Below are 57,671 nucleotides of genomic sequence, written 5' to 3'. Positions count from 1 at the left end.
TAAACAGCTTTGCTTAATCCTCAACAAAAAACTATAATAATTCCTGCAACTCGGCAAAGCTGCTGATAGTAGCTACCATACCATCAGGGACAACGCCAAAACCGTAATTAGCGAAAATAAACGGAACACCGGCAGTTTTAGCAGCACTATAATCGCCCATGGTATCGCCAACATACACCGGGGATTTTAGCCCATGATCATTCACAACATCTTTTATATTATCGGCTTTTGGATTGCCTTTAGTACCGAAGCATTGGTGGCCCAGGAAATGCGCATGCAATCCATTCAGATCCAAAAACAGTTCGATATAGCCGTTTTGGCAATTGCTTACTATATAAAGCTTGTATTTGGAGCCAAGATATTTTAAGGTTTCTTCCAATTGTGGATATAATTCTCCGCCTTTGCTATGCAATATCTCCAATTCGCTCACCGCGCATAAGGCTTGCACCTCTTTGCGTTGTTCGGCGTTTAATTCAGGGAATAGCTTATCAAAAATGGCATCGTAGGTCATGCCGGTTATTGAGCGAACGCGTTCTTGGGTCATTGGCTCCGTCAGGTAATCTACCTGGTCGATAGCGGTTTGCCAGGCGAGGGCTACATTGGCCGTGCTATCCCAAAGTGTACCATCCAGATCGAATATTATACTATCGTATTTGTTTTTAAGCGAGTTATCCATATCGGCGGCAAAAGTAAAGGTTTATTGGCCGATGTGTATCGCGTTATAAATTTATTTGCTACTTTCATGGCTCAAACCATGATCACAGTTAAAACAATTTCGCTAAGTATAGATGAAAAGGCCGAACTGGAAAAGGCATTACGCAAGTTTGCGGCAAAACGCGATAGCAATTTCGATTTCCTTTCTTCAGAGGTACCTTTGGTAAATAATAAATTCCTTTTAGGCTATGAAGGCAATAGCTACGTACATTTCACACGCCCACGTACCTTTATAGATCGATATCTGCCAAAGCTGATCATTAATATACCCCGTAACCCAACTGATTTATTTTATAAAATCAGATTCAGTAATACGTGTACGGGGGTACTGATATTTTTGGCGATTTTAGTTGTAATCGGCATTATTTCCGTATCCGCAGGTGAGGGCACAATTGAAGCCTTACTCTATCCACCTGGCTTTATTTGTCTGTTTGCTTTGGGTACTTTACTGGAGTATAAACTTTCCAATTTGAAAATACAAAAAGCTATCTCAAAATACAGGTTGCTGAAACATGAGCCTAACGAAAGCCGAACCAACTTTTAAACATTGTCAACCTATCCTCACAAAAACGCTAAACCGCCCCGGTAGCCTTTATTTTGGTTAAATTTGTTTAAATAACAGATAAAGGAACATATTGAATAATCGCCCTCCCAAAAATACTCTCAACACAAATTTAACTTTTAAAGAACGCTTTGAAGCGTTAAGTAACCTACCCGCTTTTTTTAAGCTGATATGGCAAACCAGCAGGTGGATGACCATCCTAAATGCTGTATTACGTTTAGTACGATCTGCATTGCCATTGGCCTTGCTTTACATAGGCAAACTCATTATTGATAACGTGGTATTGTTAAGCCACAACCACCTGCCCGATAAAACACACCTTTGGCAACTGGTAGGGATGGAATTTGGACTGGCCATTTTAGCCGACGCATTAAGCCGCTGCATTACGCTGGTTGATAGCCTGCTCGGCGACCTGTTCAGCAACCATACATCGGTAAAAATTATGGAGCATGCGGCCATACTTGATCTCGACCAGTTTGAGGATGCCGTATTTTATGATAAGCTTGAACGAGCGAGGCAACAAACCATAGGCCGATCCATTCTATTGTCGCAGGTAATGAGCCAGGTGCAGGACCTTATTACCATGATCTTCCTCGCTGCCGGTTTAATGGCTTTTAGTCCGTGGTTAATTGGCTTATTGTTAATTGCCGTGATCCCGGCTTTTTTAGGCGAATCGCATTTTAACAACCAAAGCTACGCCCTAACCCGTGGCCAAACACCCGAACGCCGTGAGCTTGACTATCTGCGTTACTTAGGGGCCAGCGATGAAACCGCTAAAGAAGTAAAGGTTTTCGACCTATCTGGCTTTATCATTAACCGCTTTAAAACCCTATCCAATAAGTTTTATGCCGATAATAAGCGCCTGGCTATTCAGCGTTCATTATGGGGCACTTTTTTTACTATGCTGGGCAGCGCCGGGTATTACGCTGCTTATGTTGTAATTATTATCCAAACTGTTAACGGTAGCGTTACTATTGGTGCGCTGGCTTTTTTGGCCGGATCGTTCAGGCAGTTGCGTACATTGCTTGAGGGCATCCTATCACGGTTTACTATGGTATCGCAAGGGGCTATTTACTTGCGCGATTTTTTTGAGTTTTTTGAGATCAAACCTAAAATAGCGCAAGCTGCCAGGCCTATCCCCTTTCCCGAAACTATTAAAAAAGGGTTCACTTTCGAAAATGTGGGCTTCAAATACAGTAATTCCGAGCGGTGGGCAAACAGGCACCTCAACTTTACCTTATATCCCGGCGAAAAACTGGCTTTGGTTGGCGAAAATGGAGCAGGCAAAAGCACACTGGTAAAACTGTTATCGCGCTTGTATGATCCAACCGAAGGCCGCATCCTGCTTGATGATATTGACCTGCGCGATTATGACCTTGCCGGGCTTCGCCTTAATGTAGGCATCATTTTTCAGGATTACCTGCGCTACCAGATGAGCTTTGCACAGAACATTGCTACAGGAAAAATAAGCGAACAGGATAACCGGCCACTTATCGAATACTCGGCCAAACAAAGTATGGCCAGCGAACTTGCCGCTCGGCTCCCGGCTGCATACGACCAGCAATTGGGCAAACGCTTTGCCGAAGGTGTTGAACTATCCGGAGGCGAATGGCAAAAAGTAGCCCTCGCCCGTGCCTATATGCGCGATGCGCAGCTACTGATACTTGATGAGCCAACATCCGCGTTGGATGCACGTGCCGAGTACACGGTTTTTGAGCGTTTTGCCGAACTTACCAAAGGGAAAACCGCCGTATTGATATCGCACCGTTTTAGCACAGTAAGGATGGCAAACCGGATTTTGGTATTAGATAAAGGTGAACTGATTGAGATTGGCAGCCATGATGAATTGATACAAAAACAAGGCCGCTATGCCGAACTTTTTGACCTCCAGGCCATGGGTTATCGTTAATATTTTTAACAAACCGGCATAAATTCTTTTTAAAGAATTTGCAACATAATGGAATATTTATTTGTACATTTAAATATTCGCCATCTTCTAATTCAAAAATGCGTAAAACTACGCATAAAATACGGTGAAATCCCTGATTCTATTTACTACAGCATTGGTTATTTTTGAACTATAGGTTGTTACTGTTACGCAGTAGCGATTTTAAAACATTCATCCCCTTGCTTATGAAATTATTTTACCATTTTCTTGTACTGGTTGCAGCATCGCTCATTATGGTTGCCTGCGCCACCATGTTTGCCTCCTCTCCGCAAAAAACAACAGGTAAACAAGCTCAACGCACCGGTAACAATTTACAAGACGACTCATTAGTTGACCCAACGGCAAATAGCCAACTCATATTTTCAGATCTGCATCATGATGATTTTTTAAGCGGATATGAAACACCCAATCCTGAACCGGAGAGAAACAAAGGTTTTGATAACCTGCGCGCAGCCGCTAATTACCTGGGGTTAGGTCGTAAAGGAAAATAAGTTTTAGTTTAATAGTTAAAATCAGTTAGTTAGGAACAGTTGTAAACAGCCGGTACAGTAATGCACCGGTTGTTTCTTTTTTAATATTTAGGGAAGGTTCCAAACATTAACATAAAGGTTATAGCAGGCAAGGCAAGCAGCAAATAAACCCTGTATAATTGCCTGTCATCAGCGTTACCCATTACAAATACGTTATATAGATCTTTTTTTAAAGTTTCAATCCTGGCTTTCATGGTGATAGTATTTAAATTGTTATATATCAGCCGCCTATATTAAATAACTAAACTTTTAATATCAGCGCTTTCATATATCTATGACCATCCCGGCAAGCCAAGGTTTAACACAAAAGCCTTTAATTAAAAAAATTAAAGGCTTTTGTGTTCACTGCAGAATATATTCTTATTTGGCTTTATCTTCGCTCATTTCGGGGTGATAGTGCAAACCCGGTGTAAGCCAGTGCATTAGCATTACCCTTGAGTAACGGTAATTAAATGGCGATAACAATACGGCCGAACTTAAAATTATAGTAACATATAACCATGGGTTGCTGCTGCCGGTTAAAACGCTGATGGCAACCGCAAGCGTAACCATTTCGGCAACGTTTAGCGCATAGCTTGCAAACATGGCCACATAAAAATAACCGGGTTCGCGCTCATATACCAGGCCGCAGTGCGAGCAGGTTTTATGCATTTCCTGTCCTTTAAATTGATACATACCTGTCATAAAAAGGTCGCCACGCCTGCAGCGGGGGCATTTGGCGTGTACAAAGGCCGACCATGGGGTTAATTTATATTCGGTAGTTTTCATGATTGTTATGATTTATTGTTTAAGGTTTTCTTTCTGAACTCTTCGGGTGTGATACCTTCTATTTTTTTAAAAAATTTGGTAAAGTATGAGTTATCGCTAAAGTTGAGGTTAAAGGCTATTTCACTGATACTCAATTTAGGGTTGGTAAGCAACCGCTTAGCTTCCAACAAGGTGCGGTTACGGATCACCTCGCCTGCCGCCAGCCCAAGCACATCTTTACAAACCGCGTTTAAATGGTTTGGGGTGATGTACAGCAACTCAGCATAATCTTTAGGGAGCTTTACATCGATATAATGCTGCTCAATCAGTTTTTGAAAATTACGGATCAGCGTTTGATTATATCCCTGCTTTACCCTGCTTTCATCTTTACCCTGAATGCGGCTAATGGTAATAAATATCTGCAGCATCAGTAATTTCACCATGTCGCTGCCTAATGCTGCAGGCTTTTCAACCTCGGCAATAATGTTCTCAAATAAATTGACAATGGCAGTTAGCTGCTCGGCAGGCAGGTCGATAACCTCATCCTGTGGGTTGGTGCTGCTTAAAAAATTAAAATTATCAAAGTAGCCCGATCTCAATAAAAACGACTGGATAAACGAGCTTGAAAAATTAATGATGTAGCCATCAACAAATCCCTCAAAATCCCAGGAATGAACCTGCCCCGGAACCATAAAGTAGATCTGCCCGGGTTTTACATCAAACTTTTCAAAATCGATGGTATGCGATCCTCCGCCGGCGGTAAACAATACCAGGTGGTAAAACGAGTGGCGGTGAGGGAAAAAGAGATTTTTGTGGGCATCCAGGTATGGCGCAAACCTGCTGATCAGGATATCGTCTTGTTTGATATCATCGGCAAGCGTGCAAATGTCAATTATTGGAATGCTTTGTAACATGTACCAAAAGTACAAACAATACAACCTACGCGAATGGTACTTTTTTTATTTCGAGTGGTACTAATCAACGATTGTTAAACTTTGCTACCGCTCACAGGCGTCCATTTCTGGATAATATCTTCAACTCTTTCAAAAGTAAAGGGTTTGCTCACAAAATCTTTCATGCCGGCCTGGGCGCATTCGCGTTCGTTTTCGCTTAGTACATTAGCCGTCATGGCAATTATCGGTGGCGCGCCTGCCCCATGCTTACGGATAATTTGGCGGGTAGCCTGCAGGCCATCCATCTCGGGCATTTGGATATCCATAAATACCAGGTCGTAATTGCATTGCTCAACCATATTAACCGCAGCCAAACCATTTTCGGCAATATCGATGTTATAGCCAACTTTTTTAAAAATCTTACTGGCTATCAACTGGTTCATCTTGTTATCCTCGGCCAGCAAAATACGTAACGGGCGATATTTAAACTCGGTTTTGTCTATCTCCTCAACCTCATGCTCAACTGCCGAATAGGTAACCTGTAATGGCAGGCTAAAACTAAATACGGAGCCTTCGGCCTCCTTACTTTCGACCCAGATCTGGCCGTGCATCAGTTCTACCAGTTTTTTACAGATAGACAACCCGAGGCCGGTACCACCGTACTTACGCAATGCGGTAGTATTTACCTGTGTAAATGGCTTAAAGAGTTGGGTCAGGGCTTCCTCGCCTATTCCAATACCATCATCTTTTACACTAAAAATGATTTGCTGGGTGTTACCTGCAATTTCGGATGCTTTTATCTTGAGCGTAACGGCGCCTTCGTCGGTAAACTTAATGGCGTTTCCTATCAGGTTTACCAAAATTTGCTGTAGCCTGCCGTTATCAACAATAACATAATTGGCTACGTTTTCGTCAACCTCATAATTGAGGGTTAAGGGCTTGCGCGACGCTGCAATATTAGGCGAAGTAATTTCAATAACCGTTTTAATACAGCTACGTAAATGGGTAGCCACCGGCTGCAACACCAGTTTATCGGCCTCAATTTTTGAGATATCCAGTATATCGCTAATAATATTGATCAACAGGTTACTGCTTGATTGCAGGGTTTGCAATAACTCCTGCTGATCGGGCTGCAGGTTGGTGCGTGATAGTAACTGCGCGGTACCAATAATTCCATTAAGAGGCGTACGGATCTCGTGGCTCATATTAGCCAGGAAGTTTGATTTAGCGAAAGTGGCTGCTTCAGCCTGATCGCGCGAGGCCGATAGTTCAATTTGTGAAGCCTCCAGTTCGTTACTTTTGCGGATCAACGCGTTTTTATCCGATTCATGGCTTCGTTTTATAAAGCCAATCAGCACGCCAACAATCAATACGTTTACAGTAACCGAGGTGATCAGGTCTTTTTCGCGGGCCTCTTGAGTATAAGGTTGAACCAGGCCCGGATAATGTTTTTCTACATAATAACATCCCCACAGAATGGCAATAAGAGCTCCTATAAAAATAAAGTGAAAGCGCTTTTTTACTAAAAGGGTGATGAGCAGAATAAGGAAAATGCCCGATTGTGTAGTTGAACCATTAATGCCCCCATTAAAAAACCAGCCGGGAATAACGGAGAGCAAACCAAAACAGATATAAACAAAAGCTACGTTCTCCCTAAATTTAACAAAGCGGCTGCGGTAAAAAGCCCAACCCGAAAATGTTGCCACAAACAGTTGCACAAGCACCAGTTTGTAGGCCATCCCCAAAACTAAATTAACCGACATGGAAAAAACCGTGCTTACGCAGATAAACAGAGAAAGCGCGTTGAACAGCTTATTCTCCAGCGACAAATCTGGCTTACCGTAGCCAATAATTTGTTTCAGTTTTTCCATTTAAAATAAAAAATTAATTAGAGAGAACCTTTTATACCGGTAAAAGGCAGTTTCGGTTTAGTAAATAAAGTGTTTTTTTCACAATATTTCACAACTAAATTGTGTAAAAATGAGAAAAACAACCCCGATTTGTCTAATAATTAAATCCAATTTCAGATGTAATTATTAAGCAACAAAAAACAGCATACCTGGTTAAAAGATATGCTGTTAAATATGTGTGATTAGAATTATTAATAAGCGCTGGCGGTATTCAGGGCTTCGATGGTTTCGGCAGACAGTTGCAAGTTGGCCGCTTTGGCAAACTCCTTTAGCTGATCAAGGGTGGTGGCACTAACAATGGGCGCGGTTACACTTGGTCTTGCAATTAACCATGCCAATGCAATAGCAGTTTGACTTGCGTTATACTGGGCGGCGGCCTCATCAAGTGCAGCCAGGATTTTAAATCCCCGATCATTCAGGTATTTCTTCACCATGCCTGCACGGTTACTACCCTGCAAATCGCCCTCCGATCGGTATTTGCCACTCAAAAAGCCGCTGGCTAATGAAAAATAGCTGATCACGCCGATGTTTTTCTCTTTAAGAAATGGCTCGTAAGTAGTTTCATATTTTTCCCTGTCGAACAGGTTATACTCAGGTTGAAGGGTTTGGTAGGAGATCAACCCTTGTTCAACACTCACTTTTAATGATTCGTGCAAGCGCTCTACCGACATATTTGATGTACCGATGGCGCGAACTTTACCATCCTGTACCAGCTTGTCATAAGCGCGAAGCGTTTCTTCAACCGGGGTAGAGGGATCATCAAAATGGGTTTGGTAAAGGTCGATATAATCGGTCTGTAGTCTTTTTAACGAATCCTCAGCAGCCTGTATGATATAATCTTTTTTCAGCCCCTTTTTGTTCGAGTCCATTTCCGAGCCTACTTTGGTGGCAATGATAACCTCGCTGCGTTTACCGCTTTGTTTAAGCCATTTGCCAATTTCGGTTTCAGATTCGCCGCCTTTGTTACCTTCAACCCAACGCGAGTAAACATCGGCAGTATCAATGGTATTAAAACCGGCATCCAAAAACGCGTCGAGTAAAACGGCGGTATCGTTGCCTTTAACAGTCCACCCGAAAACGTTGCCACCAAAAACCAGCGGCGCGGTCAGTAGTTCGGATTTTCCTAATTCACGCTTTTCCATAGTATATTTTTTATGTAAAAAGAGGAATTACGGGGCAATTGTTTGTCAGCCTAATGAAATAACCCCGTGCTTATTTATAACAAAACTGAATTAAAAACGACAATGCATCGCTTAAAACTAAGTACATTTGCCGCTTGTTAATTAAATATAATGGCTAAAGTTTCTATCAACCTGGCAACAGGCTCATTGCAAAAAGAAGAGATCATTGTAGGGATCGATTTGGGTACAACCAACTCATTGGTGGCATTTATCAACCCGGATAAAAATCCGCAGGTAATAAATGATGCCGGTAAAGGTGTATTGGTACCCTCGGTAGTGCATTTTGGCCCTACAGGCGATGTACTGGTAGGCAACGAAGCCAAAGATTTTTTAATAACCGATCCGCAGAATACCATTTTTTCTGTTAAACGGTTGTTAGGCCGCAGCTATCATGATATTGAAAAACATAAAGACTTTTTTAGCTATAAAGTAATTGACGATGACACCGAAAGTCTTGTAAAAATTAAGGTTGGCGATAAATTCTATACCCCTATCGAGCTTTCGGCCCTGATATTAAAAGAACTCAAAGCCCGTGCCGAGCACGCGCTTAAAACCCCTGTTAACCGGGCCGTGGTAACTGTGCCAGCCTATTTTAACGATTCGCAGCGCCAGGCGACCCGCGATGCAGGCAAACTTGCCGGGCTGGATGTTTTGCGTATTGTTAACGAACCTACCGCGGCCAGTTTAGCATATGGTATCGGCTTAAATCCCGACGAAACCAAAACTATAGCCGTGTATGATCTGGGCGGCGGTACTTTTGACGTATCCATTCTGCAAATTCAGAATGGCATATTCGAGGTGCTATCAACCAATGGTGATACATTTTTAGGCGGCGATGATTTTGACCGCATCATAGTTGATTACTGGATAGAGAAAAACCAGTTGAACAAAGCCGAAGTATTAGCAAATACTGAGCTTGCACAACAATTGCGCTTAAAAGCAGAGGAAACGAAAAAAGCTTTCGCACACCAAAGCCTGGTTAATGAAAAAGTTGGAGACATCTGGTGTACACTTGACCGTACCACTTTCGAAGAACTGATCCTTCCTAAAGTACAACAAACCATTACCAGCTGCCAAAACGCGCTGAGCGATGCTAAACTAACTATCGATCAGATTGATGAGGTGGTTATGGTAGGCGGATCAACCCGTACAGCTTTGGTTAAACGGATGGTTGGCGAGTTTTTCGGTCGCCCGGTGCATGATGATGTTAACCCGGATGAAGTGGTTGCTTTAGGTGCAGCCATCCAGGCTGATATTTTGGCCGGTAACCGCAAGGATATTTTATTGTTGGATGTTACCCCACTATCCTTAGGTATTGAAACCATGGGTGGTTTGATGGATGTGATCATCCCACGTAACTCAAAAGTACCAACCAAAGGCGGCAGGCAATATACCACATCGATAGATGGGCAGGTGAACATGAAAATAGCCGTTTACCAAGGCGAACGCGACCTGATCAAAGAAAACCGTAAACTGGCCGAATTTGATTTGAAAGGCATCCCGGCCATGCCTGCAGGTTTCCCTAAAGTAGATATTAACTTTTTATTGAATGCTGATGGCATCCTTACCATACAAGCTATCGAGCTACGTTCGGGCGTTAAACAACAGGTCGAGGTAAAACCAACCTACGGCATTACCGATGAGCAAGTAGAGCAAATGCTGATGGACAGCATAACCCACGCTAAAGACGACGTAAGTCAGCGTATGCTAATTGAGGCACGTACCGAAGGCGAACAGATGGTTTACACCGTTGAACGCTTTATGCAAAAACATGCCGCCTATATATCCATTACTGAAATTAGCGATACCACCCAACTGATCAATAAGCTAAAAGAAGCCTTAACCAGCGGTGATAAAGACTTGATACTGAAAAGCATCGACGAGGTAAATGAGTTTACCCGTCCATTTGCAGAACGCCTGATGGACCAAGCTATAAGTACGGCCATGAAGGGCAAGAGTATTGAATAGGCACAGATATTGCTCGTAACCTGCCAAAAATCATAGCCATTTGAAAAAGACAATATCTACCTTAGTCCTACTGCTGCTTATAGCCGTTACTACCAACGCTTGCGCCACAACTCGCAAACACTTTAAAGACACTACCGCGAAAGCTTCGCTGGATACTTTAAAGTACGATTCGCTAATGAAGAAACTGGCCAATGGCGATAAAAGCGGCAGGTGGCCGGTTAAAACCAAAGAATACCCCCTACCCGGTGCCATATTGCCTTTTAACCGCATAGTTGCCTTTTACGGTAATCTTTATTCAAAAAACATGGGTGTGCTGGGCCAGTACCCGCGCAAAACTATGTTGAACAAATTAAAGGAAGAGGTTAAAAATTGGGAGAAGGCCGATACCGCTACAAGTGTAGTTCCTGCCCTGCATTATATCTGCGTAACTGCCCAGGCAGATGCCGGCCGCAACGGTTTACATAACCTTCGCATGCCTTTTAGCCAGATCGACACTGTGATCAGCTGGGCCAAAAGCATTAACGCTATTGTATTTTTAGATATACAGGTTGGCTTCAGCACCGTACAAACCGAACTGCCTTTACTGGAAAAATACCTAAAAATGCCCAACGTACATTTCGGCATCGACCCTGAATTTTCTATGAAAGAAGGAAGCGTTCCCGGCAAACGCATTGGCACTTTTGATGCCGATGACATAAATTACGTTACCAACTACCTGGCCAAACTGGTAAAAAAGAATGATCTGCCTCCTAAGATTTTCGTGGTGCACCGCTTTACCAAACGCATGGTAACCAATTACAAGGACATCAAACTACGCCCCGAAGTGCAGGTAGTTATGGATATGGATGGCTGGGGCGGCCCCGAACTTAAAAAAGGGACTTATAAATATTTTATTTCGGAAGAGCCGGTGCAGTTTACAGGGTTTAAACTTTTCTATAAGAACGACATCAAGAACGAACCGCATAGGATGCTAACTCCTAAAGAGGTTTTGAATTTGAAGCCTGCACCTGTTTATATACAGTACCAGTAAAACAACAACTTTATATTTAAACCGGTTTACATATATTTGGTGCATCTAAACCTTATATATGAAACCGGTTTTTAAATTTCTATTCTTTCTTCTCTTTATTGTTATCTCAAATATAGCTACAGCGCAAAACATGGCCGATTTGAACAGAGCGATGGCCAAACAAGATATGTTCTTTAAAACACAGATGCAGAATCTTACCGATGCGGTGAGGTGGACACATTTGGGAAAGGCAGGAACATATAATCCAAAATACACTTTCACCGTAACCATGGCCGACGGCACGACCAAAGAAGTTAGTTCAAAAATTTATGCCGATACCGCTGTTCACAAAAACTACCTGCTATTTGTTGATAAAACCTTAGCGAAGAAAGACTCAAACAGGAACCAAAAAATCTACCCGCAACAAACCAAAACCATATCACGCGTGCTATCGCCATATGAGGATGCCAAAGTGCCAGCAAATAATTTCAAAGGCATTGCTAAAGACAGCTGTTGGATGTTTAAAGTTGTAAAAGGTCAAATAAGCGCTTATTCGTTATTGAGTGAAGAAGACGGGGTAGATTTTGATCAATCAACCCTGGTAGGTATCCAACTAAATAATGGCGAGATCATTAAATTTAACGAAGCTAACCTAAAAGCAATGGTAGGCAATGATGCCGACGCGTTGGAGAAAATTCAGAAAAAGGATTATATAAAGGCGATCAAAAAGTACAATAAGAATGTAGTGAAGACAGCAAACGCTGAGAAAAGTCTATCTAACACGACATCTAAAAATCCATAACTCCTCCATCCAAAGATTTATCATTTTATTTACTCCAGAAGCCCGTCACTTTAATTTCGGTAATATTAGGTACCGATAGTTCCGAGTTATTCCAATTAAAACGGGTTTCGTATATTTAACACATCTAAACTTTATATATGAAATCCCTTTTTAAATATGTCCTGATTTTTATTGCTCTTTTACCTGCCCGATCCGTTTTTGCCCAGCGCGGTTATACGCCCGATGTTTCACGTGCAATTAACAATTCAAACATGCAATGGCAATCGCAAATGAGCGGATTGAGGATGCTTAGTTTACAAGGCGGGGATATTACCTATAACTTTAAATATATATTTACGGTGACCATGGCTGATGGTACAACGAGAGAAGTGAACTCGAAAATTTACACCGATACCACTGTACATAAGAGTTACCTGTTGTTTGTAGATAAATCATTACCCAAAACTGATTCGAACAGAAATCAAAAGATCTTTCCAGAGCAAACCAAGGAAATATCCCGCAACCTTGCACTAATTTCGGGGAATATAAAAAAGGCTGATTTCCCAACTCCCCCAAGGTATTACAAGGGAATATCTAAAGACAGTTGCTGGATGTTCAAAGTAATTTCGGGCCCGATAAGTGCTTATTCTTTTTTAAGCGAAGAAGAAGGGAATACCTTTAATCCTTCTACAGTTGTCAGTATCCAACTGAACAATGGGGAGATTGTTAAATTTAGCGAAGAGAATTTGAAAGCCATAGTTGGCAACGATATCGACGCGCTGGAAAATATCCAACGTAAAAATTATTTAAAGGCGATTAAAAAGTATAACAGAAATGCTGAAAAGGCTGCAAAAAACAGTCCTGATAAGACTGCGAAGAATCCATAAATAAAAAATCCCCTTTCGGGGATTTTTTATTTAAAGTATTATTTACTTAAAGCTTCCTGCTCCTTCAGCGCAGCGATATTATTGCTGTCGCTGTAACTTGCGGTCTGGTTGGCAAAATCCTCGAGAATTGCTGTTATGGTGTCCAGGTTATCTGATACACGTTGGTGCATATCCGGGAGATCTTTCTCCAGGCGTTTATCGCCCAGTTCAATATTATCAACTTCTATTTTGGCCAGTTTGGTAATGATAGCCTGCTGGCTGTTTTTCAAGTCTTCCAATTCATGGACAATTTTTTCCATCAGTCCAAACTTCTTTAACTTATCCATAATGAGTGGTTTTAATTATTAATATATAATCTAACCCCTCGCATAAAAAATTGTTTTGATTTGGAATTTTCAAAACCAACTAATACCTTAGTTAAACTAAATAATTAGTTATGAAAAATATCATTTTAACCTTTGCCTTATTACTCTTCACCAAGGCCTTGTTTGCCCAAAAAGCTGCTAACGATTCCGTTCTGTTAGATTATTATCAAAATCAACATTTTGCCGAAGCTGCCGATTATCTCAAAGCAACTTATCCCGAACCCATAACCGATTTAAAAGTATTAAACAAACTGGCCTACACCTCAAGAATGGCTTCCCGCCTCCCCGATGCCAACACCTATTATCAGCGGGTTTACGAGGCTGATACTACCAACCTCAGCAGTATTTACAATATGAGCGAAATCAGCAAACGCCGGGGTAAAAACAAAGTGGCTATAAGCTATATAAAAAAGATACTGCTTAAAGACACCACAAATTTCGACGTCTACAAACAACTGTCGGATCTATCGTATAACATTGGCGATCTGCAAGGTAATATCATCTACCTGCAAAAGGCCAATAATATTAACCCAACTAATCCGGATGTGGCTTTTGATCTTTCTACTTATTTCATCAAGCTAAAACAATACGGTAATGCCGAACAGGTTATAGATAAGGCGCTGGCAGCAGACACGGCCAACATGCTGTTATTACAGGGCAAAGCTCAATCTGATTACGCGCTGAGAAAATATCCCGAAACTGTTATAATTGCCAAAAAGCTGATAGATGCAGGGCAGCAGACCAACGCAATCATTTCGATGCTGGGAACCGCTTACTACATGACTAACGACTATACCAATTGCATAAAGACTTTTAAACTATTAAATGATAACCAATTAGGAACTGAATCGTCATTTTACTACACCGCAATGAGTTATAAGGCTTTGCATAACAACGTTCAGGCTATTATTTGCCTGGATAAGGCGATAGAAGTGGGTATATCAAGTGGGATAAGCTCTTTTTATAGCGAAAAAGGCGATTCGTACGATCGCCTCCATCAATTAGATAAGGCGGTTGCTGCCTATCAAAAAAGTTTAATGTATAAACCGGATCCTATTACTTATTACGCTCTCGCTACGCTTTACGATACCGGATTAAAGAACAAAAAATCAGCTTTAAAATACTATAAAAAATACCTTGCCAGCAAAAAACCCCAGGACACACAAAAAACCTACATTGCTTATTCCCAACAACGTATTAAGTCATTAGCGACAGGTATATAGTCTCAAGTCGAAAGTCTTAAGTCCAAAGTCAAAAGTCAAAAGTCAAAAAACAATATTTACTTTGGGCTTAAGACCTTCGACTTTGAACTTAAATTAACGTTGCATCAAACGGGCAACGTATTTACCAATGATATCAAACTCGAGGTTTACCTGGTCGCCAACACGAACGTTGTGCAGGTTGGTATGCTCATAAGTATAAGGGATGATGGCTACCGAAAAGCTATTGGCGTGCGAGTTAACCACGGTAAGACTAATGCCGTTTACGCAGATAGAGCCTTTCTCAACAGTGACATTGCCTAAAGATGCATCGTACTCAAAAGTGTATTCCCAGCTGCCTTCAAGCGCGTTAAAGGCCGTACAAACAGCAACCTGATCAACATGACCTTGAACTATGTGACCATCTAAACGGGCGTTCATTTGCATGCAACGCTCCAGGTTTACCGGGTCGCCAACTTTAAGCTGGCCGAGGCTGGTTTTATTAAGGGTTTCTTCAATAGCTGTAACCACGTGCAGGCCATCGGCCAAAGCTACAACGGTGAGGCAAACGCCATTATGGGCAACCGACTGATCGATCTTTAATTCGTGCGAGATAGATGATTCGACGGTGATGTGCAGGTTGCCTTTTTCCTGTTGCAGTTCGGTGATCCTGCCTAATGTTTCAATTATTCCGGTAAACATATGTGCCTTTTCCAATTTTATATTAATGTAAAGCTATTGATATTTTGGGAAAGGGTTTGTCAGGATAAAATGGATTTATTTGAAGTTAGAAAAAAGGTCTTTCCGTTTATTGCGGAGGTCCTTACCGCCCTCCAATACCGATTTCAGGTTGGCGAGGTAGAACGTCCAGCCCAGCTGACATTGAACATATAGGTTCTTTCCAGGATCGTTTTCTTCCGGGATATTTTCCTGAGTTAACTCCACTATAACTATCCCTAATTTACAGGTGATGGATACACTAACGATTGTTCCGCCGGTAAAGGTAAACTTTACAAAGTCGCTGCCGTTGGCTTCCAGTATCTGGCCATTTTCGGTAGTTGTATCATCATAACCATGCCAGTACCAGGTGTAAGTATCTTCCTTTTTGATAAATTCCTGCACTTCGCGCTGACGGCCTCCGATGGCAAAGAAATCAGCCTTGCGTAAAAACCAGGTTTCCAGGCCTTCGGGCGTGGCCCAGGCTTCGTACATACTGCGTACATCGGTGTCAACATCGGCAGTTATTTTAAACTTGCTCCATCTGTCGTCTGTTATCATAGTAAATAGGGTCGAGGTGTTTAGTACCAAAAATAACGATTATAATCGGGGCTTTCGTTAACTTGCCTTTAAATCTTAAAATGGCTAAACAAAGCGCGGGCATTCTATTATACCGCAAAACAGGCGAAGACCTGCAAGTATTTTTAGTGCACCCGGGTGGGCCGTTCTTTAAAAACAAAGACGATGGTGCATGGTCAATCCCCAAGGGAGAATATGAAGCAGATGAAGATCCTTTAGATGCGGCCAAACGTGAGTTTGAAGAAGAAACGGGCAAAGCGATCGACGGTGATTTTATAGCCTTAAGCCCCATTAAACAAAAAGGCGGAAAAATAGTGCTGGCCTGGGCTGTAGCGGGAGATATCGACCCAAAAAACATCACGAGCAATACTTTTGAAATAGAGTGGCCACCCCGCTCCGGAAAAAAGCAAGCTTTTGCAGAAGTAGATCGTGCAGATTGGTTTGATATTGCTACTGCAAAAATCAAAATCAACGCGGCTCAAATAGCTTTGCTTGACGAACTTAACGGGTTACTGAACCTTTAATTTTGCTTGCGATTTTTAACCCAATTGCTTGATTCGATACTGCTAATGGCAGGGCTGGCAACAGTCTTCGTCCTGCTTAAAAGCCTATCCATCACCATAGCGGCAATAAAAGCCTCCTCTTCGTTATCCTGCTGTAACGCCTCTGGCGTAAAATACTTTTGTACAAAATGAGTATCAAAATTACCCGAAGCGAAAGCCTCATGCTGCATCACAAATTTACCGAAGCCGAGGGTTGTTGTAATTCCGGTGATCTTGTATTCATCAATGGCGCGCACCATCCTGTCAATAGCTTCCTGCCTGGTTTCGCCGTAGGTGATCAACTTAGCAATCATAGGGTCGTAATAGATCGGGATCTCCATGCCTTGTTCAAAGCCATCATCAACCCGCACGCCGGGGCCTTTGGGTGTGAAATAGGTTTGTAGCGTACCTATATCGGGCAGGAAATTATTGGCGGGATCCTCGGCATATACCCGCAACTCTACCGCGTGACCACGAATGGTAAGATCTTCCTGTTTAAAGCTGAGTACCTCTCCTCTTGCTATCCTGATCTGTTCTTTTACCAGATCGATACCGGTTATCAATTCAGTTACCGGGTGCTCAACCTGTAAGCGGGTGTTCATCTCCAGGAAATAAAAATTGAGCTCATCATCCATAATAAACTCAACCGTACCCGCACCGGTATAATTAACAGACCGGGCCACATCTACAGCGCACTTACCCATTTGCTCGCGGATAGCCGGGGTAATTATAGAAGATGGTGCCTCTTCTACTACCTTTTGATGGCGGCGTTGTACAGAACAATCACGCTCAAAAAGATGAACGATATTGCCATGGGTATCTCCTAAAACCTGGATCTCGATATGCTTTGGGGAGGATACATACCGCTCAATAAAAACGGAACCATCGCCAAATGCCGACGTAGCTTCGGATACGGCCAGTTGCATTTGCTCTTCAAAATCGGCGGCGTTGTTTACAATACGCATCCCTTTACCTCCGCCGCCTGCGGCGGCTTTGATCAATATGGGAAAGCCTACTTCTATGGCGCGCTTTTTTGCTTCAGGGACATCCGTAATTGCCTCTTCGGTACCGGGTACCATGGGGATATCATATTTAAGCGCCGCGGCTTTTGCTGATAGCTTATTACCCATAACCTCCATTGCTTCGGGCGATGGACCAATAAGGATCAAGCCAGCCTCCCGCACTAAACGCGCGAAGGCGGCATTTTCACTTAAAAAGCCATAACCGGGATGGATACCCTCGGCACCTGTTTGCCTGCATGCATCAATGATCTTTTTGCCAACAAGGTACGATTGATTGGAAGGAGCCGCGCCGATAAACACGGCTTCATCAGCATAACGTACGTGCAGGGCATTACGGTCCGCCTCCGAATAAACGGCTACGGTTTTAATACCCATTTCGCGCGCGGAGCGCATAATACGTAAAGCGATCTCTCCTCGGTTGGCAACCAGTATTTTCTGCATAAAACAAATGTAATTGATTTGCTTTACTAAACACAGGCTACTTAAAACAGTTGCTTTTTATTTTGACGGAACCCAACGGTAAGTTTTACGGGAGCATTTATAGCAGGTGTATTTTTTAAAAGGCATGCCAAACAGAAAAAATTTCACAAAACTGCTCCGTTGGATACGGCTTAATTCGCCTTTACAGTTACGACAGGTTAATGCATTATTTTTGGGTACGGACGGAATCGTCCTGATTTCGGCGGTCATAGGGGTACTCAATTGTTTTAAGGGGTCAAACACTCAGCAACATCTTCGCTACAGCTCCGATTTATTGCATTGTATAAAAATAGTTACAAAACATGAATTTTCAATGAATATTAGTTAAATACTTTTTTAACCTAAACTAAAATAACCACTCAATTATTTATTTATCAACAAAGTAAAAAATCAATCATATTAAATAAAAATGCCCTTCGAAACTATATCGAAGGGCATTTTTATATTGTCTGTAAAATTTACACAATTATTGACCAGGAGGAGGCGGAGTAGGCTGACCGGCAGGAGGCGGACCAGGCTGGCCACCCGGACCTTGACCCGGAGCACCAGGACCACGCCCTTCTGGCACTACAACCTCAGGGTGAGCAGTACCACGGTGGCAGGTATTACAGTTAACACCAGATTGCATGATCATGCCCAATGAATCTTTTTTAGCGTGAAAATACTTCTCGTTGATTTTGGCAGTCATTTTAAACATGTCGCGGGCCATTTCTTTTTCAGGTTTGGCATCGCTTGCCCAGTCCATCTTTTTGGTTTCTTCGTTACGGGCATGGCAAAAGTTGCAATGCACACCTAACGAGTGTTCCCACTCTTCCATTACCTTGTGCAGGTTATCGCCCGAAATGTTTTTCGGCAATACTTTAAGGTTTTTAAAACCTTCATCCTGCGGTTTGCTCGAGGTCATGGCACCAAACACCACGATGGATAACAATCCGAGGGTAACTAACAGCTTTTTGTTCACAGGCATAATTGTCATGTTTAAGTCATCTAAGTTAGAATATAGCTTTCAATGTTGCAACATTTTTAGTTAAATGATTGAACAATTCACGGTAACTTCATAATTACACTGCGAAATCGCTTTTAGATCAGGAGGCACCTACGGAGCCAAAAAATGAAGTTGGTATTCTGTCTATAAACACGATACTCCTACGGAGTGTTTGAAAATTTCATTTCCAATTCCGTAAGAGTATTATGTTTATTAGCAATAATGTTCCTTATCTACTGTTTAAAAGCATATTAAAGCCGTCATTGCGAGGTATGAAGCAATCGCACGGAGGCGTGGCCGCCCTGTATAGCATGCGGTTGCCTTGTACCTACCCATGACAAGTAAAAAAAAGCTTTGTAATCCTGAGCGATAGCGAAGGATCTTCTTCACCAAGCATAGCCGCTATACAGAGCGAAGAAGATGCTTCGTACCTCAGCATGACAAACGTGTAAATGTCATATCTCCTTAACATGCCTCCGCATTTAATTACTCGCAATGAAGTATGGAGATACAACTGCTTTTTGGTCTGGTTACTTCTGCATCACCATAACACCGTTCATCAACAATGTACTACCACCATCGGCAACAATGTTATATACTTTTTGTGTCCCCTCGGCATGCTCGGTTTTACGCAGAACTGTAAACGCTTCGTATTTGCCGGTTTGCTCGTTAAGGCAAAGTACTTCCTGCCCGATGGTAACCTCTCCTATTTTCACATTACCTTGTTTGGTTAACATGGGGTGGTTGGGCGTGGCTTTCAAAACTTTACTGTTCAGGTTCACAAATTGCCCCTCAATGGTAGTTTTTGTTTGGGCCGATACCAGCACCAATTGAGTGATAGCATAGTTTTTGGCATCGTGCGTGGTTAATTCTTTTACTTTAACTACCATGTTCTTTTTGGTAGCCGGATCAACGGAGATTACTTCATCACCGCTTTTCACGGTTTTCAGCATCTTTTTATCACCGTTGGCCATGGTAACCATTTCATCGCCAGGGAAGCAGATATCATTGCCATAAGTGGCAGCTTCTTCTTTCAGGTCTTTACCACCATTAAGCACTTTGTATTGCTGAAAGCTTAATTCTTTTGATAAAACGTATGACAGCTTCAGGATAAAGTTCTGCTCTACTTTGTTGATATTATCAATATCCTGGAAGTATTGCTCCCAAACTTTAGCATCAGCGGTAAAATCGGGAACGAGGGCTTTGTATAGTTTGCCTTTCTCGTTGGTATAAAATACCATCAGGCCAATTTCCTGCATGCCTTCTTTGGCAACAAGTTTATACAGGTCGATACGTTTTTTTAAACCGTCAGATCCGGTGATGAAATACGGCTTGCGGCTTTCGTACCTATCCAGCACATAAGCGTTCTCGAACTTGACGTAGGTATCATTATCAAGGCTGGCGATAGTAAATGTTTGCGCCTTTTTATACTCATCCATAGTAAGCGGACGAGGATTTACCGTTTGCGCCTTGGCAAAGTACAGTGTTGAACTTAGTAGTAGTGTGAGTGTTAATTTGGTCATTGTTGATTAGATTCAAGATATCAGGATTCAAGAGTCAAGAAAAGAAGCAAAGTATTAGAATCAGGAGCACGTTTCATTCTTCTTCTTGTCTCCTGATTCTTGATTTCTTGCTTCTAAAAACTCAAGATAACTGTTTAAACGCCTCGGCAAAGGCTTCCATTTCGTCCATGCGGCCGATGCTTACGCGGCACCAGTCTTTGCCGTTAAATTGCCAGTTGCGTACGCCTACGCCGCGCTTCATCATTTCGCTTACAAACTTTTTACCGTCCATTTTCAAGGGGAACATTACAAAGTTTGCCGATGATGGAATGTATTCGTATCCTTCTTTTTTTAGTACCGAATACAGGTATTCTTTAGAGGCGTTTGTTTTTTGCAGGGCATCTTTCAAAAACTCTTCTTCGCGGTAGCCGGCGATTGCAGCGGCAATGGTGGTAGCTGAGAGCGAGAAGCCTGTGGTATATAACGATAACGTTTTAATAGTATCGGGCTGAGCTATTACATAACCGCAACGCAAACCGGCAAGACCATATATCTTAGAGAACGTGCGTGCCACAATAACATTTTGACCGGCTTTAACCGCGCTGATCATGGTAGCGGCTTGAGCATCGGGCAGATAATCGATATAGGCCTCATCAACAAATACGGTTACTTTTTTGGATACGCGCTCACAAAAAGCTTTGAGTTTGGCGGTATCTAAAACGGTTGCAGTTGGGTTGTTAGGGTTGCAGATATAAACCAGGCCTGTATTGCTGTCGATCTTTGCTTCCATGGCATCCAGATCAAGCTTGTAATCGGCCGTTAACGGCACTTTTATCCATTTACCATCCAAATGTTCGGCGTGCGAAGGCAGATCATCGTACGATGGATCGCCGGTGATGATGCTTTTGCCTCCCTTGCTGTAATGGATAGCCGCGGCAAGCAACAATGGCGACGAACCCGATTCCATCAGGATGTTGTTATAGTTGATGCCTTCGTACTGGGCTATTTTATTATAGAGGGTTCCCATCGTCATGAATGGATACTGATAGCTTTTATCGATAGCATCCTGGATAGCTTTTTTTGCCGCGGCTGATGGGCCGAAAGGGTTTTCGTTAGCCAGTAGCCTTGCTTTCATTTCAAAACCAGCTGTGGTTATCGCTTCCTTATCGGTAATGGCGCGGCTTGAGGGTTTAAATACACGTGCGGGCATGGCTGCCAGCTTGCCAATGGTTCCTGAAAAAAAGGCCAGTCCCCCGGCCATAAATGCGCTGGACTTGAGCCAGTTTCTGCGGTTAATTGTGCTCGACATGGTGGTGGTATTTAATGCTTTTTATACGTTAATATTATTTTTGAATAGGATATTGTGTACGCTGATCAGTAACCCTTGCGTGGATAGCAGCAACCGTACTCCGCGCCGATTCGAAGGCACCAGCCATCCAGGCGTTTAAATACGTTAGATGCTCGCCGGCAAAATATACCTGCTTATCGGGCTTTGTTAGTACCGGGTATTGCGTGTTACGGGTTTGGGAAGTGTAAACCGCCCATCCGCCTAAATTATATTTAGTTTTATGCCAGCTTACCGAAAACGAGTTTTCAAACTCCTTGTCATACTGCGGGTGGATCAACCGCCCCTTTTCAAGCGCGAATTTCTCCCTTTCGGCATAGCCTAAAGCACCAATTTTCTGCGCTTTTTCGTTGAAGTTATAATATCCAATCAAGATACCTTTTTTTCCTAAATAATCATAACTCGGGTAAAAAATCTGCGTTAAATCGTTGTTGGTGTGCGTGATACCTCCGTAAATATGCTCATCCTCTTCCCAAAACCGGCGCTTAAACTGTAGGCCTATTTTACCGGTTTGGTTATAGCTGATATAATCTATTGCCCGGCTAACATCGCCACTGAAATTATTGTTGATGTTACTTAACACGGGCAGCGGGATAGTGCAAACACACAAGTCGCCGTTCAGCACGTGCTCCCCCGTGGCATCTTTATAGGTTATCTTTACACCATCAGTTACATTATTAATAGCTGTAACCTCCGCTCCCATTTTAATAGATGGCGCTACCTTTTTCTCCAATGCTTTAGCTATCATGTCCATACCGCCTACAGCCTGGAACATCGTCATCTGTAGCTCGTAGGTATATTCGGCTACATTGTAAAAATCGGGGTCCATCAAACCGGAGTGTAGCAGATCAGCCAGTTTATGCGGATCGGCAATTTTACCGGGCCTATCCCCTGCCCCCGGCGATTCGGTGTAGCCACGGCGTGCTGATGCTTTGTATAGTTTATCTACATCCAAACCGCCCTCGGCCTGCAGGTATTCGATGATCTTTTCGCCGTCCTCTTTAGTAAAGCTGCTATCGAGGCTTCCATGATCAATGCTTTTGGCCAGCATTTCGGTCATGTAACCGCGGATATCGTTATGCACCTCACGTACTTTTATTTTTTTGTTTGATAGAGGGCCTTTTCCCTCGGCAAAGTAGTAAGCACCTTCGTTTACGTTATTGTAAACCTGGATAGGCACGCCTAACTCTTTGCAATAATGCAAGGTAAGTTCATGGTTATGCGGAATCCGTGATGGGCCTGCATTGAAGTATTGCCCTGCATCAAAACGTGCGGTGGCTGTAGGCTTATCAATTTCAGTATTGGTGCTTCCGCCACGGATACTGAAACAGCGGCCACCTGTACGCTGACGGGCTTCGAGAACGGTACATTGATAACCCAGCTTACTCAGTTCATAAGCGCAGGTCATGCCGGCAAGTCCGGCACCTAAAATAATAATGTGTTTTCCTTTGCCGCTGCCTTCCAAATTAAAAGCATGCGCCGGCGCGGATTTTAGTAAACCAAGAGCAAGCATAGCGGGATACGCTCCGCCAGCCAGCATGGTACTTTTAGATAAAAAGTCCCGGCGGGTAATAGTTTTCAATAAGCGCGTTTTTTATGTTTTACAATCAACTTTGGCTTAAATATAGCTTTTTGTTTGCTGGAATGTTAAGCGTAAATCAACTTTTGTTGTGATTTTGATAAAATTAGCGGGGATTTTTAAGCACGCGATGTGTTTAAGTTAAAATATTGTTATTGATGATTAGCATATGGTTTATTTAAGCACGCAAAGTCGCGAAGACGCTAAGTTTTTTCTTTGCAGATTGGCGCATTTGCATGATTTTTTGTCTGAACCGGGATTTGGGTGGATTTTTAGGAGAACAGGATTACTAAATGATACTTCTAAACCGGAATTTCGTTGAATTCTGGAATGACCAGAATGAAAAGCAAATTCAATAAATTCCAATAATTCGCCCAAATTCGAGTTTGACAAAATCCATTAATCCTAAAAATCCACCCAAATCCCGGTTCAGACAACCTAACCTCTAATCTCCAACCTCTAACCACCGACTGTTAATTTTTGTTAAAATCTGAAAATAAATTTGCACAACTACGAATAGTTCGTAGATTTACGAAACAATCGTAAATAGAATGGAAAAATTATCTCAACAGGAAGAAGAAGCGATGCAGGCGGTATGGCAATCGGGTCCGGGTTTTATCAAGGATTTTTTGGACGCGATAGTTGAGCCCAAGCCACCTTACACCACCTTGGCATCAACCATTAAAAACCTGGAGCGTAAAGGATTTTTGAAAAGTGAGAAAATGGGCAACTCGTTCCGCTACCTGCCACAGATACAGGAAGAAGAATACAAAAAACGCTTTATGAGCGGCTTTGTGAGCGACTATTTTGAAAACTCGTACAAAAACCTGGTAACCTTTTTCGCCAACGAAAAAAAGATCAGCGCCAGCGATTTGAAAGAGATCATTAAACTGATTGAAAAACAATAAAACCTACAACCATGCCAGCAACTTTTGTTTTGTTACTTAAAATAAATGCAGCATTGCTGTTGTTTTGCGCCGGTTACTATCTTGTTTTGCGCAAGCTTACCTTTTACACTTTAAACCGTGCTTACCTGGTTACAGCAATTCTGTTCGCCAGTATTTACCCATGGATTGATTTTTCGGCTTTTGTGCAACGGCACGAAGAACTGGCCCGGCCCATCGAACAAATAGCCATTAATTGGCAGGCACCTGCGAAACTTATTCAACAGCCGGAGCAGGCCATTGATTATTGGTATTGGCTTAGTGTTGTATTTTGGATTGGTGCGGGCGTACTGCTCATCAGGCTGGCTATGCAGCTGGTTTCTTTATTACGATTGTATAAAACTTCCAAACCAAGGTACATTAACGGCTACAGTGTGCGCATTATGGATAAGGATGCAGCACCGTTCTCATTCTGGCAAAGCATCTATATCAACCCACAAAAACACCAACCTGCCGAACTGGAAGCCATTTTACAGCACGAACAGATCCATGTAAACCAATGGCATACCGCAGATATTTTGCTGGCCGAACTAAGCAGTATTTTTTACTGGTTCAACCCCGGCATCTGGCTCATTAAAAAGGCGGTGCGCGAAAACATTGAATTTATAACCGATCAAAAGATCCTTAAAAACGGTATCGACAGTAAAACTTACCAGTACAGTTTGGTAAACGTGAGCTTTAACAACGCTCAACCCGGAATAGTAAACCATTTTAATATTTCAACTATAAAAAAACGGATAATCATGATGAACGCGAAAAGATCGTCGAAACTTAACCTCACCCGCTACGCATTTGTTGTACCGGCTGTGATGGCACTTTTACTGGTATTCAGCATTTCGAAAGCTGATTTTGCCAAACCTGTCAGAATTACCCTTGCGGCCGCGGTGCAGCCCCTGGCCAGGATCATTATCAACCCAAATGAGGTTGCTGACCCTGTAGCTAAAGCGGCAAAAACTCCCAAAGTGGCAAAAAAAGTAAAAACTCTTAAACCTTTAACACCTCTTACGCCGGTGGTTGCACCACAAGCCGCGCTTAGTCCGCTTGCTGCTATCGCTATTACTCCCAAACCTGCAAAAAACGATACCAATAAAAGGTTAAAGCTAATTGTAAGGGATTTTAAAAGAGATTCGCTTGTGTTTGTAGTCAACGGCAAAGTATCAACCGGTAAAAACCTCGATCCTACCAATATCGAAAACATGTATATGCTTACCGGTAGCCAAGCGCGCAAATTTGCTAAAGTTGATGATGATAAGCCTGTAAAAGTGGCCTATGTAATTACTAAAGATGCCACCAACAAAGAAGAGCTTGAAAAAGCAGTTGCGAAAGATATATTGATCAGGAAAGTAGTTAACGCTAATGTAAATGTAGATCCGATGGTGATTCGTGAAGACGACGACAACGACGTGGCCGTTATCGCTCCGGACAACAATTTTCATGTAAAACCAGCAAAAGTTTTTGTTGTAAAAACGGCCACCAGCACATCAAGCAGTACCGGCGGTAGCAGTAACACAATAACAGTTAGAGCTACAAAAGGCAAACCAGCTACATCTGCCCAGGCATGGACCCTTATTAGCGATGATAGTGCCGTATCAACAAACGGAGATGTTATAGTGACTGGTCGCGGAAAGAAATCAGATACAAAGGTGATCAAAGTTAACGGCCTTAGTATCTCTACCGATAACGGCAACGAGCCATTGTTTGTAGTTGATGGTAAAACCACCACAGTTGAGGCCCTGAAAAAACTTGACACCAATAAAATAGAAAGCGTTTCGATATTAAAAGGCGACGATGCTATAAAAAAATACGGAGATAAAGCCAAAGACGGCGTTGTAGTTATAGGCACACGCAAAAAGTAATTGGGTGATTACGTATGGGTTTTTCAGAGATCGGTTTTAGTTAAAAGAGTTCTTTATACTGTCTTGCTAATCAACCCGTAAAACATACTCAACCAGCTAACTGGCTTCGGCCAGTTTTTCCGTTTCCAGCAGGTTGATCAATGCTTTCTCGGCAACATTTAATTCGGCGGCCTTTACATCTTCGCGTTCATCAAGGCCGCTGATATATTTAAAAATGGTGCCCTCCTCATAACTTTTTATAACCGATGGGTGCACGTAGTACTTTTTGCAAACAGTACGCGTGTTCCCAAGGTTTATAGCTACTTCGTCAAGCACACTTACTATTTTCTTTTTGCACTCGGTGATGCTGTTAAACTCCCCTGCCTCTTTAAAAGCGTACAGGGCACTTACACTACCTGCCCAGGTGCGAAAGTCTTTAGCGGTAAAATCCTCGCCGGTAATTTCATGCAGATAGGTATTGATATCGCCCGAGCCTACGCTGCACCTTGAGCCATCGGCATTGTAATATTGAAAAAGTTCTTTTCCGGGGATATCCCTGCATTGTTTCACCAGTCTGGCCAGTTTACGGCTTTGCAGCGCCACTTTATGGAATACGCCTTTCTTCCCTTTAAACTCGAACTTAAGATTCGAGCCCTCTACCTTAACATGCCTGTTTTGCAGCGTTGTTAAACCGAATGAGCCATACAATTTTTTGTACGATTCGTTCCCTACCCTGATGCTGGTTAACTCCATCAACCTAACCACTAATGCTACTACCTTTTCGTGATCGAGATTATGCCTCAACAGATCTTTATCTACCTGCTCCCTGATAGCGGGCAAGTGAGCCGCAAAGGTTTGCATCCTGTGATATTTGGATTGATTTCGGATCTGGTTCCAATGGCTGTGATAACGATATTGTTTCCGGCCTGCGGCATCTGTACCTGTAAATTGCAGGTGGCCGTTTTCGTAGGGCGAGATCCACACGTTAGTATAAGCCGGCGGGATCACCAGTTTATTGAACCTTGTGATCAACCCCTTATCTTTTACCAACGCACCATCAGCATCATAATAACTCCAGCCTTTGCCCGATTTTTTGCGGGTATAACCCGGTGATGAATCAGATACATAGCGCAGGCCAACCGCCTTTGCGGTGATCTTGGGATCGCGGCCAATTTTTTCGAGCTTTTTGAGGAGACGGTTCATGTAAAGATAACATGCCGAGGGGAGATTAAGTTTTAATTAGAGATTTATCATATTTGGATATTTAAAAAATATAATCTACCGCGGGTTTAGTGATAGTGTAACCCGTGGGAATAACAGGTTAAGTCTCTGACTTAACCGCAATAAACCAGCATGCCATCTGCAAGGAATTCAGCAATAGCTTATCCAATATCATGATGTTGCTTTTTGTGACTTAAGTCGGAGACTTAAGTAGTTTTCCCCCACGGGTTACGCTATCGCTAAACCCGCGGTAGATTATATAAACGAGAAAAGGATGCACGGCGCGCATCCTTTTCTCGTTTATTAAAATCATGTCATTGCGAGGTACGAAGCAATCGCATACTATACAGGGTGGTTATAAAGGGTGACCAAACAAAGCGGCTCGGCTTCCGTGCGGTTGCCACGCTGCGCTCGCAATGACATGGGCGGAGGAGTTTTACTTCAACACCGAAACAGCCTTATTAGCCTCGCCAACACCCCAAACAGTACCCGGCTTATCGCCCATAGTGATCACCAACTCACCACCGGCCATCACATCTGTATGTTTAATATAAGTTTTGGTATAGTTAGCGCCATTAAGCGTCATGGCCTGGATGTATTTATTTTTAGGCCCGTTGTTTTTAACCAATACATGGAATTTCTTATTTCCCTGCAATTGCAAAGTAGCCTCATTAACCACCGGGCTACCGAATACATAAAGCCCATTAGCCGGGTTAACCGGATAAAAACCAACTGCAGATAACACATACCACGCCGACATCTGGCCAACATCCTCATTACCGATAATTCCATCCGGTTTATCCGTGTAAAAATCATCCAGGATAAACCTCACCTTTTCGGCAGTTTTCCATGGCTTGCCAGAGTATGCATAATAATAACTCATCGGGTGGCTCGGCTCATTACCGTGCGCATACTGACCAATTAAACCAGATACATCCGGCGATTTGAATTTCCCCATATCGCCTTCGGCAATAAACAACGAATCGAGTTTAGTATTGAATTTATCAACGCCGCCCAGCATATCGATCAAACCTTCCACATCCTGCGGAACAAGGAAGGTATATTGCCAACCGTTGCCCTCGGTAAAGTCGCCGGTTTCGTGGATGGAAATGAATGGACTGTAAGGTGTACGCCATGCATCCTGCGATAAACGGCCACGCATGAAGCCCGATTTCGCATCGTAATAGTTTTTATAGTAGGCACCACGTTTGCTGAAATAAGCGTAATCTTCAGTTTTGCCCAATTTTTTAGCTACCTGTGCAAGGCTCCAATCGTCAATAGCATATTCCAGGCCCATTGATACCGATTCGCGGCTGCTATCGGCAGGGATGTAGCCGTATTTTTTCACGTATTTAATGCCGCGGTCATCGCCCATGGCGGTTGTTTTCATGGCCTCGTAAGCCAGGTTAGCGTCAAAACCTTTGTAGCCTTTCAGCAAAGCATCGGCAACAACCGGTACAGCGCTGTAGCCCACCATACAATTGGTTTCATTAGCCATTAAATGCCAAACCGGTAGGCTGCCCTGTTGCTGGTAAATGGCAAGCATGGAGTTGATCATATCGTTCACATGCTCCGGGTGGATAATGGTTGAGAGCGGGTTATTTGAACGGTAAGTATCCCATAACGAAAAAGTAGTTACGTTATTAAAACCTTCATTTTTGTGTACCTTTTTATCTGTTCCCCAGTATTCGCCATTCACATCGTTAAAAATAGATGGCGCTATCATGGTGTGATAAAAGGCGGTATAAAACTTCTTCATTTGCGATAACGAATCGACCTTGATGGTGATCTTGCTTAACTGTTTGTTCCATGAAGCATCAGCATCAGCTACTACCTTATTGAAATCCCAACCGGGTACTTCGGTTTTGATATTCAGCATGGCATTCTCAGCACTTACCGGCGAGATACCTACTTTGGCATAAACAACCTCGCCTTTGGTGGTTGCAAAACTGATAACACCTTTAACTTTTTTACCTTTAAGCTCGGTACCTTTTACATTTGCTATACTATCATAAACCGCGAAGGTTTTGATAGGCTTAGAGAATACCGCGGTAAAATAAATGCGCTGATCATTTGCCCAGCCTTTAGAGAAGCGGTAACCGCAGATGGTATTTTTATCAACCTGTTTAATATATGCTTCCATCGGCCTGTCCCAGCCTATCCCCTCTTGCAGATCGATCAGGATGTGAGAGTTATTTGATGCCGGGAAAGTGTATTTATGCATACCTACGCGGGTACTTGCGGTAAGCTCAACGCCGATATCGTACTTTTTAAGTTTTACTTTGTAATAGCCGGGTTTTACAACCTCATCTTTATGGCTAAACAGCGATACATAACCGCTTTTCAGATCTTTATTACTGCCTTTGTACACGTTGATAGCGCCAGTGGTAGGCATAAAGGAAATATCGCCCAGATCGCCGATACCTGTACCGCTTAAGTGGGTATGTTGAAAGCCAATGATGGTAGAATCGGAAATATGGTAGCCCGAGCACCAGTCCCAGCCTTCAGAAATATTGGTTGGGCCTAATTGCACTGCGCCAAAAGGAACGCTTGCGCCAACAAAAACGTGACCATGGAAACCGGTACCGATATAAGGATCGACATATTGGGTTAAACCGGCTTTTTGCATAGGCTGCGACCTGTGCCTTTGTGCCTGCGAGCTTAAATTAACAAGGGCCAGGAAACCGGCCAAAACAAGTTGTTTTTTCATTCTTTATTTTAGATGATGATCGGGGTTTATAATGTTGCCAAAGTAAACCCCGATACTTAATAGATTATTAATATACGCTTAATTCGGCCACGGTAATTCCGTTCCCGGCTATAACGTGCTGCGCCTCAAACTTAAAATATCTGGCGCTTACTTCCTGTTTCAATACTACGGGCTGCTCAATAGGGTTGGATTTAATGTTTGAGAACTCGCCCGAAGCTACCTTTTCCCAGGTTTTGCCATCATTGCTGATGTAAAACGTATAGCTATCAACTATGCCATCCGCCTGTTTATCCTGCCTTGGCAAGTAGCCGAACGCTTTTATTTTTTGCTCCTTGCCCATATCAACGCTTATTTGCTGCGGGAATTGCGCATCATCTTTTTTCAGCGTGTTGTAAAGGCTGCGGGTATTTTCATCGAAAGCGTTTTCAGCCTTGCCCCAGTCTTCACCTGCAGCGGTAGCATCCAATACTTTCCAATCGGCTTTGGCATAACCAAAGGAAGCATAAGAGCTTTCGCTTTGCTGCCCTTTGCCTTCAAAGCTACGGGCTTTTACTATGCCGCCATCACTCAGTGTAAACGGTTTGCTGTAAACAGGCGAAGTTGCGGTAGGCTCGTGTCCATCCAATGTATAGCGGATAGCGCTTACCGGAGCTTCGGTGCTGATAGATATTTCGCCCTTTTTATTGCGGGAAATTTTTGGCGCTGTAAGGTGTACCGGCTCTTTGTAAATTCCGAAATCACTCAAAGCAATCCCCACCGGCGATTTAGTGATCCTTAACTTCAGTTTACTCGCGGTAATATTTTGCGATAAACGGATCAGCCTGTTACCGCCAATGCTGGTAGCAGCACCTATCTGCTCCCATTTGCCACCTACATAGGCATCTACCTGAACAGCTTCAATACGCTGGCCTAATTTGATGTTTTCCCTTAAACGGATAACATTGAATGTTTTGGGCGCATGTAGATCAATAGTTAACTCTGGCGTAGTTACCTTATCATCGGTAGCCCAATAGCTGTACCGGTTATCATCCACCAAAAACTGCGGGCCAAACTTAGCCTTGTTTCCTCCACGCACATTACTTGCTGTTAACGTAGCGCCCTTAGCCAAATTAACCGCGAATGTTTGCTTAAGCAGGTTACCAAATTCGGTTAACGATTTAACGTCTATCTCATTAACAATACCAAGAGGATCGGGCGATAAACCCAGATCAAGCGCGGCACCGCGGCCTACGCTTTTGTAATACAGATCGAGCAGTGTGTAAGGCGATTTTACGCCTTCATCCTGCGCCTTGTGGTAAAACCATCCCGGGCGAAGCGATACATCACACTCGGCAGGCATCCAGTATTTGCCGTTGCGGGTACCCTCGGTACCTTCGTAATCTTTCACGTAACCATTGGCGGGAATCTTACCTTCATCAGGGGCATGAGGGGTGTAGGTTGCCCAGCAGGTTTCGCCGGCATGGCCTTCTTCGTTGCCTACCCAGCGTACATCCGGACCAACATCACCAAATAATACCGCGTTAGGTTGCAGTTTACGGGTAATGGCCCATGTAGTATCCCAACCGTAATAGGTTGAGCGGTCAATTTTACGCACTTCGCGTTTGCCGCCGTAATAGCCATCGCCACCATTAGCACCATCGTGCCATGAAATAAACAGCGGACCGTAATTGGTGTACAATTCTTTCAACTGCTCACGGTAGATATTCACGTATTCTGGCGTGCCATAGTAAGGGTTGTTCCTATCCCATGGCGAGCAATATACGCCCAGTTTCATACCCAGTTTATCGCAGGCTTCGCGATACTCTTTTAAGATATCGCCTTTGCCATTTTTGTAAGGGCTTTTGCTGATATTATGTTCGGTGGTTTTGGTTGGCCAAAGGCAAAAACCATCATGGTGTTTGGCTACCACAACCACGCCTTTAAAACCGCCCGCCTTAGCAGCCGCAACTATTTGCAATGCGCTAAATTGCGATGGATTAAAGATATGGGGATCTTCATCGCCGAAACCCCACTCCTTGTCGGTATAGGTATCCACTCCATAGTGAATAATGCAATACATCCCCGTTTCCTGCCAGTTAAGCTGTCCCTGCGTGGGCAGTGCACCATAAGGTTTTGGAGCGGTTTGGCTGAAGCCGTTTAAGCCAGCTGTAAGTAACAACAAGGCAATGCCTGTAAACTTTTTCATATGTAGATATTAGTTTTTAAACCATGACGATGGCACATCCTGCGGCACCGAGCCATTTACACTATATTTTAGCAACAGCTTAAAGCCGCCGCCGCCTTCAATAAAATCAAGTTTAAACGGATGCGCACCCATTTTTAAAGCAACCTGTCCGCTACGTTCCTGTGCCGAGTGGTTCCCGTCGTTATCAACAACCGTTTTATTACCAATGTACAATACACCGCCGTCATCGCAGGTTAGGTAAAAGCTATAAATGCCGTCGGTTGGTACATCAATATAACCTTTGTAGGTGATACCGAACGATGGAGCTTTAACCGTGGCAGGTACTTCAATTTTATCAGTACTGAAAGTACTATCCACTTTGGCATTTTGCATTAAAGCAGTTTTTTTGAAGAATGCTTTATAATAAGTAGCTGTTAATCCCGGTTTTGGCGGGGCAATTTTTATCGGACCGAGCAGTTGTTGCTGGGTATAGTTCAGGTTGTAAACATCGCCGCGGGTACCTGATGGTGTAAATGCCGCAACCCTCAACAGTTCAGATTTTTTGATAACTAATGGAGATGGCAATACTGCCGACTTAGTAGTTGGCAAAGAACCATCTGTTGTGTAACGGATGGTTAAGGATGGTAATGGCGAAGCGATGCTCAGCTTGCCTTCATCAGTAAACACATATTCGTTAAGCAGGTTAGGCAAATCGGGCAAACGGTAGTTGATCTTCATAACATCCATCCGTTTGAACTGCTGGGTTAAACGCTGCAGGTACGAATCGTATTCACCCTCTTTATGTGTCCAAAGCATTTCGGCAAGGGCGGTCATCCTTGGCATCACCATGTAATCAGCACGTTTTTCGGAAGGGATCATTTCCGACCATAAGTTAGCCTGCGCCCCGATGATGGATTTGGCTTCTTCAGCATTCAGCACTTTAGGTACCGGGTTAAAATGATATACGCGGTTGATTGAATACTGATCGGGTTGGTTATCAAAATAAAGCGGCTCGCCGGGTGTCATGATCACGGTGTTACCGTTTTTAACCGCTTTAACCGGGGCATCTGGTACCCAGGTGCGCCAGTACATAATAATAGCCGTAGGGCTAATGCCGCCCTCAATCACTTCATCCCAACCAATCAGCTTGCGACCTTTAGAATTGAAGAACTTCTCCATCCGGTTAATGAAATAGCTATGCAACCCTGCCAGATCCTTAATACCTTCTTTAGCCATCAACGCTTTGCAGGCATCAGATTTACCCCAGTTGGTACGGTCAACCTCGTCGCCGCCGATGTGGATATATTTTGACGGGAAGATCTGCATGATCTCTGTAAACACATTCTCGGCAAACTCAAAAGTACTTTCGTTGCAAGGGCAGATAGGCTTGGTAAACAACTCGCCCCATTTATTTTCGCCATCGCAGGTTAAAAACGGATACGAATTGATAGCAGCCATCATGTGCCCTGGCATATCAATTTCAGGCACGATATCGATATGACGGGCGGCAGCATAAGCTACCACACCTTTCATCTCGGCCTGAGTATAGAAACCACCGTACATGGCTTTACCATTTTTTTGTACGATGTGTGTTTTATCGATCACAAAATCCGGATTATCCTTAGCCTTTTTCATACAAGCCGAATCCTGATTATTGAACGTGCGCCATGCGCCGGCTTCAGTAAGCAGTGGATATTTTTTGATCTCGATGCGCCAACCCTGATCATCCGTTAAATGCAGGTGCAGCTTGTTCATTTTGTACAAAGCCATCCTGTCGATATATTTTTTCAGGTAACTAACAGAGAAAAAATGTCTTGATACATCCAGGTGCATACCACGCCATCCATAAACCGGGGCATCTTCGATAGCAACTACAGGCAATGTTAATTGCTTTTGCACCACACCAGCCTCAATGCCAACAGGCAATAACTGGCGGATAGTTTCAACAGCATGAAACACGCCAGCCGGATCTTTTGCCCGGATCACTACCTGATCTTTAGTAACGCTCATGTTATAAGCTTCAGGTTCGGTTATGCTTGCGTCGTAAACAAGGTTAATAGCATGCGCCTTTTTCACTTTACTTACTTCAATAGGTTTACCCAAACCCGTACGCAATAGTTCCTTTAAAACATAAGCCTCGGTATTAAAGGCATTGGAGGTTACGATGCCGGTTTTGCCGGTGATTATAAATGAACCCTCTCCTGCTGTTAAGTGCGCAGGATAAGGGATCAAAGGAAATTTTGCAGTTGTTTCTTGCGCATTAACCCCACCTAAACAAGTTAGCGTTAATATTGCTGCCGACAGATATTTCGAGATTACTTTCATACTCTTATTATTTGTCGATAGAGATCGTTCTTTCGGCCACGTTCCATCCGCCTATTGTTACGGCAAGATTTTTATCAGCTCCCGGATTGTGATCGATAACAACTTTTTTGGTTTGGCCGGGCAATACAGTTACATAGTTATCACTGTAAAATGCCGGTAGAATACGTTGTTTAGTATCGGCATTAACTAACGATAAACGGTTAAAGAATGCCAGTGGTACGGTACCTGGGTTGCTCAGCGTAACCTCTACTTTACCTCCTTTAATATATTTAGCCGTAGCGATCAGATCGCCTTTTGGCATTTTTTGTAAGCCAGAGAAATTACCTTCAGCATCTGGCAACCAGTAAATATTTTCGCTCAGTACTTCGCTATCTGATTTTAGCAATTGCAGGCACAGGAACAAACCTTTATCTTTTGCTTCTTTCTCAATCACGCTTTTTAACGATAAGTAGCGTTTGGTGGTGCTTGGTGTTACATCAGCAAAAACCTTGGTCAGCACTGTTTCCTTGCCATTCATGTCATAAGTTTTGGCAACCAGCAGCATATTGCTGTGGGTTTTGAAAGTGTTGTTGGCTACCATCACCATACCATCGGTTTGGTTGTACATGATGTGCAATGGTTCGCTACCGTTGTGTAAGCCGTATAAACAGGCGTTCGGGTCGAGGTAATAATCGTACATCTGGCCGCGCATGGCTGTCCATGGGTTTTGGGTTTTCCAGATGATGGTGCCGGTGTACCAATCCCACATGTGCGAGCTGAAACCCTCCATCAGGGCACGGTATTGATCGTAGTTTACTAACTGTGCTTTAGTCGCGAAGTCTTCTACATTTTTAGCTTTGCCGTATTTGTCAATAAAACCATCATAGCCGATGTATTTATGATAATCCCAAACAGGATCCATTTCAGTTTTTCCGGTTGAGGCATCAAACTTAGGCAATACCATATTTTCGGCAGGAATAAAGCGTTTTAATGATTCGTAATCACTTACGCCAACCGAACCAACTTCCGAATTGAAAGGATAAGTTTTATAATCCCAGAAAGTTGTAAGCGGCTGGATCCCGTAAGGGCCATCGCCGTTGCCGCCCTGTACATTGCGCGACATTTCTTCGGAGTTTGAGTATGGGATAAACCAGCGGGTATTATCCAGCTTTGGCATAATAGTATCGCGTAGAGCCTCAAAAATATCTTCGGGCGGGGTGATCTCGTTGCCACCGCACCAAATGGCCAGCGACGGAAAGTTACGCACCAGTTTCACCTGGTCGGCTACTGATTTTAAATACAGATCATGATCGTCCGGGTATTTGCGGCGTGTCCATTGGTCGTCCGGTTTCATTGGGTCTGTCCAGCGGCCATTACAATCGCCAGATCCCCACATATCCTGGAATACCAGCATACCGTATTTATCGCAAGCTTCGTAAAACTCAGGACGCTCTATCAAAGCACCACCCCAAACGCGGATCAGGTTCAGGTTCATATCCCTGTGGAAACGAACTTCGGCATCGTAACGGGCATCACTAAAGCGCAGCATCTGATCGGAAATGATCCAGTTACCGCCTTTGATAAAGATCTTTTGACCATTTACATTAACCTGGCGACTTTCAGTTTTAGCGTTCCACTCGGTAGTGATCTGACGGACACCAACTTCGATAGCTTTTTGATCGGATACTTTGCCACCTGCTACAAACTGTAAATTAAGCTTATACAAGTTTTGTGGACCGTAGCCGCTTGGCCACCAAAGCTTTGGATTTTTTAAACTGTAATCGGCCAGTTTAATTTCCTGTTTTGAATTGGCTTTCAGGGTAACCGCTTGCGATACCAGTTTACCATCCAAATTATATTGTAAAGTTCCGCTAACAGGAGCACCGGTAGCGTTCTCTAATTCGGTAGATACCTGCACAATAGCCGGAGCCTGCGCACCCTCAGGTTTACGAACGCCCGGAACCAGCGTAACCACATGCGGATCTTTAATTAATACTGCACCGGTGTGCTCGATAGTTACTTTATCCCAGATACCTGTATTACGGTCGCGAATGGGTTGGATCCAGTCCCAACCTGCAGTGTATTGAATGCCTACACCACGGGCTATGGTACCATCACCACCCTGGCCGCCGTTAGGATTACCTACCACGTCGGGCGGGTAAACGATAACAGCTAAACGGTTATTGCCGTTTTTGTTAAGCCATTTGGTAATGTTATAGCTTTGGCGTAAAAACATGCCTTTGTGCAGCTTGCTATTAAGTTTGTGCCCGTTCAGGAAAACGTCGCAGCTATAGTTAACGCCGCGGAAGTTGAGATATGTTTGGTTGCTGCCGATTGGCGCAGCCTCTTTAAAATCTTTAGCAAACCAATAAGTATAATAGTCCCTACCTACCTTATATATATCAGGGATTTTCTCATTGTTCATCCCATAAAACGGATCGGGCACTTGCTTATTAGCAACTTGCGTAGTAAGCACAGTTCCGGGAACAACTGCGGGGTTCCATGCAGCCAGATCATAATTAGACTGCGATATGGCTGTTCCATTATCCTTAACACTATTCATCGAAGTAGTTTTCCAGCCGCTGTTAAGCTCATAACTGGTTTGGGCCATCGCGTTTTGGTAAACGCCTGAACCAAGGATAGATAACACTAATGAAAATTTAAACAATGCAGATTTCCCTGCCTGGTGGGTTGTTGTCATTTATTTGGATTGGATGAATGATCAAAATTAAAAACTGCCAAAACATTTTAGCTGTAACATATTGGCGATATTATGTGGTATTTTGTTAGATAAACTAACTCAACAACTTGTCATTTCGACGAGCGGGCTGGTTTTGTGTTATGGGTGCGAGGAGAAATCCTGTACGCCTTGCCATCGCAGCTTGCTTGGTTCGCTTATCGCGCGTATAAGATTTCTCCTCACCCTCTTCTCTGCCCTATCCTGTTCGTCGAAATGACATAGTGGTTTTATGTTTGTGTTTAATAAACTATCTTAAACCCAGCTGCCTCACTAAGTCCGCTGGCTTGCTGCAATTTTGCCGGAATGCTGATGTCAATACCATCGGCTACTTGTTTCCATTTCAGGCTTTGGGTACTGCCAAGCAAGGTTACTTTCTTTACCTTTTTAATATCCTTCAATTTTACCGATACTGTTGAAGGTAAAACTACAGATTCCTTATCGCTTAGGGCAAAGGCGTAAATGGTGTTGCTGTTTTTGGCTTTGGTATAGTATATATTATCTGTTGAATATGGTGCTACAGATTGCGTGGCGTAAATGCCTTCGCCGTTAATTTTTATCCAATGGCTAATGCCTTCTAACCGCTGATAAGCTACAGGATCCCAATCGCCATCAGGGCCGGGGCCAATATTCATTAAAAGGTTACCACCGCGCGATACAATTTTTACCAATAGCTGTACAATTTGCTGTACCGATTTATAATGATCGCCGGGCACATAGCTCCATGAGTTACCCATGGTTATACAGCTCTCCCAGGGATGATCGAGTGGTACAGTCGGCACTTCCTGCTCGGGTGTAGTGTAGTTTTCGTATTTGCCTGCTACGGTACGGTCAACCACAATCAGGCCCGGTTGTTTTTCCCTGCCCATGTCGGCTATCTTGGCCATATCAATATCCTGGTTAAACTTAATCCCGCGCTGCCAATCGATTGTAGTATCGATACTGCTTTTAGGGCGAACCCATCCCCCATCTAACCATAAAATATCAACTTTACCATAATCGCTCATCAACTCGCTGATCTGGTTAAAAGTAAAATCTTTAAATTTTTGCCAGCGTTCCGGGTATTTAGCCGGATCATAGTTTACATTACGGTCTTTAGGAGGAAAGTACGGCCACCAGTAGTTTTCGTTATGCCAATCGGGCTTTGAAAAGTAAGCGCCTATCATAAAGTTGTCTTTACGGAAGGCATTGAAGATCTCTTTAGTTACGTTGCTACGCGGATTGCTTGAAAATGGCGTTTTGCGGCTGGTTATTTTATAATCTGTTTGTTTGGTATCAAACATGCTGAAACCATCGTGGTGCTTGGTGGTGAAGATCACGTATTTCATCCCGGCATCTTTAGCGGCCTTTACCCATTTCTCCGGGTTAAATTTGGTGGGGTTAAAGGTAGTCTGCAAATTTTCATAGGCGGCCTTGTATCCATTATAGGTATCGCCATAAGGGCCGCGGCGTTGTGTCCAGCCTTCGTCTTCGGGACAAATGCTCCAGCTTTCTACTACGCCCCATTGGCTGTAGGTTCCCCAGTGCATAAACAAACCGAACTTCAAATCCTGCCAGTTGGCAATTTTTTGCTCAACAGCAGGATCGCCGGGAGGCACATATTGCTTTGACATATTGTGCTGTTGCGCGTATGTTGCAAAGCACCCGGAAACCAACAGAAATATTGTAAATAATCGTTTCATCAAGCTATTATTTTATAATTTATTGACAATTTTATATGGTGTATTGCCTACACACTTTTTAAAAAATTTTAAAAAAGATGGCAACTTATCTCTCAAAATTTCATTTTTTAATTTTAATGTGTTATAATTGTTACACCATCATTAAGTTTAAATTTAGTTGATTAATTAAACAATCTTTGGTTTGAGAGACAGAAAAGTTGATACGCTAAAGTTATGGAAACTCATTTGTTGTAATGACGATGAGAACGCTTTCGAGCTGTTTTTCCATTTGTTAAACAACTCGCTTATTAAATTTTGTGTACTATATGTACATCAAAAGGAAATAGCCGAAGAGATAGTATCAGATGTATTTGTAAAGTGTTGGCTTAACCGCAAAAACCTTACAGAGATCCAAAACCCCGAAACCTATCTTTTTGTAGCGGTAAAAAACCAATCGCTAAACCACATTAAAAAATACTCCACTATCCACCTGGTAGAAATTGAAGAAACCAATTCGGTTGAATTTGTAAATACCTACAACCCTCAAAAGGAAATTGAAAACAAAGAACTAATGTTCAGGATGGATCAGGCCATTTCGGGCCTGCCGCAGCAGTGCCGCATTGTTTTCAGGCTGATAAAAGAGGATGGCATGAAGTACAAAGAAGTAGCCGAAATTTTGAACATTTCGCCACGTACTGTACAAACCCAATTATTCAGGGCCATTAAAAAGCTTAGTGTCGTTTTGACACATTACAACAACCACCAGGAATTTACCCCTAAAACCAATATTCTCAACATTTTAGGATCAACAATTATCATTTTGCAATTATTTTTTTTATCCTTGTAGGTAATTAACCTAAAAAAGTTGTCCTACCAAAAAAACGGGATAAAATTTAAAGATGGGCAATGATAGATTTATAGAGCTGGCAGGTAAAAAACTGTCAAATGAGATCAGCTCTGACGAGGATGCAGAACTTCAGCATTGCTTAGCTAATGATGCCAACTATCAAATGCAATTTGAAGCGCTTTCGGCCTATTGGAAAAATAGCGATACCGAATACGCCGATAATGCCCTTGCTTTTCAAAAAATCAAATCTAAAATAAAATCACACGAAGCTTCAGCACCTGTTGAAGCGGAGATCAGGCCCATTAAACGCAGTACTTCTTATTATTTATGGAGAGTTGCAGCCGCTGTTATTTTAGTTACCGGTTTTTCTTACTTTTTTTTTACCAGGCTAAGTACTCCATCTAACCTATCAGCCTCACTTACTCCAAGTGCCTGGCAAAATAAAAATACTTTTGTGCGCGAAAAATCATCCATAGTTTTAGCAGATGGTACGCGCATCACACTAAATTCAAAAAGTTCGTTACGTTACCCTACCAACTTTACCGGCAAAACCCGCGAGGTTTATTTAAGTGGCGAAGCTTTTTTTGATGTACATAAAGATCATGAGCACCCGTTCATTATCCATACCGAAAAAATGAACATCAAGGTTTTGGGTACAGCATTCAACGTAAAATCATATCCAAACGATCCGTCGAGCGAAACAACTTTGATCAGGGGCGCTATTGAGGTAACATTAGACGACCGCCCATCCGACAGGATCATTTTAAAACCGAGCGAAAAGCTGATCGTAAAAAAAGGCTCGTTCGCAACAGTCCAAAAAAGAGCTGATAAACTTGCCCCCGCCGCCAGCGCAGATAGTGGTACCCAGTATGTATTAACCAGCTTTACCCGTTTGCATGCCGATGATAACGCTGTGTTGGAAACCTCATGGACACAAAATAAACTTATTTTCAGGGATGAGAGTTTTGCCGACCTTGCTAACCGCATGGAGCGCTGGTATGGTGTTAACATCCAGTTTAAAACTGATAGCATGAAAAACTATCATTTTACGGGCACGTACGAAAAGGAAACTATTACACAGGCACTTGATGCTTTGCGGTTAACAGAAAGCTTTCATTACAAGATCAAAAACTCAACAATCTCTATCTATTAGTTTCTGCTGATTACAACAAATCGCACCGGCATTTTATCATCTATATTAAAAAATTAAATCTCAAATTGATATTATAGCCCATCAATTACAATGTGTCAATTTGACCATTTTATACTAATGGCCTGTGCTAATTATAAAATTTATGTAAATTTAGGCATCCCAACCGGTTGCTGACTGCAGGTTTTAGGTTATCATAATAAATGAAAATACGGTTTACGTTATTATTGTTTTTCAATTTACTGGCTATATTAACTGTATATTCTCAAACCCGCGTAACCGTTAATTTAAAATCGGCCGACTTTAAAAAGGTAATTGCCGCCATTGAACATCAAAGCATTTATCACTTTGTTTATAGCGAAAGAAAGATCCCCGTTTTAAATAAAACAGACGTTAATGTTACCGGCGAAGAAGTTACCAAAGTGCTTGATATTCTGTTGGCCAACTCGGGCTTTGCTTATACCGAACTTGCCAATCACCTGATAGTAATAGCCCCGGTGGATGAGATTGTTAGCGTTATTAAAGTAACCGGCCGTGTGGTTGATGAACAGGGGCAGCCGCTTCCCGGTGCAACGGTGAAAGTTAAAGGATCATCATCGGGTTCACCTACCGATGTTAACGGCTCCTTCTCGCTCGAGGTTCCGTCCCAATCAACCCTCGTGGTGAGTTTTGTAGGATATGTAACCAAAGATGTAAAACTTAACGGTAATACCACCATAACCATTCCGCTTACGGTAAGCAATGTTTTGAACGAAGTGGTAGTTACCGCGCTCGGCATTAATAAAGAAGATAAAAAATTGGGCTATTCTGTAACCACTATCAGCGGCGAAGTGCTTGATAAGGCAAGGGAAACCAACGTGGCGTACTCCTTAGAGGGCCGCGTTGCAGGGCTAAGTATCAGCGGTGTAAATGGCGGACCGGCATCTTCGGCCAGGATCTTATTGCGCGGCGTTACCAGCTTTGGTGCCAGCGCGCCCCTGTTTATTATTAACGGTGTGCCGATGGATAATACCCAACGCGGATCGGCCAACGAGTGGGGCGGTGCAGATTTTGGCGACGGTATCAGCAACATAAACCCCGATGATGTTGAAAGCATGACCGTATTAAAAGGCCAGGCGGCTTCAGCCCTTTACGGCGCGCGGGCGGCTAACGGGGTAATTTTAATAACAACTAAAACGGGCAAAAAAAACTCGCCTTTTGGTGTTGAGTTTAATACTAACTACCAGGCTGATAAAGCCATCAATACATTTGATTATCAAAACACCTATGGCCAGGGTTTATATGGCTTAAGGCCAACTACTGTGACCAGTGCATTATCATCGGGCAATTATGGTTGGGGCGAAAAACTGGACGGTAAACCAACCATTCAATTTGATGGGTATTACTATCCTTACTCGGCGGTAAAAAATAACATCAATAATTTTTACAGGCAAGGTTATACTTTTACCAATACGGCGGCATTTAGCGCGGGGAATGATAATGGTAGTTTCAGATTATCGATATCAAACCTAAGCAATGGTTCCATTGTTCGTAACAGTGATCTTAACCGGAAAACTTTCAACCTATCGGCTAATCAAAATGTAACCGACAAGTTGAACATCAACGTTATAGCCAATTACATTAACGAAACATCTAACTTAAAACCCAACCTTAGCGACGGGCCCTTTAATGTAAACAACATACAGTATTTGGCAGCTAATGAAGACCAGTCGTTGCTATCGCCCGGCTATTCGGCAGATGGCAGCGAAATACGTTGGAACAGTGACGCCTTCACTACAAACCCTTACTTCACGGTAAACAAATTCATTAATGATGTAAACCGCAGCAGGCTGATATCCTCATTAACAGCAAAATACAATTTTACCAGTTGGATGTACTCGCAGATACGCCTGGGCGATGATATACTTTACGATAAACGAAAAACAGTAACGCCCACCGGAACAGCCTATTACGCAGGCGGCTTAGGTAGTCTCGATGAGCAATCAAATACACAACGTTCCGAACTAAATGCCGACCTATTATTTGGTGCGAAGCATGACCTGATTCCCAAAGTGTTAAATTTCGACATCTCGGCCGGGGCCAATCTGCGTAAAAACACATACGAGTACACCCGGCTTTTCGGTGGCCCCTTTATCCTTCCCTATTTTTACAGCTATAGTAATGTGAGCATTAAAAACAGCACTTATGCCTATAAAAGTACAGAAACACAGTCGGCCTACTACTCGGTAGATTTTTCGTTTAAAAGCTTCCTTACATTATCAACTACCGGCAGGTATGATGTGTATTCGACCTTGCCGAGCGATAACCGGAGTATTTTCACCCCCTCGGTATCGGCCAGTATCCTGTTTTCTGATCTTGTGCATATCCCGCTGCTTGATTTTGGTAAACTCAGGTTGTCATACGCCCAAACCAGCGGCGAGCCTACCGATGCTTACGTAACCACCCAGTACTATACTACTGCCAACTCAATAAACGGTGTATCAATAGGCGGCTTTAGCGATAGCCTGAGCAACCTGTTCCTTAAGCCCTATACCCTTACCGAAATGGAAATTGGTACCGAACTTAAATTTTTAAACGGACGGCTTGGCGTTGATGTGGCTTATTTTCATCGCCGTACCAAAAATGAGATCATCCGGGGCGATCTTGATGTTTCAAGCGGTTTTGCCCGCAGGTATATCCCATCTGGCTCAACACAAAACAATGGTATAGAGGTTGAGTTAAGCGGCACGCCGGTTAAAACGCGCAATTTTGTATGGTCGCCATCATTTAACTTCACTTTTGTGCAGAATAAGATACTGCAAACAGATGGCACTCCCCTATCGGCAAATATCGCTTTTGGAACCTATCGCCCGCTTAATGCTACCACAGCTCTGGTAAAAGGTTTACCAGGCCCGCAAATTATGGCCAACGATTATTTGCGCAATGATAAAGGGCAGGTAATTTTTGATAGCAACGGGTTACCGCAGGCCGGTCCGCGTGTGCCGATGGGCAGCGCTGTCCCTAATATTTATGGCGGTTTGAACAACACTTTCACGTTCGATAATTTCAATTTTTCATTTCTGGTTGATTACCGTTTTGGCAACAAGATCCTATCGGCTACAAATTACAACAGCATTTACAGGGGCTTTAACAAGCTAACACTGATAGGGCGCGAGGGCGGCGTAGTTGGCGATGGCGTAAACGCTAACGGCGATAAAAATACCGTAGCTGTTTCGGCTCAAAACTATTACCAAACACTTGCTCAAAACGTTTCGGCGTTGAATGTTTTGGATGGCAGGTTTATCAAACTGCGTCAGGTTACTTTTGGTTATACTTTCGCGAAAGGCTTTTTAAACCATACACCTTTTGAAAACATTACCTTCTCGCTGGTAGGCCGTAACTTGTGGACCATCATGAAACGATCAGACAATATCGACCCGGAATCGGGCTTTTCGCCCGATCTGAAATATGCCGGTATTGAAGGTGCAAGCCTCCCGCCTACCCATACTTACGGAATAAATATTAACTTTAAACTCAAAAAATAAATCAATCTAAAATGGCTCGCACCATGAAACACAAACCCCTACGCTATTTGGCTATCATGGCCATATCGCTAAATTTTTCTACCGTAAAAGCCCAGGCTCCTATTTACAAAGACGCTTCGCAATCGATTGAATTGCGCACAAAGGATCTTTTATCAAAATTAACCCTCGAAGAAAAGATCTCATTATTAGGTTATCAAAGCAAAGCAGTACCGCGTTTAGGCATCCCGGCATACAATTGGTGGAACGAGGCTTTACATGGTGTGGCCCGCGCGGGTGAGGCTACCATATTTCCGCAGGCTATTGGTATGGCGGCTACTTTTAATGAAGATCTGCTTAAACAGGTATCAACAGTAATATCAACTGAAGCCCGCGCTAAATACAACTTAGCAATTGCACAGGATAGGCACCTGCAATATATGGGCCTTACTTTTTGGACGCCTAATATCAATATCTTCCGCGATCCGCGCTGGGGCCGTGGACAGGAAACTTACGGAGAAGATCCATTCCTGACCGGTCGTATGGGTTCGGCATTTGTTAAAGGTTTACAGGGCGATGATCCTAAATATCTGAAAACATCGGCAACCGCCAAACACTTCGCGGTACACAGCGGTCCCGAGGCCACCCGCGATAAGTTCAACGCCAAAGTTGATGAAAAGGACCTGCGCGAAACTTATTTGTACGCTTTTCATGAGTTGGTGCAAAACAAAGTTGAATCGGTAATGAGCGCTTATAATGCTATTAACGGCGTACCTAACTCTATCAATAAAGTATTATTAACCGATATCCTGCGCAAAGAATGGGGTTTTAAAGGACACGTTGTTACAGATTGCGGCGCTTTGGATAATGTTTATTTACAACACAAGGTACTACCATCTGGCGTAGAAGTAGCAGCGGCAGCCTTGAAAGCGGGTGTTGACCTTGACTGCTCAACCGTATTGCAAAGAGATGGCCTTGAAGCCATCAAAAAAGGTTTATTGACCGAAAAAGAAGTTGACCAGGCCCTTGGCGCATTATTGCGTACCGAGTTTAAATTAGGTTTTTATGACGATGCCGCAGTTAACCCGTACCATGGCTACGGTGCTGATAGCGTTCACAACGACGCACACCTGGCGCTGGCCCGCAAAATAGCACAGCAAAGCATGGTATTGCTAAAAAACAACAACAATGTATTGCCGTTTAAAAAAAGCAGCTATTCCAGCATTATGGTAGTTGGGCCAAACGCGGCCTCGCTTGATGCCATGATTGCCAACTACCACGGTACCAGCAGCAAGGTGATCAACTTTGTTGAAGGCATTACCGGCGCGGTTGATAAAGCGACCCGTGTAGAATACGATTTGGGTTGTGATTATAAAGACACCACCCACTTTGGTGGCACCTGGGCAGCGGGTAATGCTGATGCTACTATCGCTGTATTGGGCCTTTCCCCGGTTTTGGAAGGAGAAGCAGGCGACGCGTTTTTATCTGAAAGCGGGGGCGATAAAAAAACCTTAAGCTTACCGGCCAGCGAGATAGCATTTATGAAAGAACTACGCAAAAGCGTAAAAAACAAACCTGTTGTTGCAGTGATCACCGCGGGTAGCGATGTTGATGTATCAGCTATTGAGCCATACGCTGATGCCATTATTTTTGCCTGGTATCCCGGCGAGCAGGGCGGTAACGCTTTGGCAGATATTGTTTTTGGTAATATATCGCCCTCGGGCCACCTGCCACTTACTTTTTATAAAGATATGAGCAACCTGCCTGATTATAGCGACTATAACATGAAAGGACGCACCTACCGTTACTACGATGGCCCGGTGCAATATCCGTTTGGCTTTGGCTTAAGTTATACAACATTTGCCTATAACCTTGACGGCAAGTTGAAATCAACCTACAAAAAAGCGGATACTTTAACCGTAAAAGTAAACGTAAAAAACACCGGTAAATTTACTGGCGATGAGGTTGTACAAGCCTACATCAAATACCCGGCTATAGATAGGATGCCGGTTAAAGAACTAAAAAGCTTTAAACGTGTAAATGTTGAGCAGGATAAAGAAGGTTCGGTTATCTTGAAAATCCCAGTTCAAGATTTACAGAAATGGGATTTAGCTACGCATAAATGGAAGCTGTACCCAGGCAATTACAAGCTGGTGCTTGGCAGCAGCTCGGCAGATGAGAAGTTGGTTGCTGATTTTAAGGTAGCTAATTAATAAGCTGTTTAAATTATTATAATAAAACTCTAAAAGACGTCATTGCGAGACACGAAGCAATCCCCGATAGGCAGGTCCGCCCTGTACAGTTCGCGATTGCTTCGTACCTCGCAATGACGTTTTCTTTTAGTTTTCAAATGTTTACCCGTCTGATTTCAATAATTTTGCAGCTAAATATCATCTAATACAGCATATGCCCTACAACGAACAATTAGCCAACCGCGTACGCGAAGCATTAATGGATGAGCCTATCATCGAAGAGAAGAAGATGTTTCAGGGCGTATGCTTTTTGGTTGATAATAAAATGTGCGTGTGTATAAGTAAAGATAGCTTGCTTTGCCGCATTGGCGAACAGCAGGCACATATCGAATTGGAGAAAGGCAACTGCACACAGATGATCAACAATGGCCGTGTAATGAAAGATTTTGTTTATGTAGATGAGATGGAGGTAGAAACCACCAAAGAACTTAACTATTGGATAGCGCTATGCCTTGCCTTTAACCCTTTGGCTAAAGCATCTAAAAAGAAATAATCTATTCTTTTTTAACCGCGCTGTTCCGGATAAAAATAACGGACATTAAAGCGCCCATAAAACCTAAGCCCGCGCAGATTCGCATGATATTACCATAAGCCGAAATAAAACTATTATGGTAAGCTGTTTCGATCATTTTGCTGTTAGAGACATCTATCCCCTTAGGCACTTTGGCGTTTCCTAAATTGGCAGCCTGTTCCATCACAGCTTTTTTATCTTTTAGGTTGAGGGCGATTTTATCCAGATTGCCCTGCATCGCTCCCGAAAAAAAGAGTACTGCCAACGCACCAAAAATAGCATTGGCAAAAACGTTGGAGATACGTGTCATTGCATTATTAATACCAGATGCAGTGCCCGAAAAATGATCGCTTACCGAACCCATTACCGTAGCCGTAAGGGGAGCTACCGTTAACGACATCCCGAAACCGAAAACCAGTACACCGGGTAAGAAGCTCGACCAATAATCCGACGGTCCGGCTGTTTGTTTAATAAAAGAGAGCATCAATAACCCGACTCCGGCCAAGCCAGGGCCGATGATCAATAATAGACGCGGACCTTTTTTATCAGCTATAGCACCCGCATAACGGGCTATCGAGATCATCAAAACGGTAAAAGGCAAAAATGTAAGTCCGGATTGCAGCTGGCTATAGCCTTGCACCTGCACCATGTTTAACGACATGAACAACATCCCTCCGCCTAAGCCTGCATACAGAAAAAAGGTTAGCAGGTTAATACCCGTAAAGGTTTTATTGCTAAAAAGGCTAAGCGGCATCATGGGGTGCTTGCTTGTTTTTTCAATATAGATAAACATAGCAAGCAGTAGCACTCCTGCTGCAAGTGATCCGTAAGCCTGCCAGTTATTAAAACCAACGGCAGGCATCCTTAAAAATCCGAATGTAAGCAAGGCTAATCCTAAAGCTATGGAGATAGCTCCCGGAAAATCAATAGCCTTATCGGTGCTTTCGTCCCTACTTTCGGCAACTTTGCACCACAAAATAAGCAGGGCTATTATTCCTATCGGCACATTGATAAAAAAAATATAACGCCACAAACCTGCATCGGCCAAAGCCCCTCCCAACACCGGGCCGCCCATAGTTACCACCGTAGTAATTGCCGACCAGGTACCTATAGCCTTCCCCCGTTCTTTTACATCGATAGATGATGAGATAAGCGAAAGGCTGCCGGGGATCATCAGCGCGCCACCAACACCCTGAATAATCCTGAAAATGATGAGATAAAACACGCCCGGTGATAAACCACAAAGTGCCGAACCGGTAATAAAAATGAAGATCCCCCACATAAATACTTTCTTCCGGCCAAGCTTATCACCCAGCGAACCACCTATCAAGATCAGCGAAGCCAGCATCAGCAGATAAGCATTCAGGATCCAGAACAGATCAGCACCTTTGGCATTGAGGCTTTGCTGCAGGGCGGGCAACACCACGTTAAGTGCAGTACCATCAATAAAAGCCATTGCCGAAGCCAATATCGCCGAAACCATGATCCATTTACCGGCCGGACTGCTCAATGAAACTGTAGCCATAATTATAGATTTAGCGGGGAGGTTTAAACAAAGTTGCAAGTAATTGATCGGATTACTTAGTCTATCTCCTAAATAAATATGGTTACTCCCGCAAAATGACTATCGCCTGAAAACGCCGATATTTTCCGGGCAGAACAAGATGAGTAATGAGATGGCAGTGAGATCCAAACTCAAAACTGCCGATTCACAAACAGCTGAGAACAGTACAGCTAAAACTGCCACCGTAACTAAAGCAATAATATGGTTGCGGTGCGGAACGGGTAAACCAATTTTATCTATAAAACGTTTGGCCTTAAAATTACCGCGATACACAAACGGAAGTATCAAAACATAAAAAGTACCGGCGGCTATAAAAACCCAGGTTATAGCAATTTTACCTGCCTGGTTAATTTTAACAACACTTTTGGCCATTGTATGCAAAGCAGCGGTATTTGCCTTGAAAAGGTTATGTGTTGAAGCGTGCAAAACATCCGGCAATCCCGCCAGGGCCTGGGCGGCAAGCAGTAAGCTTACTATCCCTGCCAAAATAAAAACTACGCAAAACTGGATGCTTCTATACCGGGCCAGTCGTATTACATAAACAACCGACAACCCAAAAATAGCGATGAGCAGTAACACCGTTACGTAGCCAATAAACCCGCCATTGGCACTATAAAGCATTTCAAAATAAGTTTTATCAGCGTAAAAAAGCGTTATGGCAACCAGGGTTAACACGGCCATCAGTGCGAATATGATGGTTTCGAATTTTGTTAGATGGTTATTTTTACGCGCGGTATTGTAAGTGTTCAGCACAGTATCCTCTCCATAGTAATCTATGATAAACGCAAACATAGCCTAACATGTTTTTAAGTTCTGCGTATTCGATATAAGAACCAAAGGCTCAGCGCTGTCTTACACCTGCATCTTCCATCCCATTAACGGGCGTATTCGTCCCACTTTATTTACTGGCGGGCTTGCTATGGCTATCATTGATCAAAAATCAATAACCATATGAAAAAGCTGATCCTGATACTTGTTCATCTTACCATTGCCTACCTGCTTAGGGCACAGCCAGCACCACAGCCTATAGTTTTAGGCAGGGTTGATACCATATTCTCCAACATATTAAAAGAAAACCGACCGATCTGGGTTTATACACCCGGCTACGATACCACTTACTTTTCAAAACCGGAGTTCCCGGTTTTGTACGTTTTAGATGCCGACGATCATTTCATGTCGCTGGTTACCATGGTGAAAGAATTGAGCGCAACAGCAGGCAATACCGTTTTTCCCCAAATGATCATCGTTGGGATATTGAACACCCGCGGGCATCGTACACGCGACCTTACACCTACCAAAAGTGCCATGGATAAAAGCTCGGGCGGAGGCGAAAACTTCGCTGCCTTTATGCAAACCGAACTTATCCCCTATATTGATCAACATTACCCAACCGCGCCGTATCGTACATTGATAGGTCATTCGTTGGGAGGCCTAACCGTGATCAACATGCAGTTAAAACATACGCAGGCTTTCAGCGCCTACATAGCTATTGATCCGAGTATGTTTTACGATAACGAAAACCTGCTTAAGCAAACGCCTGCCCTTCTGAAACAGAAAGATTTTAAGGGAAGGAAACTATTTTTAGGTTTCGCTAACACCATGAATGAGGGCATGGATACAGCTGAGGTGCGGAAAGATACCGCAGAAATATCGCACCACATTCGGGCTATTATGAAATTGAGCGATTATCTCACCGCAAACAAAAACAACAACCTGTTGTGGGCTAAAAAGTATTATCCGGATGATGACCACAATTCAGTACCGCTCAATGCGGAATATGATGCCCTACGGTTTATTTTCAAAAACAACCGTTTCCCGCGCAATCAGCCCTATAATCAGTATTTTGATAAGCAATACAGCGCAACACAACTAAGGCAAATGATTGAAGCGCATTATAAAGCGCTTTCGGCAGAAATGGGCTACAATGTCCGCGCATCCGAACCGGAAATGAACGGCATCGGCTATGCTTTTTTGCAGCAAAAAGATTATGAAAAAGCCGCCATGTTTTTCCAGGTAAATATTGATAACTATCCTAAAAACTTCAATGTTTATGATAGTATGGGCGATTGCTATTTAGCCCAAGGTGATAAGGCCAATGCCGAAAAGTTATTCAAGAAAGCCTTATCGATTAAATACACCAAAGAGATATTGGATAAACTGGATCAGTTGCAGGCAGCGAAATAGGTCAACATAAAAACACCATTGCGGGTGACGAAAGCATTACCAGGCAACAAGTTCCGGCCTGAATATACTGGTATCGCTCCGTACCCCGCAATGGTGGTTAAAAGCCACCTTCATCAAAGACTTACGAAGTTTCGAAAACTTCGTAAGTCTGGCTCTACAACGTCAATCTTCAATAAAACTGACCGGTTCTAAATCCTTCATCTCTTCATCATTAAACAATCTCGAGTGGATCATAAACCTATACCCGGTAGGGATCTCGATAGAAAAACTTGAGCCTCTGCCTTTGGTGATATCTAACTGTAGCTGCGTATGCTGCCAGTATTCAAACTGATCTTTGCTCATCCAAAACTCGCAGCCATCTACCTCTCCTATTTTCACATCACTGCCACCGAGTTTAAAATCGCCCTTTTCAAAACACATAGGCGATGAGCCATCGCAACAGCCCCCGCTTTGGTGAAACATCAGTTCGCCAAAGCGGGATTTGAGATCGCTGATCAGGTTTGATGCTTCGGGTGTTATGGTTACTCTTTTTACCATTTTTTAAATATTAGCGATTAATAACCACGTCATTGCGAGGTACGAAGCAATCGCGAACTTTACAGAGCGAACCTGTATAGCTCCTCGGCTTCCGTGCGATTGCTTCGTACCTCGCAATGAAATGGGGAATAGAGGCGGTGCCTAATTCCTAAAAGAAGCCCAGTTTATTCTTATTATAAGAAATCAGCATATTTTTAGTTTGACGGTAATGCGCCAACATCATTTTATGATTCTCCCTGCCGAAGCCCGATTTTTTGTAACCACCAAATGGCGCATGGGCTGGGTAAGCGTGGTAATTATTAACCCAAACACGTCCGGCCAGTATAGCGCGTGGCACCTGGTAAAGCTCATGCGCGTCGCGTGTCCAAACGCCGGCGCCTAAGCCGTAAAGGGTATCGTTTGCTATGGCGATAGCTTCTTCGGTAGTTTTAAAGGTGGTTACACAGGCAACCGGACCGAAGATCTCTTCCTGGAAAATGCGCATTTTATTATTGCCTTTAAACAAAGTTGGCTGAATGTAGTAGCCACCTTCCAGTTCTCCATCCAGCTTTTTCACATCGCCACCGCAAAGCACTTCAGCACCTTCTTCCTTACCAATTTTAAGGTATGATTGAATTTTTTCATATTGATCGTTCGAGGCCTGCGCACCCATCATGGTTGTACCATCCAGCGGACTGCCCATAATAATGGCATTGGTACGCTCGATCACCCTTGCAATAAACTTATCGTAGATATTTTCGTGCACTAAAATCCTTGATGGGCAGGTACAAACCTCGCCTTGGTTCAATGCAAATAACACCGCGCCCTCTACCGCCTTATCAAAAAACTCATCATCAGCATCGCCAACCGATTCGAGGAAGATATTTGGTGATTTACCACCCAACTCCATAGTAACCGGGATCAGGTTTTCTGACGCGTACTGCATAATCAACCTGCCGGTAGTAGTTTCACCGGTGAAAGATACTTTGGCTACCCTTGGTGATGAAGCCAATGGTTTACCTGCCTCAGGACCAAAGCCAGTAACAATATTCAACACACCCGCAGGTAACACATCCTGGATCAACTCCATCAGTACCATAATGGATGTAGGGGTTTGCTCGGCAGGTTTCACCACACAGCAATTACCGGCAGCTAATGCAGGGGCAATTTTCCAGGTAGCCATTAATAGCGGGAAATTCCAGGGGATGATCTGGCCTACAACGCCAAGCGGCTCGTTCAATACAATACAAACTGTGTTTTCATCATGCTCAGAAATGCTGCCTTCTTCGGCACGGATCACGCCTGCAAAATAACGGAAGTGATCTATCACCAGCGGTAAATCGGCAGCCCGGCATTCTCGGATGGCTTTGCCGTTGTCAATACATTCTACTACAGCTAAAGCTTCGAGGTTGGTTTCGATGATATCCGCTATTTTATTTAGTAACGATGCCCTTTGCACAGCCGAAGTCTTGCTCCAGGCCGGGAAGGCTGCATGCGCGGCATCTAAAGCCAGTTCAACATCTTCTTTGGTAGATCGGGCGGCTTTGGTGAATACCTTACCATCTATTGGCGAAATGTTATCAAAATATTCGCCTTTAACCGGCGGAACAAATTTGCCGCCAATAAAATTGTCGTACTTATCCTTAAAGGATGGTTTAGAAACAGCGCTCATAATTTTTATGTTTTTTGGTGATACTAAGGTAGAGCGCCTGCCTAACGGGCATTTGCATTATTGTATCAAATGGTAGCACAATGTTCGCATTTTTTGCCGCGGCTTGTTAATGAGCATTACTATGCCTAATTTGCTTTAAATTATAAACGGCTATGAATAACAAAACCCTGTTATCTCCGCTAAGCCTCTCACACGGAAAAGAACTGAATGCCATGGTAGAAAACCGCAAGGCTTACACCATGAACCACTGTGAGCTAAACGTTTTTGAAACTTTTCAGCGCAGCGAACTGGTGCCCCTAACTTTCAGCGATCTGGTAATTACCAGCATGCTACGCGGCAAAAAGGTGATGCACCTGTTTGATAAACCAGGCTTCGATTACCTGCCCGGCGAAACAGTGATCGTTCCGCCGAATATTACCATGAAGATCGATTTCCCGGAGGCTACTATTAACCAGCCATCTCAGTGCACAGCCCTCGCCATCAACCACCAGGAAATAGCAAACACCCTCGATTTTTTAAACGAGAACTACCCCCGGGAAGATAACCGGGCCTGGCAGCTTAACTACAACCAGTTCCACTTTTTTAACAATTACGAACTTGCCCAACTCATCAATAAGCTCATCCGTATCAGCACCGGCGACGCTTTAACAAAAGATGTGCTGGCCAACCTTACGCTCAAAGAACTACTGATCCGCATTATGCAGATGCAAAACCTGCACGAGATCAACGATAACCTGCATGAGCTATCAAGCAGCAGCCGCTTTGCTTATGTGTTGGAATACATCAGGGTACATTTGAGCGAGAAGCTTAATATTGATTCGCTCTGCCAGATGGCATTTATGAGCAAGGCCAGCTTTTTCCGTGCCTTTAAGCATGAGTTGGGGATCTCGCCGGTTGATTATATTATTAAGGAGCGGTTGCAGCTGGCCAAACAGCTGATGAATAATCCGCATAATAGTATTTCAGAAGCTTGTTTTAAAGCGGGGTTTAATAACCTCAATTATTTTAGCCGGGCTTTTAAAAAGATTGAAGGGATAACGCCGAGCTATTATAAAGCTAAGGTGCGGAGTGGGAGTTTGAATTAAGAAAAGAGCTATAACTAAACGCAGAGTGCTGTTCGAAGTCTCTGACTTCGAATGCTGTATGTGTGGAGTTTGTAACTCCAAACATACAGCAACAAATTAATTCTTTACCATAATGCTGGAGTTACAAACTCCAGGCATAGTCGTCCGAAGTTGGAAACTTCGGACAGCGATGAAAGTTCCCCTCTTGAGAGCGACGGAACGTGCGGCTGTAGGGGTGTGTTCGTCCGCGTTCTAATATCGCTTGCATAGAACACAACCCTCCACCCCTCTCAAGAGGGGAATCGCACAGGCCTTCGCTTTTTTACCCCCTTATTGCCTCGGCAATCCATCCTCAAACCCACCATCACCACTACTTGCGGCAACATCCAAATTCCAAGCCGACGTTAGCAAATACGGCTTGGCATTGTCGGTATTTTTATTAGCATAAGTACATTTAACAACCCTGCTTTCTCCCGGTGCCAATGAGATGTAGTTATCGCTAAAAATAACCGGTAAAATATCATCGCCCTCCTGCCCCTTCAACGTGCGCAAATGCACAAAAAAGGCTACGGCGCTACCTGTATTTTTCACTGTAACCATATAAGAAGTACTATCTCCTTCAGCTTTGCTGGTTTGGCTAACGGTAAGTTTTGTTTTAGGTAAAGATTGCAATGCCGAGTAATATGCATAGGCAGATTGCGGCGTAGTGTACCAATTCGATTTTTTCCAGTTTAGCTCATCCCCTTTTTTGGAGAGCCAGTACCAGTTGATACTTTTGGTTTCGCCGGTTTTATCGCTTAATTCGAGGCGTAATAAATAAGTATCTGATAAACCGGTAATGGCAGGCAGCGCGAATAGTCTTTTTGAGGCATCAGCACCAATGTCGGCAGTTACCGTTTTGCTAAATTTATTTGAGCCATCCAGATTATAAACATCAGCCTTAACCTTTAAACCGATAAAATTTTTCAGGTACGAGTTGATCACCGCTACCTCATTAGTTTTGTAAGAGTACAACACGTGCAATGGCTCCATGGCTTTTTTCATACCGAAGTAAGTTCCTGCAGGGTACAGGTAATAATCATAAGTATGCCAAATGATACCCGGCCATGGGTTGCTGAGCATCCATTGTACTACCCCGGTTGCAGTTTGATATTTGTTTAAACCATAAGCCTCCATCATAGCGCGGTGGGCTTCGTAGTTTTGGGCTTGTGCTTTGGCTACATAGTTTTTGATAGATGCAGTTTCGCCATAACGGCCGTAAAGAGCTTTGGTAAATACTTTTGTTGTACCGAATGACCCTGTACCGCAATGGTAGTTCCAATCGGCTGAGGTTACATTTAACGAATCTTTAGGAATGAACTTAATCAGGCTCTCATAAGGCGGGATCGAAGGCCCCGGCGAGATCTCGGTAGCGAAACTATAAGTACCGCCAAACTTTTTGGTGGCGTCGGTTTCCCAATAGATAGGCGGCACCCACTCGTATGGACCAGCCATTTTAACGCCGCTGTATCCCGATACTTTCGATTTACCTTCGTTAGCGGTAGCCAGCAATGGATTTGGCCATTTCAGCTGCTTTTCAATTTTCAGGTAATCGCTTTCAACCGAGGTATCGGTTGGCGGCATATCGCTGCCGTTAAGCCATACAAACAGACTGGCTTTGTTGCGCAGCCAGTACATTACACTACTATCTGACGACATAGCAACTTTACGCTCGGCCGCATCCCATTTTTCGGGGTGTTGCCAGGTGCCGCAGCACATCCAGCCGTTCATTACCATCAGGCCATATTTATCGCAGAGGTCATAAAAGTTATCATCCTCCATTTTACCTTCCGAGCGCACAATGTTCATGTTCATATCGCGCACCAACTTGATTTCCTGCTCCTGCCTTTCAGCCGAACGTCGCTGAAAAATATCCGGCGACCAGGCCGCGCCCCTCAGCATAATCGGCTTACCATTCACAATAAACTCCCGCGACTGGTTATCATCAATTATTTTAGATGTAAACTGCCTGATCCCAAAATTCTCACTCACCGAATTACTCAGCTTTTTATCAACCAAAGCCGAAACCTCTATCCTGTTCAGGTTCGGTTTGCCATACTGCCAGGGCCACCAAATAGCCGGATCTTTAACATTGAGCTGTTTAAATTCAACAGGCGAAAAGTTTACATTTTTCGATTCGTTAGCCAACAGGTGTACTTTTTTCTCGAAGAAAATATCTTCATTGATTTTTCCCTTAATCACCGCGTCCTGGGGTTTATTGGTATAGTTGGTTACCTGTGCATCTACCGTTAAGTGGGCTACCGTCAGCGAAGGCAGATCAAAATCGGTAGTAACCAGCGGGAATTTTACGCCTACTTTGTTATAGGTTTTCACCTCTACGTTATTGATGATCCCGCCGTTATAATCCTGCGGGTATGGGATCCAATCGGCATAGTCAATAGCGAGGTCGCCATTGCTTTTGTTTGGCGTAAATGGCCTTAGCACTTCAATAGCCAGCGTATTGGTGCCGTTATAATTGATGTTTTTCGTAAGGTCGAGGTCTATCATTCGGTACGGGCCTTTCACCTTGGTCGAATCGGCTATTTTAACACCGTTGAACCAAATGTTTGCCTTGTAGTTGATACCGTGAACGCGAAGGATCACATTCTTACCGTTTTCGGAAGCGGGCAAAGTAAACTCGCGCCTAAACCACCATGGTTTATCCAGTTTAGGGTCGGCCAGTTTTTCAAGGTTTTTGCCCATAAACGGGTCGAAGTTATATACATGGTTTGCAAGCAAACCCGCTAAAATGGTTGAAGGTACGCTTACTTTGTACCAACCCTGCGTATCAAATTTTTCTTTGGAGATCTCAGCGGCAGGAGCCGGCGCTGTAACTACCGACTGCATTTGCCAGTCGTCTTTCAATAAAAGGTTAAAGTTTTCCTGTCGCCCCTGTGCAAAAGCACCGGCGCTGAACAAAGCTATTGCAGATAGCAGTAATGTTTTTTTCATGGTAGATGTAGGTTTATTTCTGGTTATCGTAATACAAAGCTGCCGCGCCAATGATGCCGCTGTTTTGCAGTTCGGAAATTTCAATTTTTATCCGCTCGAGGGTTTTGGTATAGGCGAAGGTTTTTACCACCTGCCACATGGTATCTTTAAAATAATCAAAGGCATGACTTACTGATCCGCCAAGGATGATCAGTTCAGGATCGTAGGCGTACATTACCATTTTAATGGCGTTGCCTACGTGGGTACCTAATTCGGCATATAACTCAAGCGCACGGGCATCGCCAGCCTGGGCATCTTTAAATACCTGTACACCATCCAAGCCGTAAACATTATTAAAGAATGAACCGCTGCAATAGTACTCTAATATATTATCGATATAAGGGAACAGGCCTATCTCGC

The 57,671-nt window shown here is 43.4% G+C and carries 44 protein-coding genes (1 of these 44 cut by a window edge); 18 read left to right on the top strand and 26 right to left on the bottom strand.

Annotated elements, in window-relative coordinates:
- Nucleotides 1-31: 31 nt before the first annotated feature.
- On the bottom strand, nt 32-676 hold the full coding sequence (locus AAFN85_RS06205) for an HAD family hydrolase (RefSeq protein WP_347526164.1): 645 nt from the start codon (nt 674-676) through the stop codon (nt 32-34).
- Between the two features lie 78 nt (nt 677-754).
- On the opposite strand from AAFN85_RS06205, the gene AAFN85_RS06200 reads away from it, so the two are divergent.
- The 3 genes from AAFN85_RS06200 (at nt 755) to AAFN85_RS06190 (ending at nt 3,715) form a co-directional block, all read left to right on the top strand.
- Nucleotides 755-1,258 (top strand): hypothetical protein, encoded by a 504-nt coding sequence (locus AAFN85_RS06200; RefSeq protein ID WP_347526163.1) that lies wholly within the window; start codon nt 755-757, stop codon nt 1,256-1,258.
- Between the two features lie 208 nt (nt 1,259-1,466).
- Entirely contained in the window at nt 1,467-3,185 is a 1,719-nt protein-coding gene (locus AAFN85_RS06195) for an ABC transporter ATP-binding protein (protein ID WP_347526162.1), read from the top strand.
- Nucleotides 3,186-3,409: 224 nt separating this feature from the next.
- On the top strand, nt 3,410-3,715 hold the full coding sequence (locus AAFN85_RS06190) for a hypothetical protein (protein WP_347526161.1): 306 nt from the start codon (nt 3,410-3,412) through the stop codon (nt 3,713-3,715).
- Between the two features lie 80 nt (nt 3,716-3,795).
- Here AAFN85_RS06190 and AAFN85_RS06185 read toward each other — a convergent pair whose 3' ends face one another.
- The 5 genes from AAFN85_RS06185 to AAFN85_RS06165 all read right to left on the bottom strand — a co-directional run bounded on the left by AAFN85_RS06185 (nt 3,796) and on the right by AAFN85_RS06165 (nt 8,446).
- Nucleotides 3,796-3,948: a hypothetical protein gene (locus tag AAFN85_RS06185; protein WP_347526160.1), complete on the bottom strand. Its 153-nt coding sequence runs from the start codon at nt 3,946-3,948 to the stop codon at nt 3,796-3,798.
- 166 nt (nt 3,949-4,114) lie between these two features.
- Entirely contained in the window at nt 4,115-4,522 is a 408-nt protein-coding gene (locus AAFN85_RS06180) for a DUF983 domain-containing protein (RefSeq protein WP_347526159.1), read from the bottom strand.
- A 5-nt stretch (nt 4,523-4,527) separates the two neighbouring features.
- Nucleotides 4,528-5,415, bottom strand: a complete 888-nt coding sequence (locus tag AAFN85_RS06175; protein WP_347526158.1) for an AraC family transcriptional regulator — start codon at nt 5,413-5,415, stop codon at nt 4,528-4,530.
- A gap of 74 nt (nt 5,416-5,489) precedes the next feature.
- Nucleotides 5,490-7,265 carry an ATP-binding protein gene (locus tag AAFN85_RS06170; protein WP_347526156.1) on the bottom strand — a complete coding sequence of 592 codons (1,776 nt, stop codon included), beginning with the start codon at nt 7,263-7,265 and terminating at the stop codon, nt 5,490-5,492.
- Between the two features lie 230 nt (nt 7,266-7,495).
- The gene (locus tag AAFN85_RS06165) at nt 7,496-8,446 is read right to left on the bottom strand and encodes an aldo/keto reductase (RefSeq protein ID WP_347526155.1); all 951 of its coding nucleotides are present in this window, start codon (nt 8,444-8,446) and stop codon (nt 7,496-7,498) included.
- Nucleotides 8,447-8,596: 150 nt separating this feature from the next.
- On the opposite strand from AAFN85_RS06165, the gene hscA reads away from it, so the two are divergent.
- From hscA to AAFN85_RS06145, 4 genes are all read left to right on the top strand, one after another.
- Entirely contained in the window at nt 8,597-10,453 is a 1,857-nt protein-coding gene (gene hscA, locus AAFN85_RS06160) for a Fe-S protein assembly chaperone HscA (RefSeq protein WP_347526154.1), read from the top strand.
- Nucleotides 10,454-10,493: 40 nt separating this feature from the next.
- Complete coding sequence (locus tag AAFN85_RS06155) at nt 10,494-11,483, top strand: hypothetical protein (protein ID WP_347526153.1); 990 nt, start codon at nt 10,494-10,496, stop codon at nt 11,481-11,483.
- A 130-nt stretch (nt 11,484-11,613) separates the two neighbouring features.
- Nucleotides 11,614-12,264 (top strand): hypothetical protein, encoded by a 651-nt coding sequence (locus AAFN85_RS06150; protein ID WP_347526152.1) that lies wholly within the window; start codon nt 11,614-11,616, stop codon nt 12,262-12,264.
- A gap of 137 nt (nt 12,265-12,401) precedes the next feature.
- Nucleotides 12,402-13,130, top strand: coding sequence for a hypothetical protein (locus AAFN85_RS06145; protein ID WP_347526151.1), 729 nt, complete (start codon nt 12,402-12,404; stop codon nt 13,128-13,130).
- Between the two features lie 38 nt (nt 13,131-13,168).
- Here AAFN85_RS06145 and AAFN85_RS06140 read toward each other — a convergent pair whose 3' ends face one another.
- On the bottom strand, nt 13,169-13,456 hold the full coding sequence (locus AAFN85_RS06140; protein WP_347526150.1) for a hypothetical protein: 288 nt from the start codon (nt 13,454-13,456) through the stop codon (nt 13,169-13,171).
- 110 nt (nt 13,457-13,566) lie between these two features.
- Here AAFN85_RS06140 and AAFN85_RS06135 point away from each other — a divergent pair, with 110 nt between their 5' ends.
- Nucleotides 13,567-14,718 carry a hypothetical protein gene (locus tag AAFN85_RS06135; RefSeq protein WP_347526149.1) on the top strand — a complete coding sequence of 384 codons (1,152 nt, stop codon included), beginning with the start codon at nt 13,567-13,569 and terminating at the stop codon, nt 14,716-14,718.
- 93 nt (nt 14,719-14,811) lie between these two features.
- Here AAFN85_RS06135 and AAFN85_RS06130 read toward each other — a convergent pair whose 3' ends face one another.
- Nucleotides 14,812-15,396 (bottom strand): riboflavin synthase, encoded by a 585-nt coding sequence (locus AAFN85_RS06130; RefSeq protein ID WP_347526148.1) that lies wholly within the window; start codon nt 15,394-15,396, stop codon nt 14,812-14,814.
- A gap of 75 nt (nt 15,397-15,471) precedes the next feature.
- The gene (locus AAFN85_RS06125; RefSeq protein ID WP_347526147.1) at nt 15,472-15,972 is read right to left on the bottom strand and encodes an SRPBCC domain-containing protein; all 501 of its coding nucleotides are present in this window, start codon (nt 15,970-15,972) and stop codon (nt 15,472-15,474) included.
- 80 nt (nt 15,973-16,052) lie between these two features.
- Here AAFN85_RS06125 and AAFN85_RS06120 point away from each other — a divergent pair, with 80 nt between their 5' ends.
- Nucleotides 16,053-16,514, top strand: coding sequence for an NUDIX domain-containing protein (locus AAFN85_RS06120; RefSeq protein ID WP_347526146.1), 462 nt, complete (start codon nt 16,053-16,055; stop codon nt 16,512-16,514).
- On the opposite strand, the gene accC is transcribed toward AAFN85_RS06120, so the two are convergent.
- From accC to AAFN85_RS06095, 5 genes are all read right to left on the bottom strand, one after another.
- A complete protein-coding gene (accC, locus tag AAFN85_RS06115) occupies nt 16,511-17,995 on the bottom strand; it encodes an acetyl-CoA carboxylase biotin carboxylase subunit (protein WP_347526144.1) in 1,485 nt (494 codons plus the stop codon). The two genes, AAFN85_RS06120 and accC, sit on opposite strands and share 4 nt — an antisense overlap.
- Before the next feature lie 505 nt (nt 17,996-18,500).
- On the bottom strand, nt 18,501-19,001 hold the full coding sequence (locus tag AAFN85_RS06110) for a c-type cytochrome (protein WP_347526143.1): 501 nt from the start codon (nt 18,999-19,001) through the stop codon (nt 18,501-18,503).
- Between the two features lie 548 nt (nt 19,002-19,549).
- Nucleotides 19,550-20,542 carry a Hint domain-containing protein gene (locus AAFN85_RS06105; protein WP_347526142.1) on the bottom strand — a complete coding sequence of 331 codons (993 nt, stop codon included), beginning with the start codon at nt 20,540-20,542 and terminating at the stop codon, nt 19,550-19,552.
- Between the two features lie 121 nt (nt 20,543-20,663).
- The gene (locus AAFN85_RS06100; protein ID WP_347526140.1) at nt 20,664-21,830 is read right to left on the bottom strand and encodes a histidinol-phosphate transaminase; all 1,167 of its coding nucleotides are present in this window, start codon (nt 21,828-21,830) and stop codon (nt 20,664-20,666) included.
- A 34-nt stretch (nt 21,831-21,864) separates the two neighbouring features.
- A complete protein-coding gene (locus tag AAFN85_RS06095; RefSeq protein WP_347526139.1) occupies nt 21,865-23,448 on the bottom strand; it encodes a flavin monoamine oxidase family protein in 1,584 nt (527 codons plus the stop codon).
- A gap of 548 nt (nt 23,449-23,996) precedes the next feature.
- Between AAFN85_RS06095 and AAFN85_RS06090 the strand changes: the two genes are divergently transcribed.
- Together AAFN85_RS06090 and AAFN85_RS06085 are read left to right on the top strand one after the other, a co-directional pair.
- The gene (locus AAFN85_RS06090) at nt 23,997-24,353 is read left to right on the top strand and encodes a BlaI/MecI/CopY family transcriptional regulator (protein ID WP_347526137.1); all 357 of its coding nucleotides are present in this window, start codon (nt 23,997-23,999) and stop codon (nt 24,351-24,353) included.
- Between the two features lie 11 nt (nt 24,354-24,364).
- Complete coding sequence (locus AAFN85_RS06085; RefSeq protein ID WP_347526136.1) at nt 24,365-26,245, top strand: M56 family metallopeptidase; 1,881 nt, start codon at nt 24,365-24,367, stop codon at nt 26,243-26,245.
- 96 nt (nt 26,246-26,341) lie between these two features.
- On the opposite strand, the gene AAFN85_RS06080 is transcribed toward AAFN85_RS06085, so the two are convergent.
- The 6 genes from AAFN85_RS06080 to AAFN85_RS06055 form a co-directional block, all read right to left on the bottom strand.
- Nucleotides 26,342-27,427: a DNA topoisomerase IB gene (locus tag AAFN85_RS06080; protein ID WP_347526135.1), complete on the bottom strand. Its 1,086-nt coding sequence runs from the start codon at nt 27,425-27,427 to the stop codon at nt 26,342-26,344.
- A gap of 454 nt (nt 27,428-27,881) precedes the next feature.
- Entirely contained in the window at nt 27,882-30,155 is a 2,274-nt protein-coding gene (locus AAFN85_RS06075) for a GH92 family glycosyl hydrolase (protein WP_347526134.1), read from the bottom strand.
- 67 nt (nt 30,156-30,222) lie between these two features.
- The gene (locus tag AAFN85_RS06070) at nt 30,223-32,340 is read right to left on the bottom strand and encodes an alpha-L-fucosidase (protein ID WP_347526133.1); all 2,118 of its coding nucleotides are present in this window, start codon (nt 32,338-32,340) and stop codon (nt 30,223-30,225) included.
- 9 nt (nt 32,341-32,349) lie between these two features.
- Nucleotides 32,350-34,644, bottom strand: coding sequence for a family 20 glycosylhydrolase (locus tag AAFN85_RS06065; protein ID WP_347526132.1), 2,295 nt, complete (start codon nt 34,642-34,644; stop codon nt 32,350-32,352).
- Nucleotides 34,645-34,651: 7 nt separating this feature from the next.
- A complete protein-coding gene (locus tag AAFN85_RS06060) occupies nt 34,652-37,324 on the bottom strand; it encodes a glycoside hydrolase family 2 TIM barrel-domain containing protein (RefSeq protein WP_347526131.1) in 2,673 nt (890 codons plus the stop codon).
- A 278-nt stretch (nt 37,325-37,602) separates the two neighbouring features.
- The gene (locus tag AAFN85_RS06055; protein ID WP_347526129.1) at nt 37,603-39,042 is read right to left on the bottom strand and encodes an alpha-L-fucosidase; all 1,440 of its coding nucleotides are present in this window, start codon (nt 39,040-39,042) and stop codon (nt 37,603-37,605) included.
- Between the two features lie 181 nt (nt 39,043-39,223).
- Between AAFN85_RS06055 and AAFN85_RS06050 the strand changes: the two genes are divergently transcribed.
- The 5 genes from AAFN85_RS06050 to AAFN85_RS06030 all read left to right on the top strand — a co-directional run bounded on the left by AAFN85_RS06050 (nt 39,224) and on the right by AAFN85_RS06030 (nt 47,263).
- Nucleotides 39,224-39,868 carry an RNA polymerase sigma-70 factor gene (locus AAFN85_RS06050; protein WP_347526128.1) on the top strand — a complete coding sequence of 215 codons (645 nt, stop codon included), beginning with the start codon at nt 39,224-39,226 and terminating at the stop codon, nt 39,866-39,868.
- Nucleotides 39,869-39,920: 52 nt separating this feature from the next.
- Nucleotides 39,921-41,021, top strand: coding sequence for a FecR family protein (locus AAFN85_RS06045; RefSeq protein ID WP_347526127.1), 1,101 nt, complete (start codon nt 39,921-39,923; stop codon nt 41,019-41,021).
- A gap of 200 nt (nt 41,022-41,221) precedes the next feature.
- Entirely contained in the window at nt 41,222-44,542 is a 3,321-nt protein-coding gene (locus AAFN85_RS06040; RefSeq protein ID WP_347526126.1) for a SusC/RagA family TonB-linked outer membrane protein, read from the top strand.
- Nucleotides 44,543-44,565: 23 nt separating this feature from the next.
- A complete protein-coding gene (locus AAFN85_RS06035; protein ID WP_347526125.1) occupies nt 44,566-46,731 on the top strand; it encodes a glycoside hydrolase family 3 N-terminal domain-containing protein in 2,166 nt (721 codons plus the stop codon).
- Between the two features lie 193 nt (nt 46,732-46,924).
- Nucleotides 46,925-47,263, top strand: coding sequence for a TfoX/Sxy family protein (locus AAFN85_RS06030; protein ID WP_347526124.1), 339 nt, complete (start codon nt 46,925-46,927; stop codon nt 47,261-47,263).
- 1 nt (nt 47,264) lies between these two features.
- Here AAFN85_RS06030 and AAFN85_RS06025 read toward each other — a convergent pair whose 3' ends face one another.
- Together AAFN85_RS06025 and AAFN85_RS06020 are read right to left on the bottom strand one after the other, a co-directional pair.
- Nucleotides 47,265-48,806 carry an MFS transporter gene (locus AAFN85_RS06025; RefSeq protein WP_347526123.1) on the bottom strand — a complete coding sequence of 514 codons (1,542 nt, stop codon included), beginning with the start codon at nt 48,804-48,806 and terminating at the stop codon, nt 47,265-47,267.
- Between the two features lie 99 nt (nt 48,807-48,905).
- Entirely contained in the window at nt 48,906-49,637 is a 732-nt protein-coding gene (locus tag AAFN85_RS06020; protein ID WP_347526122.1) for a hypothetical protein, read from the bottom strand.
- A 159-nt stretch (nt 49,638-49,796) separates the two neighbouring features.
- On the opposite strand from AAFN85_RS06020, the gene AAFN85_RS06015 reads away from it, so the two are divergent.
- Nucleotides 49,797-51,029, top strand: a complete 1,233-nt coding sequence (locus AAFN85_RS06015) for an alpha/beta hydrolase-fold protein (RefSeq protein WP_347526121.1) — start codon at nt 49,797-49,799, stop codon at nt 51,027-51,029.
- 162 nt (nt 51,030-51,191) lie between these two features.
- On the opposite strand, the gene AAFN85_RS06010 is transcribed toward AAFN85_RS06015, so the two are convergent.
- Nucleotides 51,192-51,566: a DUF779 domain-containing protein gene (locus AAFN85_RS06010; RefSeq protein WP_347526119.1), complete on the bottom strand. Its 375-nt coding sequence runs from the start codon at nt 51,564-51,566 to the stop codon at nt 51,192-51,194.
- 148 nt (nt 51,567-51,714) lie between these two features.
- On the bottom strand, nt 51,715-53,217 hold the full coding sequence (locus AAFN85_RS06005; protein ID WP_347526118.1) for an aldehyde dehydrogenase family protein: 1,503 nt from the start codon (nt 53,215-53,217) through the stop codon (nt 51,715-51,717).
- A gap of 152 nt (nt 53,218-53,369) precedes the next feature.
- Between AAFN85_RS06005 and AAFN85_RS06000 the strand changes: the two genes are divergently transcribed.
- Entirely contained in the window at nt 53,370-54,302 is a 933-nt protein-coding gene (locus tag AAFN85_RS06000) for an AraC family transcriptional regulator (protein WP_347526117.1), read from the top strand.
- A 309-nt stretch (nt 54,303-54,611) separates the two neighbouring features.
- On the opposite strand, the gene AAFN85_RS05995 is transcribed toward AAFN85_RS06000, so the two are convergent.
- Together AAFN85_RS05995 and AAFN85_RS05990 are read right to left on the bottom strand one after the other, a co-directional pair.
- Entirely contained in the window at nt 54,612-57,272 is a 2,661-nt protein-coding gene (locus tag AAFN85_RS05995) for a glycoside hydrolase family 2 protein (protein ID WP_347526116.1), read from the bottom strand.
- A gap of 13 nt (nt 57,273-57,285) precedes the next feature.
- Nucleotides 57,286-57,671: the final stretch of an ROK family protein gene (locus AAFN85_RS05990; protein WP_347526115.1), read on the bottom strand. Its footprint extends 469 nt past the window's final position; the window shows 386 of its 855 coding nt (coding positions 470-855); the start codon falls outside the window, past its right edge — the gene reads right to left on this strand; the stop codon is at nt 57,286-57,288.

The organism is Mucilaginibacter sp. CAU 1740, assembly GCF_039839285.1.
GTDB lineage: Bacteria > Bacteroidota > Bacteroidia > Sphingobacteriales > Sphingobacteriaceae > Mucilaginibacter.
Note: the sequence above shows the minus strand (reverse complement) of the source record. Positions and strands in the feature narration are given on the sequence as shown.

What these genes read in the sequence shown, in the direction of transcription:
- AAFN85_RS06205 (WP_347526164.1), bottom strand. Translation starts at nt 676, where the DNA reads ATGGATAACTCGCTTAAAAACAAATACGATAGTATAATATTCGATCTG.
- AAFN85_RS06200 (WP_347526163.1), top strand. Translation starts at nt 755, where the DNA reads ATGATCACAGTTAAAACAATTTCGCTAAGTATAGATGAAAAGGCCGAA.
- AAFN85_RS06195 (WP_347526162.1), top strand. Translation starts at nt 1,467, where the DNA reads ATGACCATCCTAAATGCTGTATTACGTTTAGTACGATCTGCATTGCCA.
- AAFN85_RS06190 (WP_347526161.1), top strand. Translation starts at nt 3,410, where the DNA reads ATGAAATTATTTTACCATTTTCTTGTACTGGTTGCAGCATCGCTCATT.
- AAFN85_RS06185 (WP_347526160.1), bottom strand. Translation starts at nt 3,948, where the DNA reads ATGAAAGCCAGGATTGAAACTTTAAAAAAAGATCTATATAACGTATTT.
- AAFN85_RS06180 (WP_347526159.1), bottom strand. Translation starts at nt 4,522, where the DNA reads ATGAAAACTACCGAATATAAATTAACCCCATGGTCGGCCTTTGTACAC.
- AAFN85_RS06175 (WP_347526158.1), bottom strand. Translation starts at nt 5,415, where the DNA reads ATGTTACAAAGCATTCCAATAATTGACATTTGCACGCTTGCCGATGAT.
- AAFN85_RS06170 (WP_347526156.1), bottom strand. Translation starts at nt 7,265, where the DNA reads ATGGAAAAACTGAAACAAATTATTGGCTACGGTAAGCCAGATTTGTCG.
- AAFN85_RS06165 (WP_347526155.1), bottom strand. Translation starts at nt 8,446, where the DNA reads ATGGAAAAGCGTGAATTAGGAAAATCCGAACTACTGACCGCGCCGCTG.
- hscA (WP_347526154.1), top strand. Translation starts at nt 8,597, where the DNA reads ATGGCTAAAGTTTCTATCAACCTGGCAACAGGCTCATTGCAAAAAGAA.
- AAFN85_RS06150 (WP_347526152.1), top strand. Translation starts at nt 11,614, where the DNA reads ATGGCCGATTTGAACAGAGCGATGGCCAAACAAGATATGTTCTTTAAA.
- AAFN85_RS06145 (WP_347526151.1), top strand. Translation starts at nt 12,402, where the DNA reads ATGAAATCCCTTTTTAAATATGTCCTGATTTTTATTGCTCTTTTACCT.
- AAFN85_RS06140 (WP_347526150.1), bottom strand. Translation starts at nt 13,456, where the DNA reads ATGGATAAGTTAAAGAAGTTTGGACTGATGGAAAAAATTGTCCATGAA.
- AAFN85_RS06135 (WP_347526149.1), top strand. Translation starts at nt 13,567, where the DNA reads ATGAAAAATATCATTTTAACCTTTGCCTTATTACTCTTCACCAAGGCC.
- AAFN85_RS06130 (WP_347526148.1), bottom strand. Translation starts at nt 15,396, where the DNA reads ATGTTTACCGGAATAATTGAAACATTAGGCAGGATCACCGAACTGCAA.
- AAFN85_RS06125 (WP_347526147.1), bottom strand. Translation starts at nt 15,972, where the DNA reads ATGATAACAGACGACAGATGGAGCAAGTTTAAAATAACTGCCGATGTT.
- AAFN85_RS06120 (WP_347526146.1), top strand. Translation starts at nt 16,053, where the DNA reads ATGGCTAAACAAAGCGCGGGCATTCTATTATACCGCAAAACAGGCGAA.
- accC (WP_347526144.1), bottom strand. Translation starts at nt 17,995, where the DNA reads ATGCAGAAAATACTGGTTGCCAACCGAGGAGAGATCGCTTTACGTATT.
- AAFN85_RS06110 (WP_347526143.1), bottom strand. Translation starts at nt 19,001, where the DNA reads ATGCCTGTGAACAAAAAGCTGTTAGTTACCCTCGGATTGTTATCCATC.
- AAFN85_RS06105 (WP_347526142.1), bottom strand. Translation starts at nt 20,542, where the DNA reads ATGACCAAATTAACACTCACACTACTACTAAGTTCAACACTGTACTTT.
- AAFN85_RS06100 (WP_347526140.1), bottom strand. Translation starts at nt 21,830, where the DNA reads ATGTCGAGCACAATTAACCGCAGAAACTGGCTCAAGTCCAGCGCATTT.
- AAFN85_RS06090 (WP_347526137.1), top strand. Translation starts at nt 23,997, where the DNA reads ATGGAAAAATTATCTCAACAGGAAGAAGAAGCGATGCAGGCGGTATGG.
- AAFN85_RS06085 (WP_347526136.1), top strand. Translation starts at nt 24,365, where the DNA reads ATGCCAGCAACTTTTGTTTTGTTACTTAAAATAAATGCAGCATTGCTG.
- AAFN85_RS06080 (WP_347526135.1), bottom strand. Translation starts at nt 27,427, where the DNA reads ATGAACCGTCTCCTCAAAAAGCTCGAAAAAATTGGCCGCGATCCCAAG.
- AAFN85_RS06075 (WP_347526134.1), bottom strand. Translation starts at nt 30,155, where the DNA reads ATGAAAAAACAACTTGTTTTGGCCGGTTTCCTGGCCCTTGTTAATTTA.
- AAFN85_RS06070 (WP_347526133.1), bottom strand. Translation starts at nt 32,340, where the DNA reads ATGAAAAAGTTTACAGGCATTGCCTTGTTGTTACTTACAGCTGGCTTA.
- AAFN85_RS06065 (WP_347526132.1), bottom strand. Translation starts at nt 34,644, where the DNA reads ATGAAAGTAATCTCGAAATATCTGTCGGCAGCAATATTAACGCTAACT.
- AAFN85_RS06060 (WP_347526131.1), bottom strand. Translation starts at nt 37,324, where the DNA reads ATGACAACAACCCACCAGGCAGGGAAATCTGCATTGTTTAAATTTTCA.
- AAFN85_RS06055 (WP_347526129.1), bottom strand. Translation starts at nt 39,042, where the DNA reads ATGAAACGATTATTTACAATATTTCTGTTGGTTTCCGGGTGCTTTGCA.
- AAFN85_RS06045 (WP_347526127.1), top strand. Translation starts at nt 39,921, where the DNA reads ATGGGCAATGATAGATTTATAGAGCTGGCAGGTAAAAAACTGTCAAAT.
- AAFN85_RS06040 (WP_347526126.1), top strand. Translation starts at nt 41,222, where the DNA reads ATGAAAATACGGTTTACGTTATTATTGTTTTTCAATTTACTGGCTATA.
- AAFN85_RS06035 (WP_347526125.1), top strand. Translation starts at nt 44,566, where the DNA reads ATGAAACACAAACCCCTACGCTATTTGGCTATCATGGCCATATCGCTA.
- AAFN85_RS06030 (WP_347526124.1), top strand. Translation starts at nt 46,925, where the DNA reads ATGCCCTACAACGAACAATTAGCCAACCGCGTACGCGAAGCATTAATG.
- AAFN85_RS06025 (WP_347526123.1), bottom strand. Translation starts at nt 48,806, where the DNA reads ATGGCTACAGTTTCATTGAGCAGTCCGGCCGGTAAATGGATCATGGTT.
- AAFN85_RS06020 (WP_347526122.1), bottom strand. Translation starts at nt 49,637, where the DNA reads ATGTTTGCGTTTATCATAGATTACTATGGAGAGGATACTGTGCTGAAC.
- AAFN85_RS06015 (WP_347526121.1), top strand. Translation starts at nt 49,797, where the DNA reads ATGAAAAAGCTGATCCTGATACTTGTTCATCTTACCATTGCCTACCTG.
- AAFN85_RS06010 (WP_347526119.1), bottom strand. Translation starts at nt 51,566, where the DNA reads ATGGTAAAAAGAGTAACCATAACACCCGAAGCATCAAACCTGATCAGC.
- AAFN85_RS06005 (WP_347526118.1), bottom strand. Translation starts at nt 53,217, where the DNA reads ATGAGCGCTGTTTCTAAACCATCCTTTAAGGATAAGTACGACAATTTT.
- AAFN85_RS06000 (WP_347526117.1), top strand. Translation starts at nt 53,370, where the DNA reads ATGAATAACAAAACCCTGTTATCTCCGCTAAGCCTCTCACACGGAAAA.
- AAFN85_RS05995 (WP_347526116.1), bottom strand. Translation starts at nt 57,272, where the DNA reads ATGAAAAAAACATTACTGCTATCTGCAATAGCTTTGTTCAGCGCCGGT.